Below are 51,160 nucleotides of genomic sequence, written 5' to 3' on the forward strand. Positions count from 1 at the left end.
ACAGCCATTCGCTGCTGTTTGCCGTGGTTGCCGCCATGGCGCTGGGATGGGCAGCATCACGGCTGCATGCACGCACAGCCGTCCCGTGGCGTGCGTGGACGGGGATGCTTGGTGCGGCACTGCTCTCGCACATCGCACTCGATCTGTTCACCGTAGAAGGCGTCCACCTCTTTCTGCCCTTCCATGCCGAGCCTGTTGCCTTCGCGACGATCTCACTGGTGGATCCAGTGTATACCGTGCCTCTACTGGTGGCCGTTCTTGGCGCTGTCCTGTGGCGTCGCGCTGCTGGCGCGCGCCGTGTGTTCGCGATCGCGGGCCTCGGCCTGAGCACGCTGTATCTGGGCATGACCGTCGTGAACAAGGTGCACATGGAGCAGCATTTTCAGGCGCAGCTGGAGCATCAGGAGATCTCCTACGAGCGCCTTCTCGTACAGCCGACGTTGTTCAACAACGTGCTCTGGCGTGCCATCGCGCAGACCGATGAGGGGTACTATGTCGGGTTCCGCTCGCACCTGGATGGTACAGGGGGGGTTCGCTGGCGTTTCATTCCGCGGCATGAGGACAAGCTCTCGGCCATTGAGGCCGATCCTTCAGTCGATCGTCTGCGTCGGCTCACCCGCAACTGGTACGTGGTGGCGCGTGACGGCGACGGACTCATCGTGACCGATATGCGCTATGGCAATGCCCTGGAGTGGCGCGATGACGAGGGGGAACCCTGGTTCGCCTTTCGGTTGCGTCAACCCGGGGACGGTGTGGTGATCGAGCGCATTCCGTGCGGTAGCGATCTCGGTGACTACGGGGAGCGCCTGCAGGCATTGTTTGTCCGCATGCTTGGAATCTGAGCCCTGGTCCTGCGCGCCTTCATGGGTGCTGTTCAGAGGTCCCCGTCCGCGGTACCTCGAACAACGCCTCCAACATGGAACAATCAGGAGTATTGGCGCCCGTGCAGCGGCCGACCAGCTCGGCCAGGGCGTTCTCTACCCGGCGCAGATCAGCGATCTTGTCCCGCACCGCATCCAGGTGCTCCTGACCCAGCGCCTGCACCTCGGCGCAGGTGTAGGTGCCACCGTCGATCATGCGCAACAGGGCACGGACTTCCTCCAGCGAAAAGCCCAGATCGCGCATCCGTCGGATGAACACCAGGCGACGGCGGTGGCTGTCGCCATAGACGCGGTAGTTGTTCGAGGCCCGCGCCGGCGGTGGCAGGACACCGATGCGTTCGTAGTAGCGAATGGTCTCCACCTGGCAACCCGTCTCACAGGCCAACTGCCCGATACGTAGTTTCACGAATGCCTCGCTTGTTGACCCTTTAGCGACTACAGGGTCTATGATTCGGTCATTCCAGTCAACGACGCGGGCAGGCGATCCATGGCACGGCAAACAACCGACACCACGAAAGGGTTGTCAGAACACGTGGCCTCATCGAGGCGCTGACAAGCGCGACGGCCAACGCGGGCTTTCTTTCCAGCGTGCAGGAGTAACCGGCCATGAAGGACAAGACGCTGCTGCGCACCGGCATCATCGGCACCGTCATCGCTGCCGTGTGCTGCTTTACGCCGGTTCTGGTCATCGCCTTCGGTGCGGCGGGGCTCTCGGCATGGCTTGGCTATGCTGACTACGTCCTGCTGCCCGCGCTGGCGTTCTTCATGGGACTGACCGCTTACGCCCTCTACCGGAGACGCCGGTCGGCAGACTGTTGCGACACGGACAGCGCATGACACGTTCTCTCGACAAGCCGGCAGACCTGGAGTCCTGATGACGACACACGAACTGAAGATCACCGGCATGACCTGCGAGGGTTGCGCCATGAAGCTGCGTACCGGCCTCGAGCAGCTCGCCGGCGTTCATGCCCGGGTGAGCTACGAATGGGAACGAGCCACCGTCGAGGCGCCGGACGCGATCTCCCGGCGGCGTTTGCTCGAGCAGGTGCGCGCTGATGGGTATGATGCCGCGTTCGTCGATGACACCGACGCAACGCCGGTCCGGCGGAGTTCCTCCGGTCAGACCCATATCGCGATCATTGGCAGCGGTGGCGGTGCCTTCGCTGCGGCCATCCGCGCTGCCGAAGAAGGGACGCGGGTCACCATGATCGAGTCAGGCACCATCGGTGGCACCTGCGTGAACGTCGGCTGCCTCCCGTCAAAGATCACGCTGCGGGCAGCAGAGCTTCACCACCGTCGGGCCCATCACCCGTTCGAGGGCGTTCCCCGTGACGCCGGCCCGGTGGACCGCAGCGCCCTGCTGGCCCAGCTCCGCTGCCGGGTCGAGGAACTGCGCCAGTCCAAGTACGAAGGCATCTTGGCTGATGAACCCGCCATCGCGTTTCTCGCCGGGTGGGCCCGCTTCGAGGATGCACGCACGCTGGCCGTGGACGCGCCCTCGGGGGCGGTGCAGCGCCTGCAACCGGACCGCATCCTGGTTGCAACGGGCGCTTCGCCGGCCGTGCCCCCCATCGACGGACTCGCCAACACACCCTACTGGAGTTCCACCGAGGCGCTGTTCACCGACGAGGTTCCGGAACACCTGGTCGTGCTTGGAGGCTCGTTCGTGGCCCTGGAAATCGCCCAGGCTTATCGCCGTCTCGGCAGCGAGGTCACCGTGCTTGCCCGCAGTACGTTGCTCAGCCGGGATGATCCCGAAGTCGGCGCGGCCCTGCAATCGGCGCTTGTAGCCGAAGGTGTCCGGGTATTGACGCACACCAGTCCCCGAGAAGTCGCACACGACACCGAACGGTTCATCCTCACGCTCGACGATGAGGCCCTCACGGCGGACCGGCTGCTCGTGGCCACTGGCCGCGCACCCAATACCCGGGCGTTGAACCTCGACGCGGCCGGCGTGGAGACCGACTCGGGCGGGGCCATTGTGGTGGACAGCCACCTGCGGACCTCGGTACCGGACATCTACGCGGTCGGCGACTGCACGGCGATGCCGCAGTTGGTGTATGTGGCCGCCGCGGCCGGAACGCGGGCGGCCATCAATATGACCGGTGGTGACGCGGAGCTGGATCTATCCGTGGTGCCCGCAGTGGTGTTCACCGATCCCCAGGTCGCCACCGTCGGGCTCACGGAAAGTCAGGCCGAGGGGCAGGGCATCACGCCGGATGCCCGCCGCATCGACCTGGACCACGTGCCGCGGGCGCTTGCCAACTTCGACACCCGTGGGTTCATCAAGCTGGTCGCGGAGGCCCACACCGGGCGCCTGATCGGGGCGCAGGTCGTCGCCCACAACGCCGGGGAGATCATCCAGACGGCGGCGTTGGCCATCCGCAACCGCATGACCGTGGAAGACCTGGCGAACGAACTGTTCCCATACCTGACTCTGGCCGAGGGCATCAAGCTGTGTGCCCAGACGTTCTCGAAGGACGTGGCCAGGTTGTCGTGCTGTGCGGGGTGAGCTTATTGTTATCTATCAAGGGAGAGCGCAATGCCAAGCAACATGTTGGACGCAACAACCCGTCCAGGTGAAAAGTTCGGCTTACTCTCCCGCCGCAACAGGCAATGCGAGATGTAGGTTAAAGAATCTGCCGGCGGCCGAGTGCGAGGATGGTTTCGTCGCACTGCTACCGTGGAACCGGGGACAGAGCCTACCGGCTACCGAGCCCGCCAGCTAGGTGCGGTTGGTGGAGCGCTCAGTACGCTGGTGTAACCTTTGCTGTGTGACGGGTTGGCGGGTCGTAGGCGGTGCAGTCGCGCCCGACGGACTGCCACGGTTCGAGTTGGCCCAGCCGTCGGCGAGGCCCAAGCACGATGCAATCGTAGCAATGGGCTGAAAGTGATGAAACGGGCGCCCGCGTATTGTGGCAACCCGGTTCTGACTTGTGATTTCGGTAACCGAAGGCGATCGACTGCCTAGAAGTCGAGCTGCATGCCTACGGCGAAGAGGTCATAGTCGTCTTGGAAGTCCGACTCGCCTGCTGCAGTTCGCCCAGCAGCGTCAGCTGCGGGGTCAGCTGATAACGCGCGAACAGCATCCCCATTTGATTCTTCCCGGACGGGGCGCTGCCCACCGCGGTTGTGGTGGCATCCTGATCGGCTTCACCGTAGTTCACGCCCACCAGCGTGTTGCCGAAGGTGTAATCGAGCTCCACATACCACATGTCCGTATCCACCTCGGCGGCGTCAACGCCGCCGAGCCCGAACAGGCCCAGCTGGCCGATACCCTTGGTGTCAGTATATGCTGCGGTAAAACGTACCCCGGCTGCACTTACGCGACCACCGAATTCGTAGGCTTGGTACTCGTAGCTGAAGTCCGATTCAACGAGCTCAACCTCCTGGTAGAGGAAGCCGGTCCAATGCTTTGATGTATTGGCCTCTAACCGCGACAGCAAACGGCCTCGTGGCTCGATGATGTGCGGGGCATCGGTCACCGTCTATCCGAAAGGCCTCGACTCCTCGACGCCTGCCCCGGGCGCCAATCCCCGGGATGGCGGCACTACAGCACTGCAAGATGCGGACAACTCGATGGCGGGGGCCGTGAGCGCAGTCACAGCTTGGCTAGGCAGCCCGAAGGACGGCGCGGGTCGTGCCTAGCATGCGGCTCGAAAACCCGCCTTCATTGTCATACCAGGCGCAGACCTTCACGAATAATGGCGATGCGATAAACCTGCTTGCGTTCTCCATGCTGCCCAATCGCCGCGTGCCCGGGGTTACGTCCGCTCCCCCGCGACGGTTTCCAGGATCCGCCACGCGAAATCCAGGTCGGTCACCAGTACCGAGGCGAATCCGGCGTGCAAAGCGGCCAGGGCGGGGCGGACCCGATCGGGATCGGCGCCACACAAGAGCACGCTGGCCCCGCTCGCGGCCGCGTTGCGGAGTTGCTCGGCACTGATCCCCACGCGGTGGAAATACTGGGGTTCGAGTTCGGTGCCGTCCGCCTCCAGGAAAATGCCGCAGACCTCGCCGACGGCTTGCCCCTCCATCTGGGCGTAGAGGGCTGTCGGCAGCGTGGCGCCGGCGCCCAGTTGAGGCCGTACCGGGTCGCAGGTCAGCACCAGGGCATCCAGGTCGTCCCAGGAGCCGCCGCCGCTGTCGTCGCCGCAAATGCCGGTGGACTGGGAGAGGGTCGCGTCGCAAAAGGCGTATTGGGGCAACGACCCGGCCTCACCGCCGAAGTGCCGGGCCAGGCGCGCTGCACTTTGATTCGCTTCGTTGCGGGGGTCGGTGGTGCCCATGATCCCGACCAGCGGGGCGACACGCACGTTGCCGGGTCTCAGGAACTGCGGTGCCGCGACCGGGTGGGTCAGCTTGGGCTTGGCGTTGGCGTCGGCGAGCCACTCGGGCAGTTCGCTCAGAGTCGCGGTCAACTGATGGGCCTCGTAGCCCCAGGTCACGCCAACGCGAGCCGCAACGGAGCTTCCCCGCCGTTGCTCGGCGCGGTGGGCGACCAAGCCATGGAGGTACCAGGCGCCGCGCTCCAGCACGGCGCGCCACAGGCGCCCGGGTTTTTGAGCGCGCGTGGGCTTCTTGCCGTTGATGTCGGCGAGCACAAGTTCGACCCCCCAAAGGCGCTGAAACGCTTCGCTGACTGTTACGGGACTGGTCCAGCCGGCCTCCAGGCAGCGTTCCCAGGCTTGCGCCCAACGGCTCGCCGAGCCTGGATCGTGCAGCAGCATGACGTCGTGTTCCGGGATGCGGGTGGTGCGCTCCAGGAGCTGAATGTCGGCTTCGTGCTCCCGAGACACGTGGGGGTCTTCGAAGAAAATGACCTTGTGGCACGCATCCCGCAGAACGGCTTCGGCGATGCGGACGTCGCCGCCCTTGGGTCCGCTGGGTTGGGCCGCTACCCAGTGGTGCCCATCAAGGCGCTCGGCGAGCCGCGCACGGGCGGCTTCCGTTTCGGCGTTGCTTGCTTGGGCGGCCCGCAGCCGGGCAGGCACGTGGCCGAGTTGCTTGAAGGCCTGGGCTTCCGCCTCAAGGTCGTCCCAGACCTCGGCGAGTCGTCCTGGCCGTTCCCCATTGAGCAGTGCACCGGTGGTGCCGGTGGCCAACCTCCCACCGAAGCGCGCAATGAGGTCGAAATGAGCCTCGGCGAAGCGCAGCATGGCGCCCTTGCGGGTATCATGCGCGATCAGCGCCAGGGTCTGCGCTTGTAGTCCCGTTGCGGCTTCAGGCAGGAGGCGCTGCAGCAATTCGTGGCTGACGAAATGCCTGGTCGCGCTCGGGTGGGGTGTGCCTTTGGCGCGGCGGGTGGCACACCAGCTGAGCCCATACCATTCTGCTGCCGCGTGGTAGCTGGCCAGGAAGGTGGTTTCGGTGACGACACACTCGCGTTTGAGCGCGAGGCTGTCCGGGAACATGGACGTGGCGTCGCGGGGGTCGATGAGGTAAATGACCTCGTCGATCGGCTGTTCATCGCTGCTGGCCCCCTGGACGACGCGATCGGCGAGCGCCACCAGCCCGCCCTGGCGGCCAGCCGGCAGGCAGTACAGGTGCGGATAGTCCTGCAGGAGGCCGTAGCGCAGCAGGGCCCGATAGGTGCCCTCCACGGCATGGATTTGCGGTTGCAGCACCTCGCGCAGGTAGGGCTCCAGGGCTCGCACCAGACGGATTAAGGGGCTGGAGGGGCCTTCGCGTAGGGCGCGATTGGCCACCAGGCCGATGACGTGTTGGCGCTTGTTTGCCATGATGGAAATCTCCTCCTGCCCGGGATTCTCCGCAGTGCACACCAAGCCGGGCGCCAGTCAGACCCCTCGGGTGTCGGGTGGTCCGCGAGGCGCTGTCCCTGCGGTGGCAGGGCGCGACGGTGGCAACCGCCCGAGTGATCAAGGGACCCGCGCCAGCCTCGAGCTGGCGCGGGTGTTGGCCGGGAATCCCCCCATAGGGTTCCGCCGGCGGCCGACTACAACGTGATACGCGTGCCCAACGTTTGCAGAAACGCCGCCAGCCAGGCCGGATGCCCGGGCCAGGCCGGGCTGGTCACCAGATTACCGTCGGTTTCGGCTGCATCGACGGCGATATCGGCATAACTCCCGCCGGCAAGCCGTACCTCCGGGGCGCAGGCCGGGTAGGCAGCCACGCGCCGCCCCTCGATGACGCCGGCGCCGGCCAGGATCTGGGCGCCGTGGCAGACCGCGGCGATGGGCTTCTCGGTGCTTGCGAAGTGACGCACTATGTCGACGACCTGGGGGTCCAGGCGCAGGTACTCGGGCGCGCGTCCGCCGGGGACCACCAAGGCGTCGTAATCGGCGACGTTGACGTCGCTGAAGGTCGCGTTGAGGGTGAAGTTGTGGCCTTGTTTCTCGGTGTAGGTCTGGTCGCCCTCGAAGTCATGTATGGCGGTCTTGACCGACTGACCTGCCTCTTTGCCTGGGGAGATGGCGTCGACTTGGTGGCCGACCATCATCAGGGCCTGGAACGGAACCATTACTTCGTAGTCCTCGACAAAGTCGCCGACCAGCATCAGGATGCGTTTTGCAGCCATGGGTTTTCTCCTCTTTCGTGAGTATGTCAGGGCGTGACGCCCCGGTTTGCCTTGATTCAGGCCGGGGGTTAGCCGGCCGCCTCGCGGGTCTGTCGGGCCTCGGCCCCCTGTGGATGGAAGCGGGTGATATAGTCCCGATAGGTTGCGATTTCGCTGCGCGCGCGCTCAGCCGTCCAGCCCAGATAGTTTTGTCCCACTGCAGCAGCGGCTTCGACGGCGTCCAGCCCGGCGCCGGGGCCGATACCCGCCATGGTCCGGCGCATCAGGGCGTCGGTGAGCGTCTGCGCCATCTCCTCGCGGAACGCGAAGACAATTTCTGCAGCCAGTGCACCGGTGGCAGGACTGACGACCTTGCCCAATTCCGGCTCGGCACGGATCAAATCCACCACGCCTTGTGCGCGCACGCCGTATACCTCCACGAGCCGCCGTGCGGTGGCGGCTTTCAGTCCGCAGGTCCTCTCGAAGCTGTCACGGAATTGCGCCAGGTCTTCCGTCGTCCCGCCTGGCAAGGCCTGAGTTTTGGTGGGGCAGCGCGGCAGTTTCCAGTTTTTCGCCTTGCCGATTAGCTCCACGGCCTCCTCTGAAAGGTGTCGGTAGGTGGTGAGTTTGCCGCCGATCACCGACCACAATCCGTTGACCTCGCTGCCGTGACTCACGACCAGGTGGCGCCGTGTGATGGCGCCCGTGGAGCCTTTGCCGACGTGCGGCAACGGCCGCACGCCAGCGTAGGCATACAGCACGGAGGCGCGCGTGAGCTGGGCGGTAGGGATCATGCGGTTGGTTTCTGCCACCAGGTATTCGATTTCTTCTTCCGTGGGCTCCACGCGGCCAGGGTCGCCTTCGTAGCGCGTGTCGGTCGTGCCGATCAGGTAGAGGCCGTTCCAGGGCAGGGTGAAGTAGGGGCGAGCATCGGCTGCCGCCTCCGCATAGAGGGCCCGCGTCGGCGCCCCGGGAAAGGCTGACACCACGATGTGCGTGCCCTTGGTGCCGCCGATACGCTGGTCGAAACGCCGCCCTGAAGCGGTTAGGACCTGGTCCACCCATGGGCCGGCGACGTTGATGACCGCACCGGCGTAGGCCTGGTGACTGCCGCCGCCGAGGCGATCCTCGAACTCAACGCCTTGCACCGTGGAACTCGCCTCGTCGAGCAGGATGCGTCCGGCACGTGCGTAAGTGATCAGCTCAGCGCCGTTCTCCCGGGCGGAGAGGAGATTCTCCAGCACCAGCCGCTCCGGAAAAGTGACTTGGGCGTCGTAATACATGGCGGCCCCGCGCAGGCCCTCGGGGTTAAGCCCGGGTTCCTCGGCCAGCACCTTGTCGCGCTTAAACATACGATGGCGGGGAAGCGTCTTGTCGTAGGACAGGAAATCGTAGGCGATCATACCCAACCGCACCAGCAACGGCCCGCGCTTATTGGTGTTGTAGATGGGGATCAGCAGCGGAAGCGGGCGCACCAAGTGGGGCGCGGTGCGCAGTAGAATCTCCCGGTCCCGCAGCGACTCGCGCACCAAGCCCAGCTCAGCGTGCTCGAGATAACGCAGGCCGCCGTGGATCAGTCGGCTGTTCCAGCTCGATGTGCCGCTGCACAGGTCGTCCTGCTCCAGTACGAGCACCTTCAGACCCCGCAGGGATGCGTCCCGCGCGATGCCGGCCCCGTTGACACCTGCGCCGATAACAATGAGGTCGAAACGACGCTCGCTGAGGTCCTGGGGGATCCGTGATGTCATGATTCCATACTCCGTAGGCTGCACTTGCCGTCGATTACGCCGCCGGGTTTTGCGTCAGTGGCGTGCTGGTTGCTCTGTGTCCCCGGGAAGCGGCGGAGGCTGTTGGTGTACAAAAACCGCTGTCGTGTGGCCGGCAACAAGGGGGGAGAGCACGGACTGCCACCACGGGCATGGGCGCAGGCTGCGATAAGCCACCTCGCGTCGAGCCCGCGGGGAGGCGGATGCCCGCGATCGGGAATTTCGAGCGGGTTGAATGGCCAGTGAATCGTACTTGACCATGAATATTCTCCTCCTCTCTTCAGGCAGCTTGTCTCAGCCAGGCCATTGTTCTCGATCGCTTGGATCCATGGCTTATGGCCGGTCTTCGCGCCCTGCGCACAAGGTCCATCCGGCCAGCGTGCGTTTAAGTTCGTACACGATGAGCAGCGAACCATACACTCGCGACCTTATGCACACACAATAGTGCATAATATTTCGACTAGCAACATTATGAAACGATTCTTTTCGGTTCTGCTTACGCAGCGACTTGATGGCTCGTCGGCTGCTGCTCCGCTGCAACAGGGCGCTTGTGTACAGCCTCTCCACAGCGGCAGCCCGGTGGAGAAGGGACATCGTTCATCGCGGTGCTATTGGCTGGCGCTGTGCCACAGGCGGTTGCGGTTAGGCGCAATGCGGCCGCACTGAGCGATGATGGTAAGTCGTATCTCGCGCATAGTGCGACGCTCAGCCAGTGTACGATTCCTCGGGCTCGATGCCTGTCCCGGTGGCCGAGGCCACCTGCACCTTAACGCCCGCTTCCACGAGTACTGGGATCATGGCCGGTGGCGGGGATGCATCCGTGAACAGGACGTCGATCTGGGACAAGTGGCCGAGTTCCACCAGGGCGTCACGGCCAAACTTGCTGTGGTCGGCTGCCAGGAACACCCGTCGCGAATGGGCGAGGATAGCCTGGGACACGCGCACCTCGCGGTAGTCGAAGTCGCGCAGGGTGCCGTCCGAGTCGATGCCGGAGATGCCGATGACGCCGTAGTCCGCCTTGAATTGGCGGATGAAATCGATGGTCGCCTCACCGGTCACACCGCGGTCCCGCCCGCGAACCAGGCCGGAGGTAATGACGACTTCGGATCTGGGGTCGTCGCAGAGCATGGTCGCCACATTGAGGTTGTTGGTGATCACCCGCAGCCCGGCGTGCCCCGTCAAGGCCGCGGCGACCGCCTCGGTGGTGGTGCCGAGGTTAATGAACAGCGATGCTCGGTTGGGTATGTGCTCGGCGAGCAACGCCGCGATCCGCTGCTTCTCCGGCAGAAGAAGGCCGCAGCGGGCGATATAGGCCACGTTCTCGGCGCCGGAGGCCGGCGCTACGCCGCCGTGGTAGCGCCGCACCAGGCCCTCGTCGGCGAGCGCATTCACGTCTCGGCGAATCGTTTGCGGCGTGACATCAAACGTCTGCGCGAGGTCCTCAATCGAGCTGAACCCTTGCTCTCGGACCGTCCGGACGAGCTCGTTCTGCCGAAAGTTCATGATCGAACACCTCCTGGCATGGTGACCAGCTCGCGCGGGGTGACGTGCTCACTCCGGCGGTCGCGATGATTCTTTGCCAGATCGGGGGGTGCACCGATCCCGGTTGTGCGTGGCATGGCCGATCTCCTAATCCATGGCATTTGGGGGCCGACACGTTAGGCTAACCCATTGATCTCAAAGGCGCCATTGTCGTATTCGGCGCGTGTCTGGCGCAACGCTCCGCGGCTCCTCGTGGGTGCTGACCGCTGTGCTGTGAGCATTGCCATTCGTAAGTATTCAGAAATTTTCGCCTTGACCTTCATGTTGATGGTGTTATCTTTCATGTTAAACCAAGGAAGAAAAAACTCGAGCATGCAGAGTGCCAGTTTTACATACACTGTGCAGGTGACCGCAAGTAGCCCGGGGCAGCCACGGGATGGGGATGACTCAGGACGCGACCACTCCCAGAGCGAACAACGTGTGTCAAGACGGCGCGGCTGAAGACTTGGATGGGGTGGCAACGAAGACACGGCACTGTCCGCGTCGCCACAGGGCGAAGGCACTTCACTTCACGGGGTACCGAGCAAAACTGGAGCACCCTAGTGAGATCGAGGAAGAGCAGGGGCTACACCCTGTCGTTTCACAATAAGGGCAACAACGCGAGGAGAAGACTGCAATGGCACCATTTCTTAAGGAAATCATCGGAACGATCATCCTGTTCGTCGCCACCAATCCGCTGGCGACGGTGATCGCCCTTAGCGTCATTGTGATCAGTGTGGCTACTGCGGTGGCAGCGGCGCGGCGTCGAGCAACCCTCGTGACATCGGAAACAGCGCCCTAAGTAAGGGCGGTTGCGCTTCACCAGCACTATCCACCTCGGGTGGAAAACCAACGAATCGGAGGAGTTGAACCATGGCCAATCAATACATCCTGGCGTTTGATCAGGGTACGACCAGCTGCCGCGCCATCGTGTTTGATCGCGATGCGAACATCGTAGGCACCGCCCAGAAGGAATTCACCCAGCACTACCCCACCCCCGGCTGGGTCGAGCACGATGCCATGGAGATTTGGGGCTCGCAGATGGGGGTTGCCCGCGAGGTCCTGGAAACCCACGGGATCAAGCCCTCCGAGGTGGCAGGTATCGGCATCACCAACCAGCGTGAGACCACGGTGGTTTGGGACCGCAACACCGGTAAGCCTGTGTACAACGCCATTGTCTGGCAGGATCGCCGCACGGCAGCCCTGTGCGACGAGCTCAAGGCCCGCGGTCTCGAGGACTACATTCGGGAGACAACGGGTCTGATGGTTGATGCCTATTTCTCCGGCACCAAGGTTCGCTGGATCCTCGACAACGTCGAAGGGGTTCGTGAGCGCGCCGAGCGCGGCGAGCTGTTGTTCGGGACGATGGACACCTGGCTAGTGTGGAACCTCACCCGCGGCGAGTGCCATGTCACCGACTACAGCAACGCCTCGCGCACCCTGCTCTACAACATCCGCACGCTGGAATGGGACCAGAAAATGCTGAGTGAGCTGGGCATCCCGGCATCCATGCTTCCGGAGGTGCGGCCGTCCAGCGAGGTCTACGGCACCACCGGAGCCGAGATGTTCGGCGGCGCACGGGTTCCCATCGCCGGGATTGCGGGTGACCAGCAGGCTGCGTTGTTTGGTCAGACGTGCTTCGAGAAGGGCATGGTCAAGAACACCTACGGCACAGGCTGCTTCCTGCTGATGAACACCGGCGAGACACCGGTGGTGTCGCAATCGGGCCTGTTGACCACCATCGCCTGGGGCCTGGATGACAAGGTGGAGTACGCCCTGGAGGGTGCCATTTTCATCGCCGGGGCCGCCATCCAGTGGCTGCGTGACGAGCTTAAGCTCATCGACTCCGCGGTGGACTCCGAGTATTACGCCACCAAGGTGAAGGACTCCGGTGGTGTTTACGTGGTGCCAGCCTTTGCGGGCCTGGGCGCCCCCTACTGGGATATGTACGCCCGTGGCGCCATCTTCGGGCTCACCCGTGGCACCCGCAAGGAGCACATCACACGGGCCACGTTGGAGTCCCTGGGCTATCAGACCAAGGACGTGATCGACGCCATGCAGGCCGATTCCGGGATTACCCTGAAAGCCCTGCGCGTGGACGGCGGTGCGGTGGCCAACAACGTGATCATGCAGTTCCAGGCGGACATGCTGGGGGTTAACGTGGAGCGCCCGATGATCACCGAGAGCACCGCTCTGGGTGCCGCCTACCTCGCAGGCATCGCTGTCGGGGTCTGGACCAAGGATGAGGTCAAGAATAAGGGCGCCCTTGACCGAACCTTCGAGCCCAACATGGACCCGGCCCTCCGGGATAAGTATTACAAGGGCTGGAAGAAGGCGGTCAAACGCACCATGAGCTGGGAGAAGGACGAGGAGTAGCCGTAATAGCCACGGCAGAGCGCCCGAAGAGAACGAGCGCTCCTGCGTGGCGACCACGTTCAAGCGAGTCTGCCGCCAATTAATGCACTGACCAGCCGAGCGTCGCGGCGAATGCGTGCCGGAAGACGCCGTGGAGCGCTGTGTCCGAGAACGCCTGGGTCGGGTTCACCGAAGGGGAGGCCAGGGCGCAGGGTGTGAAGGTGCGCAAGCGCCGCCCTGAGGGCACATAGCCCGGCGATCATAAAGAAGCAGAAGGTGGTGCCCTGCGTCAGTTGAGCAGGCGGATGCGGCAAATGTGGTTAATTTGAACCAATCAGTTCAGAAATCGCAATTTTTTGGAGGTATTTTCCATGGTCTATCTTGGGGAGTTCATTGGTACCGCAATCCTGATCCTGCTCGGCAACGGGGTCGTCGCCAACGTGGTCCTGAAGGGCACGAAGGGTAACAATAGCGGATGGATCGTCATTGCCACCGGCTGGGGAATCGCCGTTGCCATGGCCGTGTACGCGATGGGTTGGTTGAGTGGAGCGCACATCAACCCTGCCGTCACATTCGGCCTTGCGGTTGGCGGCCAATTCGATTGGGCGCTCGTGCCTGGCTATTTTCTGGCGCAGGTCGCCGGTGCCGCGTTTGGCTCGTTTCTCGTTTACCTTTGCTACTACCAGCACTGGGCGCTCACCGACGACCCTACGCTGAAGCTCGCGGCGCATTCCACGATCCCCGCAGTGCGCGGTTATGGTCCCAACTTCCTCACCGAGGTCATCGGCACGTTCATGCTCGTCTTCGGCATCTTCGCCATTGTCATCGGAGGCGGTCAGGCGTTCGGCGAAATGGCGACCGTGGATCTCCGGGACGCCTGGACCGCCGGCATGTGGCCCCTTGTGGTCGGTTTCCTGGTGTGGGGTATCGGTCTTTCACTGGGTGGCCCAACGGGGTACGCAATCAACCCGGCTCGCGACCTCGGACCGCGAATCATGCATCAGTTGCTTCCGATTCCTGGCAAGGGCACGTCCGACTGGGCGTACAGCTGGGTGCCGATCGTGGCGCCACTGCTCGGCGGTGGGCTGGCCGGGATCGTATGGCTGGTCTTTTCCCCGGCCCTCTAGCCCTAGAGCCCTACCAAGCGATGCGCATAGCCAATCGCGCGTGTTATGAGTCAGGAGCCGGAACCGCCTGAAAGAGGCGGTTCCGGAGTGATTTCAGTGCCTTCTCTCTGGCATCGGACGTGCTGCTGGGAAACCCGACCGATACCGACAGGGAACCGCCGTCCCCCGGCGTCTGCTCTGGATGGCCCTGCGACGCCGGCTCAAGGCCATGGTGTTGTCCTGCGTGATAGGTCGACCAATCCGGGCTGTCCCGGGCGCGCATCAGCTCCTTTGGAAGTGTACGCCCGAAGGGCGCCACAGCGTGGGCATTGGTCGTGTTGACGGCATTCATGCTCGCATGCCCGCGCAATTGCAGGGTGGCAATGAGCTGAAGATTGCGCAGGGCAATGAGCCGGATTACGGCCTCGCTCACCTTCAGTACCTCGATGCCATAGGCGTAGCGGCTGAAGGTGCTCCGGAGCATTTTTCTCCCGGCGATTCCTGCGCCCAACAGCCCGCCGGCGACGGTGCCGGCGCCGAGTAACGTGCCACCTGTTGATGCGTCGAGGGCGCTGCCGGCCAGCGCCCCGCTGGCGACGGGGCCCATGGACTTGACGCCGTAGTAGCGCAGGGTGCTCTCGGAGAACGGATCGCTCTGCCACTGCCAGGCCTGAATGTCGTCATGGACTCGGTCGCCCAGGAGTTCGGGCGCGTAGTTGAACGCCTTGAGGATATCGTCCATGAGCTGCTGCTCGCGCCAGTGGACGAAGTGGCGCATACGGCGCTCGGCGGCGTTTCTTCGCTCAATGGAATCGACCGGCGCCGTGTCCTGGCACGCCGCGCAATCAATCAGCGCCGTGGCAAGCGCCATGGTCGCTGCCTCGAGTCGCCAGTCCGCCTCCCGGGCACGGCTGGCGATGAGCGCCTCAAGGGCGCGCTCGGATGACGGCAGAATCAAGCCGAGGCTCTTGTAAAGGCGGTGTTCGGCGTCCCATCGATACACGACCGCGTCGAAGCCGACGATGACCTGATGCCCCTGCCTGCGCAGCGCTTCGCGCCACTGTGTCTCCCGGCTCGCCTGGCAGGCCGTGAAGTTAAGCAGGGGCAACAACGGCCGCCCGCAGCTGGCTAGAATCAGGAGTTCGTCGAGGTACTTCTCCAGCACCGGCTCCCGGGCGTCGATGACATAGATGCAGGCATCGCTTGCCAGGATCTGGTCGAGCACCCGCAGCTCCTGCTCGTAGCGACTGCGCATGGCGGCGCTGTCGAGCATGGAAAGGAGGACCGTGGCATTGTCGTGGCGGTTGCGGCGCGCGTTTTCCAGTGTCTCGACGAGTTCGGTCGAGTTCTCCAATCCGGGGGTGTCGTAGCAGGTCACCCGGATGTCGGGCGTGTCGATCAAGGGCAGCGGCTGTACTTGCTGGGTAGTCGATGGCGAGGATGACACCTCCCCGTACGTCGCGGTGCGGCCCAGCGTCCGCAGCAAAGACGTCTTCCCCACGTTGGTGTGGCCCGCCACCACGAGGTGCAGGTCGTGGCCGGTTCCTGCACCTGGGTCTGCGTTCCTGTCCTGCATGTCGGTGGTTGCCATTACTGGGTTGCGTTGGGTGCGGCGTTGGGTGCAGTGGTGAACAACATGGACTCCAGCTCCCTTTGGCTGATGTGCCGCAACCGCTTCCAGTCTGCAACCAGTGTTGCCGTGACCCCGGCGCGCTGTGCCCGCTCGATCCAGTCCTGTTCGCGCCGATCCCCATCCTCCCCGCGCGCGGTCAGTCGGTCGACTTCTGTGATAATCATCAGTACCGGCACACTTGCGGCGCACGCAATCGCGGCGAGTTGCTCCGTCGCCCCTCGGTCGGGCGTTCGCACCATCGACACCGCAACCACCACAAAAGCAGGCCGTGGGGACAGGGCCTCCAGCTTTGCAAGCGTCCGCCTGGCATCCGCGCGAGTCGTGATATGCCCGAGCGTCATGCACTGCCAGTGGTCAGTCGTGGGAGGCCAGCCATCCGGGTCGTCCAGCTCCAGGGCGATGAGCGCAAAGGATGAGCCGCTGCCACGCGTCTGTGGGGGAGCAATCGGTGTCTCGCGTTGCAGCACGTCTGGCGGTCGCTGGCCCAGGGGGCGGTCAGCGCCTTCGGCGCGGCGCAGTGACAGTAGCAAGTCCTGGAAGAACGGGTGACCCGTATCAAGGGTTAACTGACGGCTCAGCCGCCGCAGGCGCAGTGCGTATACGGCCCCGAGGAGCAGGCGCGGACCCAGGCCGTACACCGCTAGCGCGGTGACCAGGAACCACCCCCAGGCGGCCCTTGAGGATGTGCCGGCCTCGGTGCCGATGCGCGCATCGTGGATCATCTCGCCGGTGGGCGCCGGTGCGCCCAGCATGCCGGGGATCCAGCCGATGCCGCGCAGGAGGGCATCGATCTGCGCGTCGGCAAGTATTGTTGTACCCCAGACAAAGTCATACTGGACAAAGACCAGTAGAATCCAGCAGCCGAGCAACGCCCCAAGCGAGAAGGCTACCCAGAACAGGTGGGAGTAGAGCGCGGCAATGCATCGGCCAAGCGTGGCTTCGCCCAGCTGGCGTGTAAGGGCCCTGAGTGCCGCCTGCCGGTTGATCGCGGTCTCCGGGTGAGCCGGTGACATCCTGGAAATTAGCCGTGATGTTGCCACCAGAGCCCGGCCGATTGGTGCACGCCAGGACCCTGGAGCGGGCGCCTTTGCCGTCGGGGGAGGGGGTGCCCCCTGGAATAGCGCCCGAAGTCCACCGGCCAGCGGGCGCCAGACGGGGGTCAGGGCAAGCACCATCGCCAGGATAACAAGGCCGAGGAGGGGTGGTCCCGCGAGCAGCGTCAGCGCCAGCAGAATATCGATCGTCTCTCCGCTGCTCGCCTGGATTGCGGTCCGACTTGCGGCCCATCCCAGGAACAAGGCAACGACGAGCAAAAAGGCACCGGCCTGCCGAAGGCTGCCGATGATGCTGTCGTTGGCCTCTTTGAGACCCTCGCAGGCGCGGGCGTTGGCAACCAGGGCCAGAAGCCGCGCTTGTGGGTCACCGTGGACCTGCAGTGCCGCTTCCTTGGCGCGATCATCGCCCAGCAGGAGATTTCGCCCGTTCGGGTGCTGCCGCACGGTCTCGGCGAGAAGCAGCTTGTCCAGGCGGGTCATCACCAGATGGATCCTCTTCAATAGCTAAAACTGTCGCATGCCGCCAGGTTTGCCGTACTCAGGTCATTCGGCACCCGTGTTGGTTAGGTAAAGCCTCAACCGGCCGCGGCACGCTGATCCGGATGGGCGCAACCGGCCCGACGTCGTCATAGGGCCCCGGGGTGGCCCATTGCTGGCTGATCGGTGCAGGCCAATCATGATGACTGGCGGTTGAGCGGCCGGGTAGCGTCGACTGTCACAGTTTGTAGAAGGCGTAATCGTCGTGGAGTCGCGCGCCAATCAAGCGATCTACATGCGCGATTTCAGGCGGCTCCAGGTGATCGACATAACCGCCGATCCGGCCTTCCCGGGTCTTGTAGGTGCTTTGGTCGTCGACGTCGCGCGGAGCCAGACGGCCACTGCCCAGCGCGTTAGTGGATTCCAGCCGCCGCATGTTCTCGAAAGTGCAGGCATCGACCGCAGTCTGCAGTGTCTCAGTGCTAACGCCTTTGATGCCAACGAAGCGTACCAGTCGTTCCAGCTCGCGCGTTGCATCAGCATGTAGATTCTCGTAGGTCAGGAGCAGAAAATCATCCGGTATCCCTCGGTTCTCGGCCCAGATGTTGTAAAAGGCGATATTGGTCTCGATGCTGCCCACAGGTTCGTAGACGTACTCCCTTATTGTGCCGTGGAAGTTGATGTTGCGCTTGGTCTTCTGGAAGTATGCCGAGACGGTGACATCGCGCGGATCGCGCACGAGGAAAACGACCTTGCTGCCGCGGTAAAAGGACTTGTCCGTTTCCACCTCCTCCGCACGCTGGAATTCCGGGCCTCCATCGTGGTGCTGCAATATCAAAGGGAGATCACGGCACTTGCGCGTGTAGCGGCGAAGTTTCAGGGGATTATCGATGGACACTCCATAATGCAGCTCGATTACCTTGGAGAGCATGAGAACGAGCCATGTACGGCCACACTTCGGAAACGAGACGATATGAATGTCCGCGCGGCGCATCAGCCAGTTGCGACGCAGGCGCTTCCAGTAGTCGTGCATGTCCAGGTGCCTCCATATGGCTGAGCGCGGGAGCCTTACGCCTGATGTGTGGGTGATAGAAAACGCCACAATGATACTAATGTTCCACCGGTCGGTGTTGGAACGCTCAGATCGTGCCTGTCTTGGGCAGCAGAGGCCCCGCGATTAGGGACCGATAATGGCGTTGAGGTACGCGCGCGCGCTCGCGCTCGCCTCGTGCTCGGTAATCAACCCCGACAAGGTCTGTGGTGAGAGCGGGTCTTTGAGCATGTTGAGAAGCTGCCTGGCCAGCGCCTCGTGGTCACCGACGGCAGCCAGCGCCCGTGCGCCCATGGGCTGGAGCACCTCGGCCGGCCCGGAGGGGCAATCCGTCGATACCACAGGCGTGCCGCAGGCAAGCGCCTCGACAATGACCGCAGAGGCGCCTTCCCGGCGCGATGAGAGTGCGAACACCGCCGCGCGGCGCATGTACTGATAGGGGTTGGCTGCAAATCCGGGCATGTCCAGCGCGTCCGCGACGCCAAGCTCCACGGCGAGTGACGACAGTCTGCCGCGTTCCCCTCCTTCGCCCAGAATCACCAGCTTGCAGTCGATCTCCTCCCGGACGCACGCGAATGCACGGATGAGAGTGGCGAAGTCCTTGCGTGGCTCGAGGGAGCCCGCGCCCAGAATGATCGGGGGTTGCCCGGCCGCGAACCAGGGGTGGTCGGGCGTGTCCGCGGCCATACGGTGGAGCTGCGCATTGACCAGCGGGTTGCGAATCACATGCAGGCGCTCGCGACGGACGGTGGCAATCTGCACCAAGTCCTCGCCGACGCCTTGCGAGGGCGCAATCACGGCGTCAGCCGTCGGATACCAGTGACGCATGGAGCGGAACAAGCGCTCACGCTGCGCGGGCCGCATCTCGGCGCCCATTGCCGTCAGCGACATGCCCATACGAATGGCAACGCGCGCCGGGATCCCCGTCAGGCGGCGGGCGAGCAGCGCAGCGCGGTTGAGCTGGTGGTTCGCGGTGAGAAGCGCCGTGGGGCGATGGCGGAGCAGGTAGGGGATCAGCGCGGGGAACACCAGCTTCTTGGTGCGAACGGGTAGGCGAACAATCCGAATGGAACACGGCAGCGCTTCGGGAATTGATGGTCCATGGCCGCCAATGACCAGCAGATCGAAGGCGGCGCCGCTGTGCGCGAACTCGGGCAGCAGATTGTGGATGACGCGGTCGACGCCGCTATGGCCCGAGGTCGCGAACAGCAGGGCAACGCGCTCAGGCATCGCGAGGAGCCCCTCTGGGGTGCAGCCCGAGGACATCCAGGTACTCCTCGGCGATCCGATCACTCCGGAAGCGCTGCGCGGCCTCCCGTAAAGCCGCGCCGTTGGGAGGCGCATCGAGCGTGTCCCGGATCGCGCGCGCAAGCGCGCACGGGTCACCGACGGGGACCAGCGCGCCATGCCGCCCCCCCTCCAGAATCTCGGCGGGTCCGCTGGGGCAGTCGGTCGAGACGAGCGGCGTTCCCACCGCCATCGCCTCGATCAGCACATTGCCGAGTCCCTCGTAACGGGAGGACAGGACGAACAGGCTGGCACCCGCCATCCAGGGAATGGGATCCTGAACGTAGCCTGGCAGGAGCACATCGCCAGCGATGTCGAGTGCGGCCACTTTGGATTCGAGCGCGCGCCGCTCCGGGCCTTCGCCGAGAATGACGAGCCGGGCCGGGTGTTCGCGGCGGACGATCGCAAACGCCTCCAGCAACGTGGCGAAGTCCTTGGAGGCGCTCAGGCGGCCGGCGCCGAGGATGACCGGCACCTGCGCGCCAGGACGGAACCATGGATGGTCGACCGCGATCGCGGAGCGGCGCAGCAGCGCGGGGGTGACGACCGGGTTGTAGATCAGCCTGATTTTCTCCGGCGGGAAGTGGAACTTCGAGATCAGGTCGTCCCGCACCCCTTCGGAGATGGCGATAATCCGGTCGGCATAGGGGTAGAGCCACTTTGCCGCGCGCCGTTTGCCGCCGCGTCGCAACGTCTGGCTCAGCGTGTTGGTGACTTTCACCACCACGCGCACGTCGTGTCGCGCAAGAATCCGGGCCAGCACGGCGACCTTGGCCGCATGGTCCTTCGCCGTCAGTACGGCCTGTGGCCGGCTCGCACGCAGGTACCGGATAAACCTTGGAACCGCATCCAGCTTCCCGCGGGTCTGCAGGTCCACAATGCGAACCTCCGGGGGAAACTCATGGGGATACGGCACCTGGCCACCCCGGGTGAGGAGAAACTCCACGCCAACTCCCCGCGCGACGAACTCCCGGCAGAGATCCACCAGGTTCCGTTCGATGCCACCCCATTGCTTGAGCGGTGCGAGAATTGCCAGGAGTGGCGGCGCATCACTCATCGCCCGGCGCCTCGCGCCCCAGGGGGCAATTCGAAGATCTCCAGATGCCGCCGCGCCGAGGTCTGCGCGGTAAACTCTGAGACAGCCTCGTCGGAATCGAAGACGGGGTGGTCGCCATCCAGGGCGCGGCGAATCGCCTGGGTCAATGCCTCGGTGTCGGCTGGTGGGACGAGATGACCGTAGCGGCCACCATCGATGATTTCTGCCGGCCCGCTGGGGCAGTCCGTCGCCACGACCGGAACATCCAGCGCTAGCGCCTCTGCGAGCACATTGCCGAAACCCTCCCAGAGCGAGCACAGGACAAACACATCGGCCTTCGCCATCCAGGCGTAGGGATTGCCCACGAAGCCGGGCATGGACAGCCAGGCTTCGCCGTCGCCATAATCATCCGCGCGCTCCTGTAGTGCCTGTCGAAGGGGACCATCCCCGAGAATGATCAATCGAACACTGCGTTCGCGACGCAACCGCGCCACGGCATCAACCAGGCGGCTCTGATCCTTTTGCGGCGCAAGGCGCCCGGCCGTGAGCACGACCGGAATGTCCGTATCGTTGCACAGCCAGGGATGGTCGACGCCTTCATCGCCGAGCTCGCGATGCCGTGGAGTGACGACACCGTTATAGATGCGGTGGACTGGTACGCCTGATAGTCCGATTGTCTCGAGGGAGGGCAGTGAGCGCATGCGCGCGACAATGATGTTGGCCAAGTGCGCGGTCGACATGATCACCTTCGGGCGCACCCGCCGTAGATGCCACCATAACGCCGGAAGCGTCGTCCATTTACTGCGGGTGCCCAGATCAACGAACGAGACCATATGGCCGATCTCGTCGGGGTAAAAGCAGGTGCCGCCGCGATAGCTGATGATTTGCACAGACAAACCGAGCCCCACCCAAACCTTGATGACATTCGCAAGGTGCCGCGGAACACCCCCTTCAGCCGGAAAGGCTCCGAACAAGGCGATATCGATGCCGTGTTGCTGTCCCGTTGCCACACCCTCTTGGTCGAGTTGTGCTGTCATTGTCGCAGGCGAGCTGACCGGTCAATTGGTCCAAAGTCTTTACGTCCACGCGATACGGCGGACGCGCATGGCAATGCTATTGGGAGCTGAGAGGGTATCCTATGACGTCTCGGCTGGCGAGCAGTGCCATGGCACCGTCGTGCCCCCTGGTCATCTTGGGCCGACACGCTCGGCGGCAATGCGATCGTAACGACAATCCAGCAGGAGAATAAAGGGGATGCAAACGGCACCGTTTCTCACAGCGCCGCTGCGGTCATGGGCCCGGCACTATGCTGCACGGTTGACCCGTCGCCAGGACGCGTCGCTCGCGTTGCTGGAATCCCTGATCCGGCAAGAGGGTGAGCATACGCTCGTCGCTCCGCCGTTACCGCAGCGTTGGTACGAGCGCTGGCTTTTTCGAATGGCGACACGGCTCGAGGCTGACGGCCTGCTGGCCGCCTTGAGGCGGGGGCATTATCGGGCGTTGCGGGGTGCAGAACACCCCGCTTGGCGGTCCTATCAATATCGTGGCTTCCACGTGAAACACGATATACGGCAGAAATCGCAGTGGGATGCCTATATTCACGGGCGCACTCAGGCGGGCGTGGCGTATTGGCTTGAGCGAAGTGCTTCTCCGGGTGCGACCGTACTGGATATTGGTGCCAACGCGGGCGTGGTCTCCCTCGATCTCGCGCGAGCCGTGGGTCAACATGGGACTGTCCACGCATTCGAACCCAACCCACAGGCGTACCAGTTGCTCCGGCAAGCCGTCTCGGCCAACGGGCTAGAAGGGTGTGTGGAGGTCCATACGTTCGCCTTGGGTGACGAGGATGCAACGACGACCCTGAGTGTTCCCGCGAGCAATGACGGGGCCGCATCCCTCCGGGAACCAGGCGCTGGCGAGCGCAGCGTTACGGTGCAGGTGCGGCGATTCAGCGGCTGGTGGGAGGCCCGGAGGCACCCTCGCATCGATGTGATCAAACTCGACGTCGAAGGGTTTGAGGCCCGCGTGATCAACGGGCTTGAACCGGTGTTGATGCGCGACCGTCCCGTTGTTGTCATGGAACTAAACCCCGGCGCTTACGATGCAGCGGCGCTCTTGGAGGGATTGCGCGCCAAAGGGTATGACAGCTTCCGCATCATGGCGGCGCCTCCGTACTTTTCCCATTTGTTGGGACCAGTCACCACACAAACCGATGTCGTGTGTCTGCCGCGGGTGCACGGGCGAGCCACCGGGCCGCCATTAGGCAACCCGTAAAAAAGTGTCCAGTTTGCCGGCTGATAACGGCGGAGCAAACAGGTAGCCCTGGTAGGCGAGGCAATTGTTGCCGTGCAGGTAATCCCGCACCGCTTCCGTCTCCACGCCCTCGGCAATGGTCGCCAGGCCCAGGCTATCGGCCAGGACAATCATCGTGCGCACGATGATGGCATCACTGGGATCGGTGAGAACATCCCTGACAAAGCGTTGATCGAGCTTCAACTCGCTCAGGGGCAGGCGCCTGAGATTGTACAGCGATGAGTAGCCCGTTCCGAAGTCGTCCAACGAAAAGCGCACACCCTGGGCGCTCAGGGTGCTCATCTTGGCGACAGCGTCCTCCACATCTTTAACCAGCACGGCTTCAGTTAGTTCCAGTGTGAGCCGCTGCGGATTAGCACCGGTGTGACGGATGACATCCAATACCCGCTGTGCAAAGTCCGGATGATGGAACTCGGTGGCACTGACATTGAGTGCCAGGGTCAGGTGGGCTGTCTGCGGGGTTTTGGACCAGGTTGCAAGCCGTTCGCAGACAGCCTCCAGCATGACGCGGCCCAGGGGGATGATCAGCCCGGTTTCCTCGGCCATGGGAATGAACTCCGCCGGGCCAATCAGGCCGCGCCGCGGATGCTGCCAGCGCGCCAGCGCTTCCAGCCCCGAAAGGCGCCCGCTCGCGTCAACCTGGGGTTGGTAATAGGCATGGAATTCCCGGCGCTCCAGACCCTCACGGATCTCCACCTCCAGACTGGCGCGCCGGTTGACGGCGGCCTGCATCGCCGGATCGAACAGTTGCAGGGTATTGCGACCCATTGCTTTGGCACGATACATGGCGAGATCCGCCCGCTTCATGACCTCATCCACGGTGTCGTCTCGGTCTCCGAACAAGGCGAGTCCAACGCTGGTGGTGGCGTGGTGTTCACGGCCGGCAAGCGCATAGGGCTTGCGAAGCGTGGCAAGAATCTTCTCGCCCACCGTCTTCGCCTGCACGGCGGCCGCCTCGGCGTCGTCGCTAAGTTGTTCGATAATGATCACGAATTCGTCGCCGCCGAGGCGGCCCACGGTATCGCTCTCGCGCATGGCAGTGCACAGGCGCGAGGCTGCCTGCTTAAGCAGCAGGTCGCCCGTGTCGTGGCCCAGGGTGTCGTTGAGGGTCTTGAAGTTATCCAGATCGAGGAAAAAAACCGCGCCTTTATGGCGATTGCGGGAACAGGCCGATAAGGCGTGCTGGAGCCGGTCGAGCAGCAGGCGCCTGTTGGGCAACTGCGTCAGCGGGTCGTACCAGGCGAGGAATTGAATGTGCTCCCGCGCGCGCTCGCGCTCGGTGATATCGTGAAACAAGACAGCAACTCGATTGCTGTGAGCGTCGCCGGTTTTGAAAACATGAACATCGAATAGTGTGTTCAGCGACCGTGCCCACCGCTCGAGGTGCTCTCCTTCGCCGGTGCGAACGACGCGGTCGCACATCTCGCTCCACGTCGGGTCGGTCTGCGGCCATACGTCGCTCAGCCGGTGGCCCGTGTAATCCTGACCCACCATCTTGATTGCCGCCGGATTCGCCTCCAGGCACCGGGGGTCGACCGGCTCGCCATCGACGAAGATCACTTCAATGAGCAGCAGCCCCTCATGCATCGACTCGAACAGCGCCCGGTACTTCGCTTCACTTTGGCGCAGTGCCTGCTCGGCGTTCGCACGCTTGACAGCAGCCCAGGTGCGCTCGGCAACCTGACGCAATAGGCTGAGCTCATGGTCCCGCCATGCACGGGGCTCAGTATCCATGGCATAGAGGTAAGCGACCAGGCGAGCGTCCCTGATCAGCGGAATAGCCGCCGCCGCGCGCAGCTCCATCGCCTGAATTTCCTCTGAGCCATCGGTGGTTCCGCGCGCTTCGGTGCTGATGTCCGTGTATGCGACATCGCGGCCGGCGTGCATGGCCGGGCCGAAGCGGTCACCATACTCGAAGATGCGGTGTGGCCCGCGGATGGCCACCATTCGGCCATCGCTGTATTCACCGCCCCCGACCACGGTCTGGCCGTCTGCTCCGACGTCCGCATAACCGACCACGGCCAGGTTGAGCCGGCGGCCGAGCGCCTCGGCAGCAGCCGACATGATCGCTTGCGGGTCGGATAATGGCCGCAGCCGATCGTTGAGTTCCAACAAAAACCGCTGCCGCGCTTCGCTGTCCCGCAGCGCGTGCTCGGCCCGTTTGCGTGCAGTAATGTCGGAGAACAACAGGGCGACCTGCCGGCGCTCCGGCTTCCCCACGCGAAAGGCCTCGACAGCAAACCAACGGCCCAACGCCTTGGACTGTTCCACAAAGCGCCGCGGTGCGCCGGTCAGGGCGACACGGCCGTAGATCACGAGCCAGTGCCGCTCCAGTTCCGGCACAAGTTCGCGCGCTGTCTTGCCAACCGGGTTGATCAACCCGGTGTGGCGTTCGAAGGCCGGATTAGCCTCCAGCCAGCGGTAGTCGGAGGCGCGACCGTCGGCGTCGAACAGCACCTCGAAGACGCAGAACCCCTGCTCGATGGACTCGACGAGCATCCGGTAACGCTCTTCTCTCTCCCGTAACGCCTCCTCTGTGTTCATCCGCGTTCGCACCCACCTTTCGATTTGACGCCCAAATTATGACAGACGAGTCATGTGTGTGTCTTGCGGCAATCGCATGGCGCCCCTACTCCCATCTCGAACGCTCTATAATCTTGCCACACCTAATTTTAGGCACGGCCGCCAGCACGTTGGCGGTCACCACGCAGGAGCCTGCCCGATGGACCGTGCGATCGAGGACACGCTTGCATTCTGGTTCGGGGATCAGCCTTTGGGCGATGGGCCCGAGGTCGACCGCTCGGCGCGGTGGTTTAGCAAGAGCGAGGCCCAGGATGCCGAGATTCGGCGTCGCTTCGGTGCGCAAGTCAGCGCGGCGCTGGCCGGGGAGCTGGATGCCTGGGCGCAGACACCGCCGGGACGGTTGGCGCTGGTGGTGACACTGGATCAGTTTACCCGCAACATCCACCGCCATACCCCAGCCGCCTTCGCGGGGGATGCCCGTGCGTTGGCCCACGCGCTCGAGGCGCTGGATCGAGGGGAGGATCTCGGACTGCGCCTGATCGAGCGGGTGTTTCTGTACATGCCGCTCGAGCATGCTGAGGATATGGCGATGCAGCATCGCTGCGTTGCGTGCTTTCGCGAACTGGAGCAGGCGGCACCGGCAAGGGATCAAGCCAAGTTCCGAGGCTTCACCGATTACGCGGAGCGCCACCGAGAGGTCATCCGGCGGTTTGGGCGGTTTCCGCACCGCAACGCCATTCTGGGGCGGGAGAACACCCCGGAGGAGGCGGCGTACCTGTCTCAGCCGGGTGCAGGGTTCTGATGGACTCCCTTGCGCGCGGAAATGACACGCACCGGCCGGGCGTTCGGCCCAGGACGGGTCGTTCGATCCCGTAGCCGCTCATTGCGCGTGCATCCCGCATTGTCGGCGTCATGCACCGAGAATGCTTCGGCGGCGGGGGTCCACTCTCCGACGGCCAACCGGCTTCCCGGATAGGGAGACCTGTTGTGGCCTGTTATTGTGACCGCCGTTGGTCCTCTGACGTTACTGTTGCACTCACCTTAGCGTCTGTTCAGACCAATTGCTGTTGGCTGGTGGCTGGCCGCTGATCGATGACACCGTAAGGAGTAGTGCCCCGTGGAACAGGAAGTGGAGCGGCTTTTCGCTCGCTACGGCGCCGGTTACAAGTGGATGGCGCTTGTCACCGTCATGTTGGGAACGCTGTCCACGGCGGTCGCGACCACGGTCGTGAACGTCGCCATCCCAGATGTGATGCACGACTTCGACGTCGGCCAGCGGGAGGCACACTGGCTTTCCACTGGATTTCTCGCGGCCATGACCACAGCCATTCTGCTCAACGCCTGGGCGCTGCAGCGCTTCGGCATGCGGCGTGTCTACGTCTTTGGCCTGCTGGTGTTCGTGTTGGCCTCGCTGCTCGGGGTCTGGGCCGCAGCGCTGGAGCTTGTGATCCTCGCGCGCGTGTTGCAGGGGCTTGTGGCGGGTGTGTTGCAGCCGTTGGCGATCACCCTGATTTACCAGGTGTTCCCGCAACGTCAGCGCGGGCTTGGTATCGGGCTGTTTGGGCTTGGGGTGATTCTTGGTCCGGCCATCGGCCCGGCGCTGGGTGGGGTGCTTGTGGACGCGGTGGGCTGGCGCGCGGTCATGGCCCTGCCGGTGCCGACGGCAGTCCTTGGCGGCGCCCTGGCGGTGTTTCTTGTACCTGTACGGCGGGGCGCCGGCCGGCGGGTGCAGCTGGACTGGCTCAGCGTGCTGATGCTCGGGCTGGCGGTGACGGGGCTGTTGTGGTCCATGGTCAGTGGCCAGCGCCTGGGCTGGACCTCTTGGCCGGTGCTGCCAACCCTGATCGCTGTGCTGGGCTTGTCCCTCGGATTCGTGGCCAGGCAGTTACTTGCCCGGGAACCCCTGCTGGACCCGCGGCTGTATCAGGCCCCTGCGTTCGCCGCCGGTTCCACCATCGCCCTGCTGTTCGGTGCAGGGCTATTCGGCTCGACCTACCTGATCCCGCTGTTCGTCCAGGAGATTCAGGAACTCTCCCCCACGGCAGCGGGACTCGTTCTGATGCCCGCGGGGCTGGTCATGGCCGCGGCCTTCCCGTTGGGCGGCCACCTGGCGGATCGGGTACGTACGGTGGTCCCCATTGCTGCGGGGCTCGTGATCATGGCGTTGTCCTGCCTGGCGCTGGGGTTTGCTGGCCCGCAGACGGGAGTCCTCGCGGTGACGGCATGGGTGGCCCTGGGCCGTGTTGGGCTCGGGCTGGGGATGCCGGCGATTCAGACGGGCTCGCTGTACCGGCTGCCCCTCAGTCGCACGGCGCAGGGTGCCGGCGCCCTGCAGTTCTCCCAGCAACTCGGGGGTGCCATCGGCGTCACCAGCCTGGCGGTGCTCCTGGAGTGGCGCGCACTGCGGGAGGCGCGCCGCCTGCTGCCTGACGATCCGGTTACCAAGGAGGCGTTGCTCACGAGCATACCGCCCGAACTCTACCGGGAAGCCTACACCGTCGGGTTCCAGTGGAGCTTCCTGGTGCTGGGGCTCGTCTTTGTGCTCGCCCTGGCAGCGGCGGGACGCTTCGCCAAGTACTGAGGTTATGTAGTGGGCGGTGGTTACAGGACACTAGCTCGGCAGGCATTGATAGACTGGAGAGGCTGTGATTCCCATCCACTGCAGGAGGCCTCGTGTTTGACACATTACCCTTGTCACCCTGGCAACGCGTGCTGCTGTGGCCGGGGGGTGTATTCATGGACTGGCTGGCCCGCACACGGCCGGATATCGTGATTGAGTACGGTTTCGGCTTTACCGTTGAGTCATACGTATTCTGGTCCGGCGTGATCTCGCTGGTGTTCTGGTTCGCTGTTTTGTTGCTGCTGCTCGGGATCGTGCGTTGGGGCTGGCGGCAGGTTCACGGCTGACTCGACGGGGCGGCGATCTGTGACGGGCGGGCAGGCTTGTCCGGTCCGATACTTGTTCACTACCTATACAAGTGTTGTTTAATCGTTATCGTTGCACTAGACTATGGCGTCAACGCAGTACACCAGGGAGCGTGTTGCCGTGGTCGTCTGCTGAAGTGCTTCTCGCGTTGGCGCATCCTGTCCCCAACCTGCGCCCCCCGGCCCTTGCGGCCGGGTTTTTTTTGCCCGGTGGAAGTAGAAGTGCGCCGCGAGACCGCCGCTCAGATAACGAGCCCGGGTCACACCGCGCCGAGGCATCCTCAGCCGCACGGCCCATTTTGCTGCGCCGAAGGTGCGGCACCGTCACTCATGGACGGACACAGACTGGCACGTCGCAGCGGCCGGCAATCTCTGTGTTGCAAGCGGTCGGTCTACGCTTCTGACATCGTGGGCCTTGCCTCCGCCCCAGCCGGTGCCGCCGCGGCCTCCAGCACCGCGGTGACCTGCTGTGCGTCGGCAACGGCCTGTCGGTGCCCCGGAAGGCGTCCCAGGACATAATGATACCGCTCCGTGCGGCTCAGAGGGCGCCGCGGGTCCAGGAGTCCGGCGTCTGCGAGCCAGTCCGCGATCTGTTCGATGCGCTTGTCGCCCACGCCGGGAATGCGATCCTCGCGCAGCGAATCGAGAAATGCCTTAGGGTCGCCGCCGACGCTGGCGGCCCGCTCGGCCAAGGCATCCAGGTGTTTCCAGTTGCTCATCGTGCTTTGCTCCAGGGCGGGGCGATCCACGGGTGTGCCGCGACCGATGCGCCAGGCATCCACCCAAGCGCGGGCGGCGAGGATACGCCGCTGGAGACGCTCCAGCTCGGCATTGTCCAGATGCCGGCCGGCGAGCGGGCCCTGGAGGAAGCTCTCGGCCTGGCCGACGGTTTCCAGGCGGAAGTCAGTGAGCAGCCTGTAGAGGAACGGGAGGTCGTCGTCGAGCACATACAACAGATGCAGCGAGCCGGCATCGGCCAGCGGGTTGATGGCAGTAACACCCAGCAGCTCGGCATAGCTCGCCGCATTGTGGCCATCGGGAGGGGAAACCGCTTCGGGCTCTGACAGCGTCAGTGCGGGCGGCGTCGGTCCTTGCAGGCGCGTAAGATCGATGACGTGGGGCCGTTCACCCGTCGCCCGCAGCCAACGTTGCACGTCCTCGGGCTGCGCGGTCAGATACAGCAGCTGGCGCCCCTCTTCGCGGGTCAGTGCATGCAAGGTGTTGGCTACGGCATCGAACCGTCGGGGGTCGGTGGTGGTCAGCGCCTCGTCGAGGAGCAGTGGCAGTGGCACATGATGGCCTTCCTGCTGCTCCACCCAGGCCATGCGCAGGGCTATCAGTAATTGCATGCGCGTGCCCACGGACAGGGCGTCAAGGTCGCGGACGCTGCCAGTGGCGCTCTCCCGGGCGCAGGGTTCGCCGGCCCCGTTGATTTCCAGGGTAAATGCGTCGTGGGTGAACCGGCGCAGCCGCTGGTCGGCCAGGCGTATGGCCTCGGGTTGTTGGTCCCGGCGGTGGTGTTGCTCCACATCGTTGAGCAGAAAGCGGGCGGCTTCCGCGACCATGCGCTGGTCCAGACGCTCGGCCAGCATTTCACGGGCCTGATCACGGGCCGCGCGGGCTTCCTCCAGGCGCAGTTGCCGCTGCGCCTCGCGCAGCGCTTGCAGGATCTCGCCCTGCTCCCGCAGGAGCCTTGGGTGCTCATCCGCTGCCGCCTCGGCAAGGTGCAGTTGCTCCCTCAGGGCGGCCCTGTCATCGGCCTCGGCACGTTCCAGCAGGTCGGCCGGCGCGTCGGCAAGCCGCTCGCGGGCGGCATCCTCCCGGACGGTGGCGTTGCGCATGGCTTCACGAGCGGCGTACCAGGCAGGCAGGTCATGGAGCCGGGCAAGCAGCGTCTCCCGCTCGCCCGGCTCCAGGCCGGCGCGCCGATACAGCCGGTCCAGGGCGACGGCCGCTTCCCGCGCCGCGGCCTCGGCCCGTTCGGCCTGTTCCAACGCCCTGGTGCGGGTGCGTCGGGCCTCAGCGGCGGTCTCGAGGCGCTGGTCCAGCTGATCCAGTGCGCGCCCAAGCTCGGCCGGTGCCGAGCTCTCCGGGGGTACGTCCCACCGTCGGAGAGAGTCGGCCAACGCCGTGCCCAGCGGTGCCACGCGCTCAACAAGCTGGCGGCAGCGCGCTTCCGCCTCCCGCTGCGCCAGCAGCGCTTCATCCCATTTGGCCGTGCGTTGGACCAGGAGCTGGAAGTGGTGGGGCAGGGTCTCCGGGTCCAGGGTGAGCCCGGTTGCCGCGGCCAGCTCATGGAGCTGCGCCCGCGCCCGCTCAAGTCGTGAACGGGCGGCGTCCATGCGCTCATCAAAACCGGGATCCATGGTGGCGCGGCTCATCGAACGCTCCGATTGCCAGGCCAGCCAGCCCAGAGCACCCAGGCAAAGGATAGCCGCAATCAGTGTCAGGGCAGGTTGCGCCGCCAGAGCGTTGTAGGCCAACGCACCGACGCCTGCGCACACCAGCATGATGGCGGCCCTGTTGCGCCACGGTGAACGCTGCGCGGCAGCGCCTTCGGCTGCCTGCTCCCGGGCGGCCTGGGCATCGGCTTCGGCCTGTGCCTGGTGCCATGCCGCCAGGGCCTGGGACATGTCCTGGGCGGCTTCCTCAAGGCGCGCCATCGTGTGTTGCTCCAACGCGGGCGACGCTGGCGGTTCCGACCCCAGCAGGCTTGCCGCCTCCCGCGCGCGGGAGGCGGCCTTGTACGTCTCCTCCCGGGCCTGATTCAGGTGTGCGGTCAGCTCGCGTAGTTCCTCCAGGCGCCGGCGCATGGCCGGAATATCCGGCTGTCCCTCGCTGCAATCCGCCAGCCCGGTTGCCTGCACGCGCTGCAGCGCCGCTGCGGCCTGGGCGTGGGCCTGCTTCGCGATCTGCCGCTCCCGGTCGTGGTTTTGCTCGAGACGCTCCAGCTCTCCGGCCTCGATGCCCTCGGGCATGATTTCCGGGAACTGCTGCAGGCGCGCCTGGGCCTCACGGGTGGCCTCACGGGCGTCGACCAGGGCGACGGCCGCGCCGCAGTGTTCCGCGCGTCGCAGGGCGTCGCCGGCCCGGCGAATGGCCTCCTCGAGTTCCGGCAGGCGTTCGCGCTTGGCCAGCAGTTCCCGGTTGCCGGCCTCTGCTGTGCGCAGCTGTTGCTCGGCTCGTCCCAGGGCGTCCGCAGCGTGTCGGTCCCGTCGTGGGTGGACGGCCAGTGGCCCGCCGTCGGCTTGCAACGCGGGCAAGTCATAACCGCCAGCCAGTTCCCGCCGGAGATGGGCGACGACGGTCCGGTCGCTTCGCGTCATCTGCAAGAGTTCATCGATGGGCAGGAAATAGCCGCCCAGGGCCTCGGCATCCGGCAGCGCCGGCGGCGTGTGCACAACACCGTCGCGCTGCCAAATGACGTCCCGTCCCACCCGCTCCGTATGCCAGCGGTGGTCGGCGTCGCTGAACACGGCCTCGAGCATTAGATTGCCTGGGTCATCGGGGCGGGGTGCGAGCAGTAGACGCAGTGCCCGCAGCAGGCTGCTCTTGCCGGAGGCGTTTGGGCCGGTGACGACGTTAATGCCAGCACCGAACGTGTCGATGGCAATGGGTTCGCGCAGGCCCGGCAACCGGTGTATGTACAGTGACACGAGCTTCACGGAGTCCCCTCTCTGCGCTGAGCCAGCAGCTCATCGAGGCTGGTGAGCGCTCCGCGTCGCAGCCAGTCGAGAAGGGTCGCCTCGTCCGGATCGCTGGTGTCAAGCCTGCTCCAGGCCGGGTCCCGTTGCACGGCCTGGAGGTGAGCGCGCGCACGATCGAGTAACGCCTGCCGCTCCGGGTCGCCCGCGGGTGCGTCCTCGAGCAGTTGCAGCCGGCGGGCCAGCAGACCCGCCGGGTCTGGGCGTTGTGCCAGGGTCTGGAGATCGATCTCGGGGCGCGTATTCAGCCACCAGTGCCCGACAAAGCCGTGCATGCCGCCGGCCAGTGGCAGGTCGCTCAGGTCTTCATTGGCGAGCAGAGCCGCGACCTCCCGCCGCAGCCGCGTGCGGCCGTGGAGGCGCAGCCGCAACCCAAGGGCGTCGGGGCGGAACGTGTCATCGCTGAGTTGTCGGGCCGTGGCCTCGGCGCTGGCCAGGATCCGGGAGCGCGCTTCGGTCGCATCCGCCAGGTCGGTGAGATCCACGTCCAGGACCTCCCAGCGCAGAGGCGCCAGAGGCCAGTGAGTGATGCTGCGAATCTCGCCGGATTCAATGGTGTATAGCCATGGGCCCCGGGCGCCCGTCTCACTGGCGCGAAGGGCAGTCACCGAACCAAGATAACCCGAGGGTTGGTTCGCTGCCAGTGCGTCGGGTTTGTGTATGTGACCGAGCAGCCAGGCGTCCAGTCCGGCCGCATGGAGCTCACGGCTGGAAACCGGCGCGTGATGGCTGTCGCGGTGGTCGCGATCGCAATGAAGCAGACCCAGCATGGGGCCCTGGGGAGCGTTGAAGGATTGGCCGGCCAGGGGGTTATCCGGCGTGATGGGGGAGGGGAACGACCAGCCGTACACGCGTACGGTCGTCCCGTCGGCCCCGGTCAGGTCCACGGCTTCCCAGGTACCGCCGCGGCCGAGGAGTCGGAACCCGGCGACTTCCTCCGCCAACTGGGGTAGAACCTGCACGTCGTGGTTGCCGGCGACACCGACCACGGTGATACCGGACTCGACCAGCGCGGTGACGCCTCGGCGCAGTTCGGCGAAGGCTTCGAAGAAGTCGTCCGCCTGCTCCACGACATCACCGGCAAAGGCGACGACGTCGACGCCCTCGCGCCGGGCCGCCTCCACGAGCCGCTCCAGCGCCCCCGCGGGTCCGAGGCGCCGCTCCCCCAGGCGGGCCTTGACGGCATCAGGCAGACGCCCAGAGCGGCGCCCCAGATGCAGATCTCCAACGCCCAGTAATCGCATGCGCGTTTACCCGGTTCCTCCCATGCCAGCGCGCAGACACGATACCTGTTTCGGCGGCCGCTGCCGAGTCACGGTTCCCCGTGCACAGCGGCATCGTCACGTTGTAGTCTGGACATCCTCTAACACTGGTGCTCATTTGGGACAATGCGGAGGCATCGAATGACAGAATTCGTGACCATCACGGGCGTCTACCAGGGACGGGTCCGCCGGATGGAAGGCGATGGCAGACCGACGGCCATCTACAAGCAGCCGGTGCAGCACGCGGTGGCACTGGGGGATGGTGGGCTTGCCGACGATCAGCAGGGCGACCGCAAGGCCCACGGTGGGGCGGAGCGCGCGCTCAGCCATTATCCCGCGGAACATTACGGGGTCTGGGCATCGGTATACCCGCAAGCGGCCTCCCTGCTTCGCCCCGGCGTGTTTGGTGAGAATGTTTCCACGAGCGGGCTCACCGAGGGTAGCGTTGCCGTTGGTGATGTCTTTCGGATGGGCACGGCTGTGGTTCAGATCAGCCAGCCGCGGCAACCCTGCTGGAAGATTAGTCACCGGCTCAATCTCCCCGAGCTGGCGCGGGAAGTGGCCGAGACGGGGCGTTCGGGCTGGTTGTACCGGGTACTGGAAACGGGCTATCTCGGCCCAGGCGACGTGGCCGAGCGGTTGGACCGTGCCACGCATGGGTATTCCCTGGCGGACATGTGGGCCATGCACAACGCCCGGCGGCCGACGATGGACGACCTGGAGGCCCTTGCGACCTTGGACGTCCTCGCCGACTCCTGGCGCCAGCGATTCGCCAGCCGGTTGGACTGGATGCGGCGCCACGCCTGATGGTGTTGACGGGCACCTGGCGCACCTGCATGGAGGATGGATGAAACGCCTGCAATCCATACTGCTGAATATCGATGGTAAAGGGTACAAGGCCTATCGGCAGCTCACGGGTGCGTACGCTTTCGACGACTTCGCACTGTACGTGGATCACGTGCAGGGCGACCCCTTCGCAGCGCCATCCCGCCTGCGTGCCATCATGCCCTGGCACGAGGCGCGTTTGCCGGATGCGGCTCGAGAACCCGAACCAAGGGCCAGGGCAGCCCGGGACTGGCTGGGTCGGGTCTTCCGGGAGGCGGCGCGGAGCGCTCCCGAGATCCGAATTGATGCCGGTCGCGAGACGGTACTGGACCGCACTGCCGTGCTCTTTACCGATGAGGGCGTGGAGCTGCGGTTTACCGTCAACCTTCCGGCCAATGGGCGCTCCATCCTCGGCAAAACGGCCAGGGATCTCCTTTGCCGGACGCTGCCCCGGGTGATCCGGCAGAGTGCGCGCAGGGAACACCTGGATGAGCAGGCGTTGCGGCTCCACTGCGATGGGGTGGAGGACCAGGTGGCTTTGCGCGCTGCCTTGGGTCGCCAGGGCCTCGTCGCCTTTGTAGCCGACGAGGCGGTGTTGCCACGCCGCTCCGGCGTGGACGATCGTCCTCTGGCGGACGCCATCGCCTTTCGGGCGCCGGCGAGCCTGCGCGTCGAGTTGCACACGCCCAACGCGGGGCCCTTGGCGGGCCTGGGTGTTCCGCGCGGTATTACCCTGATCGTCGGCGGTGGCTTTCACGGCAAGTCGACGCTGCTGAGCGCAGTGCAAAACGGTGTCTACGACCACATCCCGGGCGACGGGCGTGACCGGGTCGTCGCCGACGCCGAGGCCGTCAAGCTGCGCGCGGAGGATGGTCGTGCCGTCCACGCCATGGATCTGTCGCCGTTTATCAACGGGCTGCCCTATGGTAAATCCACCACAGCCTTTTCCACGGAACTGGCTTCCGGTTCCACCAGCCAGGCGGCCGCATTGCAGGAGGCCCTGGAATTGGGTGCACGCACGCTGCTTGTGGACGAGGATACGTCCGCGACCAACTTCATGATTCGCGATGCCCGTATGCAGGCATTGGTGGCGAAGGCCGAAGAGCCGATTACGCCGTTCGTGGACCGCATTGCCGAGCTGCGTGACCGGCTGGGCGTCTCCACTGTGTTGGTCATGGGCGGGTCCGGCGACTATCTCGGCGCGGCGGATACCGTCATTCAGATGCATGACTACCAGCCCCGGGACGTTACCTGCAAAGCCCACCGGATCGCGCGTGACTTCGACAGCGTGCGACACGTTGAGGCTCAGGCGCCATTGGCGGCCCCGCGCCCGCGCACGCTGGACGTCCGCTCCGTTGAACCGGCGGGCAAACGCGGGAAGCGGCGGGTTAAGGTCCGCGGGACCGACGCCCTGGAATTCGGCGACGACGTGGTCGACCTGCGCGCCCTGGAACAACTCGTCGATGCCTCCCAGGTGCGCGCCATCGGGTTGGTGCTGCCGGCCGCGGGTGTTCGCAGGGACGCGGCCCTTGACGAGGTACCGTCCTGGTTCCGGGCGTATCTGGACAAGCCCTGGTCCGAGCTTACTGGCCGGCCCGACGGCGATTTGGTACGCCCGCGCCTGGTCGAACTCATGGCGGTACTGAATCGATTGCGCTCAGCCCGATTCACAGCGAACAACGGAGAAGCCCATGAATGATGCCCTTTTTGACATGACGGGCCGGGTCGCACTGGTGACCGGCGCCTCCAGCGGTCTGGGCGCACATTTCGCGCGTGTGCTCGCCGGTAATGGTGCTCGCGTCGTGGTCGCGGCGCGCCGCCAGGACCGCCTGCGCGAACTGGTGGACGGGATCGGGGCAGCGGGCGGAGAGGCCACTGCGATCGCCATGGATGTGACCGATGCAGACAGCGTCGGGAAGGGGTTCGACGCCGCCGAGCAGGCCTACGGCGTTGTGGATGTGCTGGTTAACAATGCCGGCGTTGCACAGTCCCGGTCGTTCCTGAAGACAACCGAGGCCGACTGGGACCACGTCATGGAGACCAACCTCAAGGCGGCCTGGCGCGTCGCCCGGGTCGGAGCCGAACGCATGAAGCAAGCCGGTCAGCCGGGGAGTATCGTCAATATCGCCTCCCTGCTCGGACTCGGTGTGCAGTTCGGCGAGTCCCTGTACGCCACCTCCAAGGCCGGTGTGGTGCAGCTTACGCGGCACATGGCCCTCGAACTGATGCGTTACCGCATTCGCGTGAACGCGATCTGCCCCGGCTATTTCGAGACGGAAATGAATCGGGATTTCTTCAAGAGTGACCGGGGGCAGAGCTATGTCAGGGACAATATTCCCAGCAAACGTCTCGGCGACCTCCCCGAACTGTCGGGCCCGCTCCTGCTGCTCGCCTCTGATGCGGGCTCATTCGTCAATGGCATCGCGCTGCCGGTCGACGGGGGCCATCTTTTGAAATCGTTGTAGCGCCTCTCGGTCGGCGCACCCGACGTCCTGTCGCGAAGAGGCCATCGAGACCACAGACCACCCAACCCGGCTGCACATGGGTGAACGCAGCCGGGAAGGTGGGTACATGTGGCGCTGCTTGCGCAGTCTGCCTGGCACCCTTACTCAAGGGACGGGGCCAGGCAACGCTGCTACCGGTTCTCTCGATTTTCGATGAGTTCGTCCACGACTGAGGGATCGGCCAGGGTGCTGGTATCGCCGAGGCTATCCAGCTCGTTGGACGCAACCTTGCGCAGGATACGGCGCATGATCTTCCCGGAGCGCGTCTTCGGTAGCCCGGGAGCCCACTGGATGAAGTCAGGTTTGGCAATGGCACCGATTTCCTTGCGAACGATATCCACCAGCTCCTTGCGCAATTCCTCGGACGGTTGCTCGCCGCCCATAAGGGTCACGTAGGCGTAGATGCCCTCGCCCTTGACATCGTGCGGAAAGCCCACGACTGCGGCCTCGGCCACCTTCGGGTGCAACACCAGGGCGCTCTCCACTTCGGCGGTACCCATGCGGTGTCCGGAGACGTTGAGCACGTCGTCCACGCGACCGGTGATCCAGTAGTAGCCGTCCTCGTCCCGCCGGGCGCCGTCCCCGGTGAAGTACTTGCCCTTAAAGGCGGAGAGGTACGTTTCCATGAATCGCTTGTGGTCGCCGTAGATGGTGCGCATCATCGACGGCCAGGAGCGCGCGATGCAAAGGTTGCCGTCGGTGGCGCCCTCCAGCAGGTTGCCGTCGTTGTCCACCAGCTGCGGCTCGACCCCGAAGAACGGCATACTGGCCGCACCGGGCTTGAGGTCCGTGGCGCCGGGCAGTGGCGTAATCATGATGGAGCCGGTTTCCGTCTGCCACCAGGTGTCGACGATGGGGCAGCGGCCATCGCCCACCACGTTGTAGTACCACTCCCAGGCTTGCGGGTTGATGGGCTCGCCGACGGTACCGAGGATGCGCAGCGACTTGCGGCTGTACTTCTTTACCGGCTCGTCGCCTTTCGCGATCAACGCACGGATGGCTGTAGGCGCCGTGTAAAAGATGGACACATTGTGCTTGTCCACGACATCCCACATGCGGCCGGCGTCGGGGTAAGTGGGCACGCCTTCGAACATGACCGATGTCGCGCCATTCACCAACGGGCCGTAGACGATGTAGGTGTGACCCGTCACCCAGCCGACGTCGGCGGTGCACCAATAAACATCGCCGTCGTGGTAGTCGAACACGTACTTATGGGTAAGGCCTGCGCCGAGCAGGTAACCGCCCGTGGTGTGGAGCACGCCCTTTGGTTTGCCGGTGGATCCGGAGGTATACAGAATGAACAATGGGTCCTCGGACTCCATCTCCTCGGCGGGGCACTCCGGGGAGGCCGCTTGTTCCAGCTCGTGGAACCAGACGTCGCGGTTGTCATCCCAGTCAACCTTGTTGCCGGTGCGCTGGACCACCACCAGGGTGTGCACGTCGGGGCATTCCTGCAGCGCCTCGTCGGCGTTCGCCTTCAGCGGGAAGCTGCGTCCGCCGCGGGCACTCTCATCTGCGGTCACGACAACGCGGCAGTCGGAGTCCAGAACGCGATCACGCAAACCGTGGGGCGAGAAGCCACCAAAGACCACGGAATGAATGGCGCCAATGCGCGTGCAGGCAAGCATCGCCACGGCGGCTTCCGGCACCATGGGCAGGTAGATGGCCACGCGGTCGCCGCGTTTGACTCCCCTGTCCCGCAAGGCGTTGGCAAAGCGCGAGACCCGCTCGTGGAGCTGCCGGTACGTGATGTGCTGAACGGCATCCTTGTTGGGATCGTCCGGCTCCCAGATGATGGCCGTCTGATCGCCCCGGCTGTCGAGGTGGCGATCCAGGCAGTTGTAGGCGGCATTCAGGCGGCCGCCGTCGAACCAGCGGATCTCACCTTTCTCGAGATCGGAGCTGTTCACTGTGTCCCAGCGCTTGAACCAGGTCAGCCGCTCGGCCTGCTCAGCCCAGAATGCGTCCGCATCGTCCAGTGAGCGCTTGTACATCTCCCGGTAGGTGTCGGCATCAATATGCGCCTGTTTCGCAACGTCTGCGGGAACGGGATAGACCTTCGTGTCGGACATCGGATGACTCCTCCTTTGGATTTGGACGGCCAACGTTCACCGCCGGCTCGTCATTTCGCAGTCCTGCTACTGCCAAGCCTAGCAGCCGCGCGCAGTATTTCCGGTGGTTGCGTGCCTGGATCAATCTGCATGGGCGCGGGTCAGCCAGCGGTGATGCCTGAAGGAAATTGCCAACCACCTGCCCCGTATAGGATTTTAAACGTAACCGCACAGGCTACCTCAAACGCCGGGGCGATTGCCAATACTGTGAGCGCGGGTAGCGGCTGCGCGACCGCTGGTGCACGGTGGTGTTAATCACACTCGAGGCCGACACAATGGCTACACCTCCTCGGGGCGCTGCTTGCGCGGAATACCCAGGCGTTGGCGCTTTTCCCACAGCGCTTTGCGGCTGATGCCCAGCCGCCGTGCCAGCTCCGTTTCCGTGTATTGGTCCTGATTGGCCAGGACGAACTGCCGGAAGTAGCCCTCCAGCGACAGGCCCGGGTTGGCTGGGTCGGGCGCAGGCTCGGCGTTCGGCCGCAAACCCAGAATATCCGGCGTGATCACAACGCTGTCGCTGAGGATGACCGCGCGCTCCAGGGCGTTCTCCAGCTCGCGCACGTTGCCCGGCCATTTGTAGCTGCGGATGCGCTCCAGGGTCTCGTTGCTGAAGTGCATGGGAGGGCTCTTGAGGCGTGTGCAGGCCCGCTCCAGCAGGTGCCGGGCAAGCTCGGGCAGGTCGTCGCCGCGTTCGCGCAGAGGCGGTAATCCGATTTCCATGACATTGATGCGGAAATAGAGATCCTCCCGGAATGCGCCGTCGCTCACCCGGCTCGCGAGGTCGCGGTGGGTCGCCGCGAGCAGACGCACGTCCACGTGCCGGGGCTGGGACGAACCGACACGGCGAATCTCGCCCTCCTGCAAGACCCGGAGTAGCCGCGCCTGCGCGGCCAGGGGGAGTTCGCCGATCTCGTCAAGGAACAAAGTCCCACCGTCGGCGGACTCCACCAGACCCTGGCGGGCACCCACAGCCCCGGTGAACGCGCCTTTTTCGTGGCCGAAGAGCTCCGCCTCGATGAGCGTATCCGGAATGGCCGCGCAATTTACCGTGATCATGGGCCCGTCGTGGCGTTCGCTTTTCTCGTGCAGCGCCCGCGCGACGAGCTCCTTGCCCGTGCCGGATTCGCCCAGGATCAACACGGTGGTTGTGGTTGGCGCCACGCGGGCAATGCGGTCAAAGACATCACGCATGGCTTTACAGTTGCCGACAATGCCCGCGACGGGATAATCCCGGTTCAGGTCGGCTTTGAGGGCAGCGTTTTGTCGCTGCATGCGATTTTCCTTAAGCGCCCGTTGCACCGTAAGCAGCAGCTCGTCGTTGTCGAAGGGCTTGGCAATGTAATCCAGTGCGCCCAGCTTCATTGCCTCCACTGCCGAGCGCACGCTGGCGTAACTGGTCATTATGATTGTCGGTACCCGCGGGGCGCATTCCAGCACGGCCGTGCCGGCAACGCCCGGCAGGCGTAGATCGGCAATGATGAGATCGAATTCGGTGAGTTCGCTCTGGCGTCGCGCGGCCTCCACGGAGTCTGCCTCGGCGACGCTATGCTGGCGTTTCTCCAGCAGCCGGCGCAGCGCCTGCCGGATCACTTTCTCGTCTTCAATGATGAGAATGTATGCCATGGTTATGCCAAGTTCCCGGTGTCTTTCAGTGAGCCTACCCGTGATCGAGCGCCATGCCATCGTCTTTCTGCGCCGGCATTGCCCGCAGGCGCAGTGTGACGCGGGTGCCGCCGCCACGGTTTTCGATGAGTACCTCGCCGCCGTGCTCCCGCACGATGTTGTAAACCAGGGGGAGCCCCAGCCCCGTTCCATGGCCGGGCCGTTTCGTCGTCACGAACGGCTCCAGAACGTGATCCAGGACGTCGGCGGAGATGCCGCCACCGTTGTCATGGACGACAACGGCAAACCAGTCATCCTCCTGGCGCGTCTGCAAGATTTCGACGCGCGCTTCGTCGATTTGGTCGGCGCAGGCATCGGTCGCGTTGCTGAACAGGTTTACGAACACCTGCACCAGCTGCTGTGGATCGCCGCTGACGATCACGTTCTGCGGCAGTTGATTGTCGAAGCGCACGACACGGGCGCGCCGGCTTAGCGTGGTCAGGCGAATCGCCTCATCGACGGTCTGGGCCAGATCGACCGGCTCCGGCGGGCGCTGGTTGCCCACGCCCCCATGGGCGTATCGCACAAGGCTCTGGACGATGTTGTTGATCCGCTGGGCCTGAGTGAGCACGTCCTCGGCGATGGCGGCGGTGCGCTCAGCATCCGTGTGGTCATCGCGTAGCTCCTGGGCCAGACAGCAGATCCCGGTCACGGGATTGCCGATCTCGTGGGCGACGCCGGCGGCAAGTCGGCCAATGGAGGCCAGCCGTTCGCTATGGGCCAGCTCTTGTTCCAGTAGCGAGACATCGGTCAGATCTTCGACCAGCAGCACGGTATCATCGCCGCGGTTGCTGTTGGCCGGATCCTCGATGGTGGCCTTGTGCAGGCTGTACCAGCGGGGTTGATCATCTGTGTGGATCTCCTGGCGGTGCCAATGGTCCTGGTCTGATTTGTGGAATGAGGCCAGCAATGGGCCCCATGGCGCCGGGAGTTCGTCCAGGTGACGGCCCACAACATCGGACATGGAGATTTGGGTCAGCTCGGCGATGGCCGCGTTCCAGCGCACCAGGCGCCCGCCCTGGGCCACGGCGCAAACCCCAAGCGGCAGGTCCTCGATGATCTGGCGGTGGTAGCGACGTAGCCGGTCCAACTCCGCAGCCAGACCGCGCAGGCGCGTGCGCGAGGTCTCGAGGCGGTCCTCGATGAGGCGGACGTTTTGCGCCAGCGCCGTCCGGCTCTGGGTGTCCATCTGCAGGCGCTCGTCCACGATCATGCGCGCGAGCACTGGACCCATCATCCCGGAAATATTGCGTTCGACCTGGGCACGCAGCCCGTGGAGGTGAGTCGGGCGAGTTTCGTCCCAGTGCAGCCCTCGTTCCCGGACGGCCTTTTCCACCTCCTTGTGCGCTGCGCTCTTGCCCATGACCGAGGCGAGCCGTTTGACGAACTGCTGCGGGGAGCGGGCGTGCAGATCACCCACCGGAAGGGTGGGGTTGAGATCGCGGCACACGGCCGCTGCCTCGCGCTCGCGCTCGTCCGGGCGGCTCAGCAGCGAAATGACAACGAACAGGACGCTGTTCAGCGCGAGGGACCAGAATGTTGCGGACTGGTAAATGGCCGGTTGCCCTTCTCCAGCACTTGCCAGACCCAGCCACGCCATGGTGCTGTCGCCGGTCACCGGGGGCAGCAGCACGGTGAACACCCACACGGCCGATCCACCGAGCAGACCGGCAATGAAACCGCCGCTGGTGGCCCGAGGCCAGAAGAGCAGGCCGATGATCCCAGGCAGCAGCTGGGCCATGGCCAGGAAAGAGATCAACCCCCAGCCGACGAGCCCCGAGGTAGGCTCCAGGATCTGGTAGAAGCCGTATCCGGCGGCGATGACGGCGACCATGACGATACGCCTCGCCCAGCGCAGGGCGCCGTACAGGTCCCGGTGCGGTTGCGGGCCGGCGAAGGGCAGCACCAGGTGGTTGAGCGTCATCGAGGAGATGGCCAGGGTACTGACCACGATCATGGCGCTGGCAGCGGATATCCCACCGAGGTAGGCCAGCAGTGCCAGGGTGGTGCTACCGCTGGCCAGTGAGATTCCGAGGACGTGGTAGTCCGCGGGGGTTCCGGGTTGCAGGACTTCAGCAGCCCAGAGTATGGGTGGAATCGCCAGGGTCAGCGCCAGGAGGAACAGAGGGAATCCCCAGCTGGCAACATTCAGGTGGCCGGGGTTCTGGTTCTCTGCGAACAGCATGTGAAACTGTCGCGGAAGCAGGAAACCGGCGGCGAAGGCCAGCACCAGGAGACTGACCCAGGGCCCTTCCCTGGCGGGCGCGTAAAGCGCCTCCAAGTGTTCCGGGTTGGCGGCCAACCACGCATGCATTCCGCCGAGGCCGCCGAACGCCTGCCAGATTGCAACCCCGGCGACCAACAGCAGGGCCACGAGTTTCATCAGCGACTCAAAGGCGATGGCGGCCACCAGGCCGTCGTGGTGTTCCCGCGGCGAGACGTGCCGGGCGCCGAAGATTATGGTGAAGCCTGTAACGAGCACCACGAACCAGAATGCCAGCACATCCGGCGAGGCTTCCCGCGTCATGACCTGCGTGGACTCGGCCACAGCGCGAATTTGCAGGGCAATATAGGGCAGCACCCCGGCGAGCATCAGCAGCGTCACCACGATACCCGCCATCTGGCTGTTGAAGCGGAACGCGAACAGGTCGGCGACGGAGGTGAGCTGATACGTGCGCGTCAGGCGCAGGATCGGCATCAGCAGCACGGGCGTGAGCACGAACGCCAGCGTGACCCCCAGGTAGATCGTGAGAAAGTTGAGGCCCTGCTCCTTGGCGAACCCGACGCTGCCGTAATAGCTCCAGGTGGTTGCGTAGACGCCAAGGGAGAGCACGTAAACCAGTGGGTTGCGCGTCAGCCACGTTGGCAGCCACTGCCGATCCGTGATGTAGGCGATCAGAAACAACAGTAGCAAGTAGCCGACCGCAACCGCCGAGATGACACCCAGGTCAAGTGTCATAATGCCCCAAGCGCAGCGACAGCAGCACCGACAGACCGATGAGCAGCCCCCAGAGCACCCAGGCCGTATACCAGGGCGCGCCGATACTCATCCACCAGGCCGAGAACGGCGAAGCGATCAGTAACAGGCCAAGCAGGAACAGCAACACACTGGACACCCCCGGCCCGGTATCCTGTATCGGGGCCATGCCGATTCTCCTCCGGACAGTTGTTTTCCTTGTGTTACCTAAGGTAGCACAGCATTCTGCTCCGGGAGAACTGGATTTTCCGAGTGATTTCGCGGCTCGCCATAGGGCGGCAGCGCAGTGCCGGGGCGTCATTCCCGGGGCACGTCTTCTCCGCACGGTGCGGCGGTCATGCCCCGCAATGGGCGGGCGTCCCAATGGGCCAGTGCCCAATGCCAGAGGGTGTCGAGATCGGCATCCGCGAGTTGGGCAGGTGGCCGCTGCCGAAGGAATTTGAGCGCCGCGAAGAGTTGCCGTGCGGGGGCCGTGTCGTCCAGAGGCTGGGCCAGATTCTGCTTGCTCAGTTTGCGGCCTTGGGCATTCAACGCCAGTGGCAGGTGTGCGTAGGTGGGTGGGGTGGCGCCCAGGTATTCCATGACCAGAACCTGGGGCGGCGTGCACAGGAGTAAGTCGTGTCCCCGGACCACATGGGTGATCCCGCTCGCCGCGTCGTCCACAGCCGCGGCCAGGTGATACGCGGGCCAACCGTCCGCACGCTGGATCAGGAAATCCCCGACGTCGCTGGCGAGGTCCACGGTCACGGGCCCCTGGAAAGCATCATGGATGTGGACGCTCCCCTCGGCACGGGCCCTCCAGGTGCGCGCTTCCCACCCGGCTGGCAGCCCTTGGCGGCAGGTGCCCGGGTAAATGACCCCGTTCATGGCGGGGCGGCCATCGCGCAGGACCATCTTGCGCGTGCAACCGCACGGGAAGGCCAGCCCCTGCCAGTAGAGCTGCTCCACGGCGGTGTCGTAGGCCTCGCGCCGCTGGCTTTGGTACACGACAGGTCCGTCCGGCTCGAAACCAAAGATGTCCAGGGTGTGGCGAATGCCGTCCGCCGCGCCGGCTTGCTCCCGCGCCGGATCGATATCGTCGATGCGCAGCAGCCACTCGCCGTAGTGGTGCCGGGCGTCCAGATAAGAACCCACTGCGGCCACCAACGAGCCAAAATGCAGCGGACCCGTGGGGCTGGGTGCGAACCGACCGCGGTAGGGGCGCGACTCAGTCACGGCTGGCTCGGGGTCAGGGCAGGGTCACCGGCTGCGGCGGCGTCCAGCCATGGGCACGGTGCTCTGCGATAACGGTGGTATAGATGCCGCCCCGAACGTTGAATTCGCCAATCAGGCGCATGAACCGCGGCTGTGTGGCGGCCACGAGATCGTTCAAAATGGCGTGGGTGACCTTTTCATGGAACGCCCCCTCGTCCCGGTAGGACCATATATAAAGTTTCAAAGACTTGAGTTCTACGCAGTCGCGATCCGGCACGTATTCGAGGTGCAATGTCGCAAAGTCCGGCTGGCCGGTCTTGGGACACAGGCAGGTGAACTCCGGGATCCGCATGCGGATGGTATAGTCACGCTCCGGCTGCGGGTTCGGAAATGTCTCGAGATCGCGTCTCGCTGTCATTGGCATGGCTTTCCAATCGCTTGGGTGGACGGGATAATGGCAACCTGAATCGCAACCCGGGTCGTTGGCGTCACCAACCGCTCCGGTTGCAGCCAGTGATGTTAGCCGGAAGTCTACCGGTCCGCTCGCTGTCGGGCCATGTGCGCAGCGCAGAATGACACAGGGATGACCGCCTTTCATGCGGCTCAAGAAGATCAAACTGGCGGGTTTCAAATCGTTCTTGGATCCGACCACCGTTCATCTGCCCAGTAACCTTGTGGGGGTTGTTGGGCCGAACGGATGCGGCAAGTCCAATGTTATCGATGCCGTGCGCTGGGTGATGGGCGAGAGTTCCGCCAAGCACCTGCGCGGCGAATCCATGGCCGATGTCATCTTTAACGGCTCAAGCACCCGCAAGCCGGTGGGTCAGGCGTCCATCGAGCTGGTATTCGACAACAGTGACGGCACCCTGGGCGGTCAGTATGCCAGCTACAGCGAGATCTCCGTGAAGCGGCAGGTCAATCGCGAGGCCCAGTCCCAGTATCTGCTCAATGGCACGCGCTGCCGCAGGCGCGACATCACGGAGGTTTTCCTGGGCACCGGCCTGGGCCCCCGCAGCTACTCCATCATTGAGCAGGGTATGATTTCGCGCATTATCGAGGCCAGGCCCGAGGAACTGCGGGTCTATCTCGAGGAGGCAGCCGGAATTTCGCTTTACAAGGAGCGCCGGCGGGAGACCGAGCGCCGCATCCGTGACACCCGGGAGAACATGGAGCGCCTTGACGATGTGCGCGAGGAAGTCGCCGGTCAGCTCGACAGACTGAGCCGTCAGGCCCGCACGGCGGCGCGTTACAAGGCGCTAAAAAGCGAAGCGCGTCAGTTGCGCGCCGAGTTGCTGGCGCTGCGCCTGCGCGAGCTCGCGGCGGAGATGCGTATCGGCGAGCGCGCGCTGGAAGACAAGCGCAACGCACTGGAAGCCGAGGTCGCCTGCCAGCGGGCGGCGGAACGTGATCTCGTGCAACAGCGCGAGCGCCACAGTGAGCTGGGTGAAGCGTTGAATGCTGCCCAGGGGCGCTACTACGCCCTGGGTAGCGAGATTTCCCGGACCGATCAGCAGATCAACCACGAGCGCGAGTTGTGTCGCCAGCAGGAGGAGGACCTCGCCGCCACCAGCCAGTCACTGGAAGAGCTGCAGCGGACCATCCAGGACGACGAGGACAAGCTCGCCGTGGTGCGCGCGCGCCTCCAGGAGCTGGCGCCCGAGATCGAGCAAGTCCAGGCGGAGGAGGAGGGGGCCTCGGATCAAGCGATCGCGGCGCAACGGGCCATGGACGCGTGGCGGCAGCGCTGGGAGGCCTTTAGCGAGCACGCGGCCGAGGCCGTGCAAAGCGCGCAGGTGGAGCGCACACGCATCGAGGGGCTGGAGCAGCGGCAGCAGGAGCTTGCCAACCGCCGTGGGCGACTGATCGCCGAGCGCGACGGTCTCGATCCGGATGCCGTCGTCGCCGGCCTGGAGGCACTCGGTGAGCAAGCCGATGAACTGCTGGAGCACCAGGAACAACTGGCCGCTCAGCTGGACGACACCGAACAGGCAGCGACTGAGCTTGCCGACCGCGAGGGCGAGCTGGACGATGGTATTCATGAGCTCCGCGGTGAAATCCAGCAGAACGAGGCGCGGCTGACATCGTTGGAGACACTGCAGCACCACGCCCTTGGCGAGAGCGATGGCGCCGTCGTGGACTGGCTCACGCGCCATGGCATCGACGCCCCCTTACGGCTTGCGCAGCTGCTTGCCGTGGACCCCGGGTGGGAGAGAGCCGTGGAGACCGTGCTTGCCGACCGCCTACAGGCGGTGTGCGTGGAGCCGACGTGCATGCCCGCCGGTTCGGCCCTCGGTGCCCCCCGGCAGGGCCGCGTCATTCTGGTCGATGGGGACACGTCCTGTGCCGGCGATGGGGCACCCCGTGCGGGCCTGGTACCGTTGCTGCACCATGCTGCCGCCCCCAGCGCGCTTGATGATCTGCTCGACGGGGTCTACTGTGCCGCCGACGTTGATGAGGCTGAGCGGCTGCGCGCTCGGCTGGAGCGGGGCGAATGCCTGGTCACGCCGGAGGGGCGGCTCGTTGGGCGGAGCTGGACGCAGATCTGCGGCGGTGACGCGGGCGATGACAGCGTGCTCGCCCGTGAGCGTGCCATGGAAGCGCTTCGGGACGCCCTGAGTGCGTCCGGCGAGCGGCTGGACCGCCTCATGGGGCAGCGTTGCGACGTGCAGAGACAGCGCCTTGATCGCGAGCAGGCGCGGGACCGGCTTCGGCACGATTGCAATGCGGCCGCGCAGCGGCTGACTGAGGTGCGGACACGGCAGGAAAACTCGCAGCAACGGTTGGAGGAACTGCGCGAGCGCCACGGCCGCTTGGGCAACGATCTTGCCGAGCTGGATCGCGAAGCAACGGAGGCCGCCGAGGCTGTGCGTGGTGCGCGTGATCGCCTGCAGGAGGCCATGGATCGCAGTGCAGCCGATCAAGACGAGCGTGTCCGCCTGCAGCGGGAGGGCGAGGACCACCGGCAGGCCGTTGCCGAGGCGCGGGAAATCACGCGGGAGCGGCGGGAGCGCCGGCATGACTTGCTGCTCAAGCAGGAGAGCGCCAGCGCGGCGCAGCAATCCCTGCAAGAGCAGTTGCGGCGGTTGTCCGACCAGCAGGAGCGGCTTTGCGCTCGACAGCAGGAGCTGCGGAGCGCGCGAGCGCACCAGGGCGATCCGGTGCCCGGGCTGGAGGCCGAGCGCGAGGAGCTGCTCAACCATCGACTGGAGGCGGAACAGGCCCTCAAGGATGCCCGCGATCGCATGGCCGAGGTGGAAGCGCGGCTGCGGGAGTTCGAGGAGCGGCGCCAGCAGGCGCAGCAGGCCGTGGAAGGCCTACGCCAGGAGCTCGAGCAGATGCAGTTGCGGGACCAGGAGCTGCGGGTGCGGCGGCAGACCCAGGAGGAACAGCTGGTCGATCTGGGCTTCGACCTGGAGACCCTGCAGCGGAATCTGCCCGACGAGGCCAGCGACACGGACTGGCAGTCGCGACTTGATCAGGTCGAACAGCAGATCAATCGCCTCGGTCCGATCAACCTGGCAGCCATTGACGAGCACGCGCAGCTCTCGGAGCGCAAAGATTACCTGGATCAGCAGCATGCCGACCTGACGGAGGCCATGGAGACGCTGGAGACCGCGATTCGCAAGATCGACAGGGAAACGCGGCAACGCTTCCAGGCGACGTTCGATCAGGTCAACGCCGGTATGCAACGCATGTATCCGCGGCTGTTCGGCGGTGGTGAAGCGTATCTGGAGATGACCAGCGATGATCTCCTGGAGACCGGCATTACCATCATGGCGCGGCCGCCCGGCAAGCGGATTAGCACGATCCATCTGCTCTCCGGCGGGGAGAAGGCACTGACGGCCGTCGCGCTGATTTTTGCCATCTTTGAGCTCAACCCCGCGCCGTTTTGCATGCTCGATGAGGTGGATGCCCCGCTCGATGAGGCCAATGTGGGGCGGTTCTGCGGGTTGGTTCAGGAAATGTCGGCCCGGGTCCAGTTCATCCTGATCACCCATAACAAGGCCACCATGGAGATTGTCAGCCACCTCATGGGTGTCACCATGCACGAGGCGGGTGTCTCCCGGCTCGTCGCCGTGGACGTAGATGAGGCCGCAGAGATGGCCGTTGCGGTGTGACAGTCGTCGGTGGCATAGAGCCGGTGGTATTGGCGCCTGCACGATGAGACGCTGGAACTCGTTGAACAACGAAGGGAGCTTGTGCGCAGAGGCGAGCCAGTTACGCTAGAGGATCGGAGGCGTTGATCCGATATTCGATTTGATTTTCGCGGACGGAGACGATGGATACACTGCGCTGGATATTGTTGATTGTGGGGCTCCTGGTTATTGCCGGTCTGTTCGGCTACTACAAGTGGGAGGAAAGGCGCGCCTCCCGCCCTCGGCGCAAGGCATCGCACTTGCACAAGACCTCAAAGAAAAAGGGGGCGGCCCGCGATGATCGGGATGTCGAAGCGGCCCTCCAGGACATGGACGACTTCTTGCTCGATGACGAGGCCGAAGGGGCACCGGATTTGGATCCGGGCCTGGCGTCGCTGGAAGTCGATCCCGACGACGAACCGTGGACACACAACCCGACCCCGGCCAGCCATTACGGCTTCGACGATCCGGACTCCAATGTCGGGCCCGTGCGTGTGCGTCGTGTTGACGTGGACGACGAGCAGCGGGCAGAAGAGCCGCGGCCCGCGGCGGGTTTTGCCGAGCCCCCTGGTGATGATGCGCACAGGGAGGGCTGGCGGCAACACGACGCCGTGGAGGACCAGCCGGAACGTGTCCAAGCCGCGGAGCCAGAGGAGACGGGGGAGGCTGCCGAAGCCGATCGGCTCGAGAATGAACAGGACGAGGAAAAAGGGCAAACCTGGGGTGTGGGGCCGGTGCGTATCCGTCGCCCTGCGTGGGCGCGGGAGACCTCCTCGCGGGATGGCGGCCCTGAGCAGAAACAGCGCGCGGTCGACGCCCCGGGGGACGACGACGATCGCGTTGCGGAGACGGTGGGCGAGAAGATCATCGTGCTCCATATCCACGCGGGTGAAGGCCTGTGCTTCACGGCGCCGGCGGTCAAGGAGGCCCTGGACAACGTGGGTCTGCGCTTCGGTCAACACGGCATATACCACCGGCACGTCGAGACGCGCCGGGGTGAAGAGCCGGTGTACAGCGTCGCCAGCATGGTCAAGCCCGGCACCCTGGACCCCAACGATCCGGATACCCTGGAGACACCTGGGTTGGCAATGTTCCTGCGCTTGCCTGGCCCCTTCGACGGTCTGTCGGCCTTCGAGCAGATGCTGGAAACCGCCCGGCGGCTGGCGGATCAGCTGGACGGCCATCTGCTCGACAGCACCCGCTGCAACCTGACGGCACAGGCTGTGGAGCACATCCGCGAGGACCTGCGCGAATACCGCCGCCTCGCCCACTTGGCGGCACGCAAGTCGCGAGCTTAGCTGGAATGTAAGCGCTTGCATTGCGATGGCAGGGCGGCAGGCTCCATCCGCCTTCCCGGGCGTGTCATCGCGTCGCATGCGTCTTGCCCGGGCACCGCGCAGATCCAGCGCGCCCTGATGAAGCAAGGACACTAGGGTGGACGCTTCAATGCTCGGATTTCTCCAGGGCTTTGCCTACGGGCTGTTTGTCTCCTGCTTGCCTTGGTTCCTGGTGGGCATGGTGAACCCGGCGCTCGCGGTTCCCAATGAGCCGCCGAGCCGGTTCCACGTGATCCTGCGGTACTGGTTGGCCGTTCCGTTTATCGCCTTTGTGGTGTGGATGACCTCGCTGTGGGGCGGGTTTGGACCCTCCCTGGCTGGCTGGGTGGTTGGGCTGCTGGCGATTGCCGTCGAGGTGCCGGTGGAGCGGGCCTGGCGGCGCTGGCGTGTGCGCCGGGCGGAGCAGCGTCGCCGCCGGGAGCAGCAGGTTCGGGAGCAGCAGAGGCAGGCACAACAGCAGGCGGCCGAGCGTGAATCCGGGGTGGCGGTGCTGGACCCATCCAGCCCCCCGGCGGATGCCGATGCCGTCGTCCACGACCTATGTCGAGCGAAACAGCGACTGCTCGACGTGCAACGTCGTGACCTGGCCATCCAGGTGGATCGCCTCTACTCGCGCTACACCCAGGGCCTGGCCGTCCTGGGCTCACGCTTCGATGCCTCCGAGCTCACCTATGTGCGTTCAGCCGGCCTGCTGGCTGAAGTCTGTCGCGGCGCCCTGGACAACTTCCACGCCATGGCCTCCCAGGCCGGCAGTGTGGCCGGTGTGGACGCCGGCTATGTGCGGGGACGCCTGCAGCGGCAAGGTGATACGCTGCCGACGGAGGAGCGTAAGGCCCTGGAGCGGCGCCTGGAGCTGCTGGACGAAACGGAAGCCAGTCTGCGCACACTGGCCGCGCGCAATGAAGCCGTGATCACGGCGCTGGATGACGCCGCGGTTGCCGTGGCGCGGATCGAGACGGCGCGACCCCATAAGTCTGTGGCTGCCGAGCGGGCCTTGCAGGA

At 64.8% G+C, this 51,160-nt stretch carries 37 protein-coding genes; 16 read left to right on the forward strand and 21 right to left on the reverse strand.

Annotated elements, in window-relative coordinates:
• On the forward strand, nt 1-842 hold an 842-nt coding region (locus QZT63_RS04050), incomplete at its 5' end, for a metal-dependent hydrolase (protein ID WP_290648807.1).
• 19 nt (nt 843-861) lie between these two features.
• Here QZT63_RS04050 and QZT63_RS04055 read toward each other — a convergent pair.
• Nucleotides 862-1,287, reverse strand: a complete 426-nt coding sequence (locus QZT63_RS04055) for a helix-turn-helix domain-containing protein (RefSeq protein WP_290648809.1) — start codon at nt 1,285-1,287, stop codon at nt 862-864.
• Nucleotides 1,288-1,487: 200 nt separating this feature from the next.
• Between QZT63_RS04055 and merF the strand changes: the two genes are divergently transcribed.
• Both merF and merA read left to right on the forward strand, forming a co-directional pair.
• Entirely contained in the window at nt 1,488-1,718 is a 231-nt protein-coding gene (merF, locus tag QZT63_RS04060; protein ID WP_290648811.1) for a mercury resistance system transport protein MerF, read from the forward strand.
• Nucleotides 1,719-1,755: 37 nt separating this feature from the next.
• The gene (merA, locus tag QZT63_RS04065) at nt 1,756-3,393 is read left to right on the forward strand and encodes a mercury(II) reductase (protein ID WP_290648812.1); all 1,638 of its coding nucleotides are present in this window, start codon (nt 1,756-1,758) and stop codon (nt 3,391-3,393) included.
• Nucleotides 3,394-3,868: 475 nt separating this feature from the next.
• Here the strand turns inward: merA and QZT63_RS04070 are convergent, their stop codons facing one another.
• From QZT63_RS04070 to QZT63_RS04090, 5 genes are all read right to left on the reverse strand, one after another.
• Complete coding sequence (locus QZT63_RS04070) at nt 3,869-4,366, reverse strand: porin (RefSeq protein ID WP_290648813.1); 498 nt, start codon at nt 4,364-4,366, stop codon at nt 3,869-3,871.
• Nucleotides 4,367-4,645: 279 nt separating this feature from the next.
• Nucleotides 4,646-6,622: a sugar-binding domain-containing protein gene (locus tag QZT63_RS04075; RefSeq protein ID WP_290648815.1), complete on the reverse strand. Its 1,977-nt coding sequence runs from the start codon at nt 6,620-6,622 to the stop codon at nt 4,646-4,648.
• Between the two features lie 215 nt (nt 6,623-6,837).
• Nucleotides 6,838-7,419, reverse strand: a complete 582-nt coding sequence (locus QZT63_RS04080; protein WP_290648817.1) for a DJ-1/PfpI family protein — start codon at nt 7,417-7,419, stop codon at nt 6,838-6,840.
• A gap of 68 nt (nt 7,420-7,487) precedes the next feature.
• A complete protein-coding gene (gene glpD / locus QZT63_RS04085; RefSeq protein ID WP_290648819.1) occupies nt 7,488-9,146 on the reverse strand; it encodes a glycerol-3-phosphate dehydrogenase in 1,659 nt (552 codons plus the stop codon).
• Between the two features lie 723 nt (nt 9,147-9,869).
• Nucleotides 9,870-10,667, reverse strand: coding sequence for a DeoR family transcriptional regulator (locus QZT63_RS04090; protein WP_290648821.1), 798 nt, complete (start codon nt 10,665-10,667; stop codon nt 9,870-9,872).
• Between the two features lie 655 nt (nt 10,668-11,322).
• On the opposite strand from QZT63_RS04090, the gene QZT63_RS04095 reads away from it, so the two are divergent.
• From QZT63_RS04095 to QZT63_RS04105, 3 genes are all read left to right on the forward strand, one after another.
• A complete protein-coding gene (locus QZT63_RS04095; protein ID WP_290648822.1) occupies nt 11,323-11,487 on the forward strand; it encodes a hypothetical protein in 165 nt (54 codons plus the stop codon).
• Between the two features lie 71 nt (nt 11,488-11,558).
• The gene (gene glpK / locus QZT63_RS04100; RefSeq protein WP_290648824.1) at nt 11,559-13,061 is read left to right on the forward strand and encodes a glycerol kinase GlpK; all 1,503 of its coding nucleotides are present in this window, start codon (nt 11,559-11,561) and stop codon (nt 13,059-13,061) included.
• A 350-nt stretch (nt 13,062-13,411) separates the two neighbouring features.
• Nucleotides 13,412-14,167, forward strand: a complete 756-nt coding sequence (locus QZT63_RS04105; protein ID WP_290648826.1) for an MIP/aquaporin family protein — start codon at nt 13,412-13,414, stop codon at nt 14,165-14,167.
• 43 nt (nt 14,168-14,210) lie between these two features.
• Here QZT63_RS04105 and QZT63_RS04110 read toward each other — a convergent pair whose 3' ends face one another.
• From QZT63_RS04110 to QZT63_RS04135, 6 genes are all read right to left on the reverse strand, one after another.
• Nucleotides 14,211-15,737, reverse strand: a complete 1,527-nt coding sequence (locus QZT63_RS04110; RefSeq protein ID WP_290648828.1) for a DUF3482 domain-containing protein — start codon at nt 15,735-15,737, stop codon at nt 14,211-14,213.
• Nucleotides 15,737-17,314, reverse strand: a complete 1,578-nt coding sequence (locus QZT63_RS04115; RefSeq protein ID WP_290648830.1) for a DUF2868 domain-containing protein — start codon at nt 17,312-17,314, stop codon at nt 15,737-15,739. Before QZT63_RS04115 ends, QZT63_RS04110 begins: the two co-directional genes overlap by 1 nt.
• A gap of 235 nt (nt 17,315-17,549) precedes the next feature.
• Nucleotides 17,550-18,344 (reverse strand): sulfotransferase domain-containing protein, encoded by a 795-nt coding sequence (locus QZT63_RS04120; protein ID WP_290648832.1) that lies wholly within the window; start codon nt 18,342-18,344, stop codon nt 17,550-17,552.
• A 144-nt stretch (nt 18,345-18,488) separates the two neighbouring features.
• The gene (locus QZT63_RS04125) at nt 18,489-19,592 is read right to left on the reverse strand and encodes a glycosyltransferase (protein ID WP_290648834.1); all 1,104 of its coding nucleotides are present in this window, start codon (nt 19,590-19,592) and stop codon (nt 18,489-18,491) included.
• Nucleotides 19,585-20,706, reverse strand: coding sequence for a glycosyltransferase (locus QZT63_RS04130; protein WP_290648836.1), 1,122 nt, complete (start codon nt 20,704-20,706; stop codon nt 19,585-19,587). The genes QZT63_RS04125 and QZT63_RS04130 overlap by 8 nt, the downstream gene beginning before the upstream one ends.
• Nucleotides 20,703-21,722 (reverse strand): glycosyltransferase, encoded by a 1,020-nt coding sequence (locus QZT63_RS04135; protein WP_290648837.1) that lies wholly within the window; start codon nt 21,720-21,722, stop codon nt 20,703-20,705. Before QZT63_RS04135 ends, QZT63_RS04130 begins: the two co-directional genes overlap by 4 nt.
• Nucleotides 21,723-21,939: 217 nt before the next feature.
• Here QZT63_RS04135 and QZT63_RS04140 point away from each other — a divergent pair, with 217 nt between their 5' ends.
• Entirely contained in the window at nt 21,940-22,959 is a 1,020-nt protein-coding gene (locus QZT63_RS04140) for an FkbM family methyltransferase (protein ID WP_290648838.1), read from the forward strand.
• Here the strand turns inward: QZT63_RS04140 and QZT63_RS04145 are convergent.
• Nucleotides 22,945-25,542 carry an EAL domain-containing protein gene (locus QZT63_RS04145; RefSeq protein WP_290648840.1) on the reverse strand — a complete coding sequence of 866 codons (2,598 nt, stop codon included), beginning with the start codon at nt 25,540-25,542 and terminating at the stop codon, nt 22,945-22,947. The two genes, QZT63_RS04140 and QZT63_RS04145, sit on opposite strands and share 15 nt — an antisense overlap.
• A 178-nt stretch (nt 25,543-25,720) precedes the next feature.
• Here QZT63_RS04145 and QZT63_RS04150 point away from each other — a divergent pair, with 178 nt between their 5' ends.
• The 3 genes from QZT63_RS04150 (at nt 25,721) to QZT63_RS04160 (ending at nt 28,428) form a co-directional block, all read left to right on the forward strand.
• The gene (locus QZT63_RS04150; protein ID WP_290648841.1) at nt 25,721-26,323 is read left to right on the forward strand and encodes a DUF924 family protein; all 603 of its coding nucleotides are present in this window, start codon (nt 25,721-25,723) and stop codon (nt 26,321-26,323) included.
• A 315-nt stretch (nt 26,324-26,638) separates the two neighbouring features.
• Nucleotides 26,639-28,102 (forward strand): DHA2 family efflux MFS transporter permease subunit, encoded by a 1,464-nt coding sequence (locus QZT63_RS04155; RefSeq protein WP_290648842.1) that lies wholly within the window; start codon nt 26,639-26,641, stop codon nt 28,100-28,102.
• Between the two features lie 92 nt (nt 28,103-28,194).
• The gene (locus tag QZT63_RS04160) at nt 28,195-28,428 is read left to right on the forward strand and encodes a hypothetical protein (RefSeq protein ID WP_290648843.1); all 234 of its coding nucleotides are present in this window, start codon (nt 28,195-28,197) and stop codon (nt 28,426-28,428) included.
• 410 nt (nt 28,429-28,838) lie between these two features.
• Here the strand turns inward: QZT63_RS04160 and QZT63_RS04165 are convergent, their stop codons facing one another.
• Both QZT63_RS04165 and QZT63_RS04170 read right to left on the reverse strand, forming a co-directional pair.
• Nucleotides 28,839-32,111 carry an AAA family ATPase gene (locus QZT63_RS04165; protein WP_290648845.1) on the reverse strand — a complete coding sequence of 1,091 codons (3,273 nt, stop codon included), beginning with the start codon at nt 32,109-32,111 and terminating at the stop codon, nt 28,839-28,841.
• Entirely contained in the window at nt 32,108-33,394 is a 1,287-nt protein-coding gene (locus tag QZT63_RS04170) for a metallophosphoesterase (protein WP_290648847.1), read from the reverse strand. Before QZT63_RS04170 ends, QZT63_RS04165 begins: the two co-directional genes overlap by 4 nt.
• A gap of 159 nt (nt 33,395-33,553) precedes the next feature.
• Between QZT63_RS04170 and QZT63_RS04175 the strand changes: the two genes are divergently transcribed.
• From QZT63_RS04175 to QZT63_RS04185, 3 genes are read left to right on the forward strand one after another with little or no spacing between them, the layout of a single operon-like run.
• Nucleotides 33,554-34,219: an MOSC domain-containing protein gene (locus tag QZT63_RS04175; RefSeq protein WP_290648849.1), complete on the forward strand. Its 666-nt coding sequence runs from the start codon at nt 33,554-33,556 to the stop codon at nt 34,217-34,219.
• 40 nt (nt 34,220-34,259) lie between these two features.
• The gene (locus tag QZT63_RS04180; protein ID WP_290648851.1) at nt 34,260-35,936 is read left to right on the forward strand and encodes an ABC-ATPase domain-containing protein; all 1,677 of its coding nucleotides are present in this window, start codon (nt 34,260-34,262) and stop codon (nt 35,934-35,936) included.
• Nucleotides 35,929-36,702, forward strand: a complete 774-nt coding sequence (locus QZT63_RS04185; RefSeq protein WP_290648853.1) for a glucose 1-dehydrogenase — start codon at nt 35,929-35,931, stop codon at nt 36,700-36,702. The genes QZT63_RS04180 and QZT63_RS04185 overlap by 8 nt, the downstream gene beginning before the upstream one ends.
• Nucleotides 36,703-36,872: 170 nt before the next feature.
• On the opposite strand, the gene acs is transcribed toward QZT63_RS04185, so the two are convergent.
• The 6 genes from acs to queF all read right to left on the reverse strand — a co-directional run bounded on the left by acs (nt 36,873) and on the right by queF (nt 45,103).
• Nucleotides 36,873-38,813, reverse strand: coding sequence for an acetate--CoA ligase (acs, locus tag QZT63_RS04190; RefSeq protein WP_290648855.1), 1,941 nt, complete (start codon nt 38,811-38,813; stop codon nt 36,873-36,875).
• A gap of 318 nt (nt 38,814-39,131) precedes the next feature.
• The gene (locus QZT63_RS04195) at nt 39,132-40,475 is read right to left on the reverse strand and encodes a sigma-54 dependent transcriptional regulator (RefSeq protein ID WP_290648857.1); all 1,344 of its coding nucleotides are present in this window, start codon (nt 40,473-40,475) and stop codon (nt 39,132-39,134) included.
• A 34-nt stretch (nt 40,476-40,509) separates the two neighbouring features.
• Nucleotides 40,510-43,473 carry a sensor histidine kinase gene (locus QZT63_RS04200; RefSeq protein ID WP_290648859.1) on the reverse strand — a complete coding sequence of 988 codons (2,964 nt, stop codon included), beginning with the start codon at nt 43,471-43,473 and terminating at the stop codon, nt 40,510-40,512.
• The gene (locus QZT63_RS04205; RefSeq protein ID WP_290648861.1) at nt 43,463-43,660 is read right to left on the reverse strand and encodes a hypothetical protein; all 198 of its coding nucleotides are present in this window, start codon (nt 43,658-43,660) and stop codon (nt 43,463-43,465) included. Before QZT63_RS04205 ends, QZT63_RS04200 begins: the two co-directional genes overlap by 11 nt.
• A gap of 128 nt (nt 43,661-43,788) precedes the next feature.
• The gene (gene gluQRS / locus QZT63_RS04210) at nt 43,789-44,706 is read right to left on the reverse strand and encodes a tRNA glutamyl-Q(34) synthetase GluQRS (protein WP_290648863.1); all 918 of its coding nucleotides are present in this window, start codon (nt 44,704-44,706) and stop codon (nt 43,789-43,791) included.
• Nucleotides 44,707-44,719: 13 nt separating this feature from the next.
• Nucleotides 44,720-45,103: a preQ(1) synthase gene (queF, locus tag QZT63_RS04215; RefSeq protein WP_290648865.1), complete on the reverse strand. Its 384-nt coding sequence runs from the start codon at nt 45,101-45,103 to the stop codon at nt 44,720-44,722.
• Between the two features lie 178 nt (nt 45,104-45,281).
• Between queF and smc the strand changes: the two genes are divergently transcribed.
• From smc to QZT63_RS04230, 3 genes are all read left to right on the forward strand, one after another.
• Nucleotides 45,282-48,803: a chromosome segregation protein SMC gene (smc, locus tag QZT63_RS04220; protein WP_290648867.1), complete on the forward strand. Its 3,522-nt coding sequence runs from the start codon at nt 45,282-45,284 to the stop codon at nt 48,801-48,803.
• Between the two features lie 161 nt (nt 48,804-48,964).
• Nucleotides 48,965-50,119, forward strand: coding sequence for a cell division protein ZipA (gene zipA, locus QZT63_RS04225; protein ID WP_290648869.1), 1,155 nt, complete (start codon nt 48,965-48,967; stop codon nt 50,117-50,119).
• Nucleotides 50,120-50,267: 148 nt separating this feature from the next.
• Nucleotides 50,268-51,160 (forward strand): cobyrinic acid a,c-diamide synthase (locus QZT63_RS04230; RefSeq protein WP_290648871.1); only part of this gene is annotated, 893 nt, incomplete at its 3' end.

This window comes from Aquisalimonas sp. (genome assembly GCF_007120195.1).
GTDB lineage: Bacteria > Pseudomonadota > Gammaproteobacteria > Nitrococcales > Aquisalimonadaceae > Aquisalimonas.

Bases quoted from the DNA above. Each gene is read 5' to 3' on its own strand.
- QZT63_RS04095 (WP_290648822.1), top strand. From the start codon at position 11,323: ATGGCACCATTTCTTAAGGAAATCATCGGAACGATCATCCTGTTCGTC.
- glpK (WP_290648824.1), top strand. From the start codon at position 11,559: ATGGCCAATCAATACATCCTGGCGTTTGATCAGGGTACGACCAGCTGC.
- QZT63_RS04170 (WP_290648847.1), bottom strand. From the start codon at position 33,394: ATGCGATTACTGGGCGTTGGAGATCTGCATCTGGGGCGCCGCTCTGGG.
- QZT63_RS04110 (WP_290648828.1), bottom strand. From the start codon at position 15,737: ATGGCAACCACCGACATGCAGGACAGGAACGCAGACCCAGGTGCAGGA.
- QZT63_RS04200 (WP_290648859.1), bottom strand. From the start codon at position 43,473: ATGACACTTGACCTGGGTGTCATCTCGGCGGTTGCGGTCGGCTACTTG.
- QZT63_RS04130 (WP_290648836.1), bottom strand. From the start codon at position 20,706: ATGAGTGATGCGCCGCCACTCCTGGCAATTCTCGCACCGCTCAAGCAA.
- QZT63_RS04185 (WP_290648853.1), top strand. From the start codon at position 35,929: ATGAATGATGCCCTTTTTGACATGACGGGCCGGGTCGCACTGGTGACC.
- QZT63_RS04180 (WP_290648851.1), top strand. From the start codon at position 34,260: ATGAAACGCCTGCAATCCATACTGCTGAATATCGATGGTAAAGGGTAC.
- queF (WP_290648865.1), bottom strand. From the start codon at position 45,103: ATGACAGCGAGACGCGATCTCGAGACATTTCCGAACCCGCAGCCGGAG.
- QZT63_RS04125 (WP_290648834.1), bottom strand. From the start codon at position 19,592: ATGCCTGAGCGCGTTGCCCTGCTGTTCGCGACCTCGGGCCATAGCGGC.
- QZT63_RS04145 (WP_290648840.1), bottom strand. From the start codon at position 25,542: ATGAACACAGAGGAGGCGTTACGGGAGAGAGAAGAGCGTTACCGGATG.
- QZT63_RS04140 (WP_290648838.1), top strand. From the start codon at position 21,940: ATGCAAACGGCACCGTTTCTCACAGCGCCGCTGCGGTCATGGGCCCGG.
- QZT63_RS04135 (WP_290648837.1), bottom strand. From the start codon at position 21,722: ATGACAGCACAACTCGACCAAGAGGGTGTGGCAACGGGACAGCAACAC.
- QZT63_RS04175 (WP_290648849.1), top strand. From the start codon at position 33,554: ATGACAGAATTCGTGACCATCACGGGCGTCTACCAGGGACGGGTCCGC.
- QZT63_RS04080 (WP_290648817.1), bottom strand. From the start codon at position 7,419: ATGGCTGCAAAACGCATCCTGATGCTGGTCGGCGACTTTGTCGAGGAC.
- QZT63_RS04195 (WP_290648857.1), bottom strand. From the start codon at position 40,475: ATGGCATACATTCTCATCATTGAAGACGAGAAAGTGATCCGGCAGGCG.
- acs (WP_290648855.1), bottom strand. From the start codon at position 38,813: ATGTCCGACACGAAGGTCTATCCCGTTCCCGCAGACGTTGCGAAACAG.
- zipA (WP_290648869.1), top strand. From the start codon at position 48,965: ATGGATACACTGCGCTGGATATTGTTGATTGTGGGGCTCCTGGTTATT.
- smc (WP_290648867.1), top strand. From the start codon at position 45,282: ATGCGGCTCAAGAAGATCAAACTGGCGGGTTTCAAATCGTTCTTGGAT.
- merF (WP_290648811.1), top strand. From the start codon at position 1,488: ATGAAGGACAAGACGCTGCTGCGCACCGGCATCATCGGCACCGTCATC.
- QZT63_RS04090 (WP_290648821.1), bottom strand. From the start codon at position 10,667: ATGAACTTTCGGCAGAACGAGCTCGTCCGGACGGTCCGAGAGCAAGGG.
- QZT63_RS04075 (WP_290648815.1), bottom strand. From the start codon at position 6,622: ATGGCAAACAAGCGCCAACACGTCATCGGCCTGGTGGCCAATCGCGCC.
- QZT63_RS04150 (WP_290648841.1), top strand. From the start codon at position 25,721: ATGGACCGTGCGATCGAGGACACGCTTGCATTCTGGTTCGGGGATCAG.
- QZT63_RS04115 (WP_290648830.1), bottom strand. From the start codon at position 17,314: ATGACCCGCCTGGACAAGCTGCTTCTCGCCGAGACCGTGCGGCAGCAC.
- QZT63_RS04105 (WP_290648826.1), top strand. From the start codon at position 13,412: ATGGTCTATCTTGGGGAGTTCATTGGTACCGCAATCCTGATCCTGCTC.
- QZT63_RS04120 (WP_290648832.1), bottom strand. From the start codon at position 18,344: ATGCACGACTACTGGAAGCGCCTGCGTCGCAACTGGCTGATGCGCCGC.
- QZT63_RS04205 (WP_290648861.1), bottom strand. From the start codon at position 43,660: ATGGCCCCGATACAGGATACCGGGCCGGGGGTGTCCAGTGTGTTGCTG.
- glpD (WP_290648819.1), bottom strand. From the start codon at position 9,146: ATGACATCACGGATCCCCCAGGACCTCAGCGAGCGTCGTTTCGACCTC.
- merA (WP_290648812.1), top strand. From the start codon at position 1,756: ATGACGACACACGAACTGAAGATCACCGGCATGACCTGCGAGGGTTGC.